This is a genomic window from Phycisphaerae bacterium (assembly GCA_041652575.1).
In the GTDB taxonomy this organism is placed as follows: domain Bacteria; phylum Planctomycetota; class Phycisphaerae; order Sedimentisphaerales; family UBA12454; genus UBA12454.
This window is the reverse complement of sequence record JBAZHC010000011.1, coordinates 1-57,304: the sequence shown is the minus strand read 5'-3', so window position 1 is coordinate 57,304 and position 57,304 is coordinate 1. Positions and strand designations below refer to the sequence as shown.

The following is a 57,304-nucleotide window of genomic DNA, read 5'->3' as shown; positions in this document are numbered from 1 at the left end:
CAAAGGTGGTTCCGCTTTTTACAAAACTGGCTTATCCATTTGCGCACTATATCGTGACTCCTGAGAGTTTAAATGATGATTACGGAAAGAAACACATTAAACATCCAAGCCTGCACGAACTGGCGTATCTTCATCCTGACAGGTTCCAGCCGAATCGCAATATTTTAAAGGAGCTTGGCGTCGGTGAGAATGAAAAATATTTTCTTGTCCGGCTTGTTTCGCTCACGGCTCATCATGATATCGGCGAAAAAGGGCTGTCGTCCGAGCAGGCTCATCTGATTGTGAATAAACTTTTAAAACACGGCAAAGTTTTCATAAGCGCCGAAAAGGTTTTGGAAAAGGAATTTGAGCCTTATCTTTTGAAAGTCGATGTCGATAAAATTTTTGACGTGATGGCTTTTGCGCAAATAGTAGTCGGGGACAGCCAGACGATGATTAGGGAATCCGCGGTTCTGGGTACGCCTTCGATAAGATGCAATACATTTGTAGGCAGACTTTCAGTTATCGAAGACCTGCAGAATAAAGGGCTGACCTGCGGATTTTTGCCCAAAGATTTTGACAAACTTCTCGAGTGCCTGGACAACTGGCTGGCCAATGATAAGATTAAAGAGCAGGTTCGGCTAAAACGCGATAAATTCCTGGGGCAAAAAGTTGACCTGACAGGATGGATGATAGATTTTTTTGAAAAGTTATATAACGATAAACAACGGCAGAAACCATAAGGTTAATTTTGAGGTTGAATTTTTATGCAAATAAAGAATAGGGACAAAATTATGACCACTAAAATTCAAAGTAAAGAACAGATATCCGGTGTTAATTACTGGGTGTGCGTGATTGGGATTATTATATTTATGGCATGTCTGGAAAGCAGGGAAATTAACAGGCCTTTAGACGGGTTGCATAGCTGGGCACAGGCAACCGGCGCGTGGGCCACACGGGTTCACATCAAGTATGGTTTATCTTATACAAAAGGTTTAACTACATGGGCAGTTGGCGACCCGCCTAAAGCAAATCCGAAAAAGTATCTCGACCATCCGCAGCTTAGCATTTTGCTTGCCTGGCTTTTCTGTTCAATAGTCGGCGTCAGTGAATTTACATTACGGCTGCTTGCAATTTCAGTGTCAATCGTAACGATGGCATTGTTTATGTTAATGCTGAAGAAACTTATGGAACCAGTGACTGCACTTCTTGCAGGTCTTCTTTATGCCGTCTTTCCCCTGACCGGTTATTTTTATACCGGAAGCTGGACGACATTATTCGGCTTTTCGGCGATATATTGCTACCTTGTTATTATAAAGGCATTTGCAAATGCGCCCGAGCCAAAGAAGTATCACAAAATCGGTCTGGCGGCCGGTATCTTTCTATGTCTGCAGGTTAATTGGGTGGGCTTTTTCTATGCCATGGCAATCGGAGTGCATTATGTTTTCAGATGTATTAAAAGAAAAGAATATCCTTCATTTGTGCTGCTTGCGATTATGGTGTTTTCGCCGGCAATTAGTATGATTATTACTTTCTCTATTATGCTGGCAGGATATGGCGGAGATATTTCAAAAATATTTGAGCTTTATAAATGGCGTGCTGGTAAAGGCGAAATGCAGCAAATGCAGAGCTTCGACTGGTCTTTATGGTTTGGCAAACTATGGGAATTTTCACTCACGAATTATACATTGCCTGTTGTGATGATCGCGATCCTTTATATAACAATCGGTCAATTCTTTGTTTTTTCGAAAGACCCCGACCCCCTGACCGGCAGAAGGAGCAGACAGTTCCCGCAATTCTGGCTTTTCTTTATGGTTCCGTTTTTTGCATTGTTTATTCTTCGCGGCTGCCTTTGGCGGCACCAGACATGGCTGGTGCCTTTAACTCCCTGTGTTGCAATTGCGGCATCGCTGGGTATTTGTATGGTTTGGGACTACCTCAAAAAAATTAGTTTCAAAATAGCTCTTGTCGCAGTCCTGGCGATTTTAAGTATATGCACAAGCTACTGTATCGCCGGCACAAATTATTATTATGCGATTCGGTGGCAGCCGGAAGCAAAGATTAAAATGTTTCAAATGCTTAACTCACGAATACCGCCTGATAAATATCTGCTCAGTTTCGACCCGTTCATTGTCAATCAGAACGAATCGAAAGGTGCATTCTATCGTCCTGAAATAGCGTGGTATCTCGACCGTGAAATTATTCAGGCAACGAGGCTCGAAGAAGTTACTGAAGCTGCCAAGACCGGTAAATATCCGTTTTATCTTATGCCGTTATCCTTAGGCGACCCGCAGACAGACGCATACCTTAACAATCTCAGCAAACAGCTTGGGCAGCTTTATAAATATGAATACATCCCCGGCGTTTCCGGCGAGATGGACGGCAGAGGCAGATTCCTGAAAGCAGGCATGTCGAATTATCTTCTTTTTGACTTGCAAAAGCCCGTGAAATAAAATTTATATAATAGAAAATAGATTTGTCAAATCAGTTCAATTGACGGAACCATTTGTCCCAAACCGTTAGCGCGGATTCGTAAGAAAAATTATTCCTGGTCATTATCAAGTTATTCCGGATTCGTGTATAAATTGCGGAATCGTTGATTAGTTTATCGATGCATTTGCCCAATCCGGCAATGTCATTTTGCTTATAAATCAAACCCATTTCGTTGTGTTTTACAATGTCTGTTATTGTGCCGACAGGTGTGGTAACCGGAACCAAACCGCTGCACATAGCTTCAACCATGGCAAAAGGAAATCCTTCCATATAGGAAGCCATAACAAAAATTTTTGATTGTGAAAAATACATTGAAACATCATTTGTATGGCCTGCGAAATCGACATTACCCTCTATGTTTAGTTTTTTTGTCAGCGATTTCAGTTCCCCGGAAAGATGTCCGCCTCCCACGATACAAAGTCTTCTGCCGGGATTCTGCTTCAAAACTTCGGCAAAAGCTTTAAGTATTATGTCAACTCTTTTTCTGTGAATCAGTTGTCCCACATAGAGACAGTCATACTTTATTGTTTTCAATTCTGAAACTTTAAACTTATTTATATCTATACTGTGAGGAAGAACGCTGATTTTTTCTCTTTCGTAGCCGTATTCCGTCATTTCGTTTTTCATACTTTCGCCGGTAGCCGTAAAAAAGGAGCCGTTGCGAAGTATCTTTTGCAAAAAATTCCATCCTTTTGCCTTTGACATTCTGTACCAGTCAGCACCTATAAAACCGAAATGAACCGGCTTATTAAATTTTCTTGCCCCTAAATATGAAATAATGCCGTAGGGTATGGGATTGAATGAGACGAATGCTTTAACTTCTTTTCTTTGGGCTAATTTTCGGCTCAGGCGATACATCTGAATAAACCGTAAAGGTTTGAATCGCGATACCTTCAGCAGCTCTGCTTTTGGGATGTTACCGGTTTGGACATTTTTGTGCCGAATAATCCATATTTTGGTCACCACAGGATGGAGAGATATCGGCATAAGATGATGATAGACCTGGGCGTCACCTAAAGCAACACAACATACAATTTCAAAATCCATACGAATGACATATCCTAAAACGATGTTTATTTTTCCGGCTTTCTGGCAATGTAGATAAAACCCGAAGTAAAACGAATTTTCTCTTCAGCTATAAATTGTGATATCCTGTGAGACTTGGCTTCATTTTTTCTATAAAACCTGCTTATAAACCGGGCTCCAATTTTTCTCAAAAACATAATGGCATTGAAGACTAAATCTGCCAAAAAAGAAACAGGCTGTTTTATTATTAACAGCCTTTCTATGAGAAAACTGAACCCGTTTTTTTTAAAAGGTATTATTTGTTCTATTGTAAAGCCGCTTTTTTTGAGCATATATTTTACTCCCAGATGTGTCATGTGATAATAGGAGCGTTCATGAAAGGGCTGCAGGAATGCTACTGAGCCTATATACAAACCGCCCGGTTTAATTACACGGAATATTTCATTGCATGCAGACCAGGGGTCGGGAAAATGTTCCATAGCGGAAATAGAAGAACATACGGAAATCGTATTATCCTTAAAAGGAATATTCATACTGTTTGCCAGAAGATTGGTTCCGTAATCCAGATAATAATCCAGACCTATATAACTATAGCCTTTTGATTCTATCCAGTCTTTTCTGCCGCCCCCGCAGGCTAAATCGAGGAAAAATCCTGACCCATCTGGAATTATACCGTCAATTTGGTTCCCCCAGACAGCCTGTCGTTTCCAGTGTTTACGATTATCTGTCAGGACAATCATTTTATTATATTTATCTTTACGGAAATCTTCAGTTAAAACGGCAGGAATGCCTTCATAATCGGAATATTTGACCTTGCATAAATCGCAGATATATTGATTTTGCAGCCTCGTAAGTCCGGACTTTCCGCAGGAAGGGCACAAAAGTATTTCAGCGAACTTATGATTCATCCTGATATCTTCACTCATGAAGTTTTAATTCTGTTTAAAGTTTAGGCAAAAAACTGTATAATCCGCACTTAAGATATTTCAGCCTTTTTCGCGAAGACTACTGTATGCAAACCGCAATTTTTTTTCTTAATAAAATTTTGAAACCAATAAATATTTATAAAATAAAATAATCTTTTCCAGAGAATATCAATAAATCTCGACTTAAAACGGTATATTACCGTAAAGATATTGATAATGACAAAATATTTTGCGACTAATTTTTCTATCTCCTGGACGGTTAAATGATCTTCAATTGGCTGAAATAATTTTATCTTATGTTCCTGTTGTGCTGTTTTGTTCGGCGTAGTCAGAATGAGATGGCCGCCTGTTTTAAGAGAGTCGTATGCATTTTTGATGAGTTGTTCCTGCAGGTTATATGGAAGGTGCTCTATTACCTCCATAGAAACAACCATGTCGAATTGTGTATCGAAACGGATTGGTTTGGATAAATCTGCAACCTCAAATTCTATCTCCGGATAAAATTTTCTGTTATCTTCTATTGTTTTTTCTGCCAGGTCAACTGCTTTCACTTTTCCAAATCGCAAAAGCTTCGCCGCCAGCAATCCTCTGCCGCAGCCTAATTCGAGAATTCTAAAATCAGGGTTGCCTCGCGAATCTGTTTTTTTAACACAATTCAGAATTTCATGAATTAAAATCCGGGTAGTAAAATTGATTTTGTGCCTGATTTTTTTAAAAAACACATCGTAAAAATCTGAATGGTTCATAAGTTCGTTTGCCTGTAAATATATTCTTATTTTTGGTTTTCGACCGAACAAATTGCAACGACTTTATCGTCCAGGAATTTTTAGCCTTAACATATAAAAATCTGTTAGCATTGTATCTTAGATGGTATATAATGTCAAGTTTAGGATAATCGAAATGCTTAAGTGGATTAAATATATTCTCGGAATCGCGATTTTAGCCTTTTTGGTTTGGTATCTTGTCGGACACTGGCAGAGTGTGAAGGCATTATTGAAACTCAATGCTCTTGAACTGAGTATTATTTATTTTGCGTCTTTCGTGGGAACGTTTAACAGCGCTGTTGTGGTGATAGCAATTCTGAGCCCTATGGGCGTAAAGACCTTATTAGTGGATATGGTTATTCTGCAGAACGCCCGTGCTCTGCTTAATTATGTTCCAATGAAGTTCGGCACGCTTTTTATGGCGAATTATCTGAAAAGACACTATGGGCTGAGATATTCGCACTTCGGCACTTTTTCGATTTTTTTGACACTGCTGCTTTCTGTTGCGGCGTGCCTGATAGGCTTGTTCTCCATGATTCTTGTTTATGGACTTGACAGTGTGCAAAAACAGATTCTGGCGGGTGTTTTTCTTGTTTGTCTGACGGCGTCAGTTTTTATGATATTTGTTCCGCTGCCTGTTCCAAACGGTTCGTCGAAATTGGCTGTTTTATTCAGGGAATTTCTTCTTGGACGTTCCGCTATAACAAAAAATAAAAGGTCGCTGTTTACTGCCGGGGTTTTCCTGCTGCTTAATTTTATAATTACTGCGGTCAGGCTTGCGGTTATTTACCAAAGCATGGGAGTGAAAGTGCATCCGGCGGGATTTCTTGTTCTTGGAGCTCTCGGATATATTATAATGTTTGTCAATCTGACTCCCGGTGCTATCGGTATTCGCGAGACGGTTCTCGGAGCAGGGGCCGTTGTGTTGGGTATTCCTCTCGATGCCGGCTTAACGGCGGCATTAATCGACCGGGCTATTACGTTAAGCTGGGCCTTTATAGTAGGCGGTATTTGTACCGGCCTGATATGGCATAGATCTCCTGCAGATTTCAGGAAAAACAATAATACATAAAAAATAAATTTTTTATTTGCAAAGTTAGGCATAACTAACTATATTAGATGTAGCTAAGAAAGGTGATGTTATGGCCAAAAAGAAACAATTAAGCGCATCACTGGAAGATTATCTGGAAGCGATATATAACCTCAGTCAGGGGGCAAAAGTTGCCAGAAGCAAAGATATTGCGCAAAACCTCGGCGTATCGAGAGCCTCTGTTACCGGTGCTCTTAAGTTGTTGAATGACAAGGAGTTAGTGGATTACCAGCCCTACGGATTTATCAGTCTTACTGAAAAAGGCGCCCAGCAGGCTCAATCTGTGGTTCGCCGGCACAACATTATCGAGTCTTTTTTTGTCAATGTTCTCGGTGTTGAACGGCAGATTGCCGAGCAGGCGGCCTGTAAGGCTGAGCACGCCCTGGGGTCTGTGGTTATTTCCAAATTGTTAAATTTTACGGAATTTTCGACAAATTACGGGAAAAAAGGTGCCAATATCACTACCGAATTTCATAAATATTGCCGGTCGAAAGGAATTTAGTTTTTATGAGGGTGCAGGAACAAATTCTCCTGAAGGATGCAGCTAATGACTCAAAGGTCAGGTTCGTAAAAATAGAAGCTGGACAGGGACTTAAAGCAAGGCTTGCTGCTATGGGGCTTTTTCCTGGTGTGCAGTTTCGAATAATAAACAATAGCCATCCCGGTCCTCTTGTTATTGATTTAAAAGGCGCACGAATTGTTCTTGGCAGGGGCATGGCCGGGAAGATGGCTGTTAAGCCATCAGGAAATTAATGTTATGGCAGAGAATATGAAAAAAATCACAGTTGCAATTGCCGGTAATCCGAACAGCGGGAAAACGACGATATTCAATGCTTTAACCGGCCTTCGCCAGCATGTCGGCAATTATCCCGGTGTTACAGTCGAGAAAAAAGAGGGTACGTGCCGGCATAACGGATACGAACTTAAAATTATCGATTTGCCCGGGACTTACAGTCTTACCGCTTATTCGACAGAGGAAGTTGTTTCGAGAAACTTTATTATCGAACAAAAGCCGGATGTTGTGGTCGATGTTATAGATTCTTCGAATATCGAGAGGAATCTTTATCTTGCCGTACAACTAATGGAGCTTAATGTGCCGCTTGTACTCGCTTTCAATATGAGCGATATTGCCCGGCACCAGGGGCTTGTTTTTGACATTGAAAACCTTTCGACGCTTTTCGGTGTAAAAATTGTTCGTACGATAGGCAATAGGAATACAGGCATAGATAAAATTCTCGATGCGGTTATTGAAACTGTTTCGCAGGGACCGAAAGATTTGAATTTGCGTATTAAATACGGCAGTGAAATAGAAAATGAGATTGAAAAGTTGCGGCAGAAGTTCGATGAATTGCGCAACAACAGGTGGGCAATAATAAAACTGCTCGAACTGGACGCGGATGTTTTGAAACAGGTTCAAAATCCTGAAATTGCTCCGGCTGTGCAGGAAAGCATCAAGCGTTTAAAAACTATTTTCGGTGAAGAGCCGGAGATCGTTATCGCAGATAAAAGATATGGTTTTATTTCCGGAGCCTGCCGGGAATCGATAAAAAATCCAATTGAAATCCGGCATAATCGCAGCGATATGATTGATGCATTTGTTACGCACAAAACATGGGGGCTGCCGATTTTTGCGGCGATGATGTATATTGTTTTCGATGTAACTTTTCGGTTGGGTGAGTGGCCGATGACGTGGCTGGAGATGCTGTTCGGCTGGCTCGGACGGACCATATCCGGTTTTTGGCCGGTCGGAAGTGAAAGTGTATTGAAATCACTTCTGGTTGATGGAATAATCGGCGGCGTCGGCGGCGTGGTAGCGTTCCTGCCGAATATTATGCTGCTCTTTGCGGCAATAGCGATTCTCGAAGACAGCGGATATATGGCAAGGGCGGCGTTTGTAACCGACAGGTTTATGCACAAAATCGGTCTGCACGGCAAGAGTTTCATTCCAATGCTGATTGGATTCGGCTGTTCGGTGCCTGCGATTATGGCCTGTCGAATACTCGAAAACAGACGCAACAGGATAACTACGATTCTTATTACTCCGCTTATGAGCTGCGGAGCGAGGCTTACGATTTATGCGCTTATAATCCCTGCATTTTTTTCCGAGAGATGGCGAGGCCCGATGATGTGGCTGATTTATTTTATCGGTATCGCGCTGGCCGTTATATCAGCCAAGATATTGAGGATTACTCTGCTAAAAGGCGAAACGATACCGTTCGTAATGGAACTGCCTCCGTATAGGATGCCTACATTTAAATCTATTTTTCTGCATATGTGGGAACGAGGCTGGCTGTACCTGAGAAAGGCCGGTACCGTCATTTTGGTGATTTCGATAATTTTGTGGGCAGCCGCACAGTACCCGCGTGTATCGCCTGAAAAACTTGCCGGTCTGGACGATGCAGAGACGCAGACCGTTACGCTTAAGCACAGTTTTATCGGCAGGGCGGGGCTTGCTCTTGAGCCGGTACTTAAACCGCTCGGATTCGATTATAAAATCGCCACTGCGCTTATAGGCGCTCTTGCGGCAAAAGAAGTGTTTGTGGCACAGATGGGTATCGTTTATGCCGTTACGGAAAATGAGGATAGCTCCGTTTTGCAGCAGAGACTCAGCAGCGATTATACGCCTTTGCAGGGATTTTGTATTATGCTGTTTTGTCTGATAAGCGCACCCTGTATCGCAACGGCCGTAATTACCCGCTCTGAAACCGGTGCATGGAAATGGGCGATTCTGCAATTCGGCGGATTAACGGTAATGGCTTATGTCGTAACACTGATTGTATATCAGGCGGGAAGCTTTTTGGGGCTTTAAACTTGTTATGGAAATTATAAATAACCAGAATAGCAGTAAACCGGATAATAATCGACGCGTACGATTGTTCGATTCGAATAGTTTGTTCGGCGATGATAATGAGATAATGATTCGGCACGATAGTTCCATTTACAGGCTAAGAATAACGAGAAACGGGAAATTAATTATGAATAAATAAAATAATTTTAAAAACACTTACGACCCAGCAAGCTGAAAGCCAGCCAGGGAGCAATAGATGAAATAAATTTCGTCTATTGCTCTTTTTTTTGCAAGTTACGGAAAGGAGGCGGGCGATAGCTTAATCGTATTGGTTGTTGTGCAAAATGTTTGTGTAAAGTTTTAATAGGTTTAATTTAAATTGGAGTATGAAAGATGAAGTTGGAAAATTACAAAATGAAAAGTGTTTTAATGTTGATGGTTATTGGTGGTTTATTTTCAAGTTGCAGTTTCGCGGCCTTAATCAACGGGCAAAACTGGACTGATACTGTGGTTGGCTATACAAGCCAGATACAGAATTACGGCGGAACATATATGGACAGCAGCACTGTTTCGTGGGTTTTAGGCGTATCAGACGCCGACCAAAACGGCAATATGTATGCTTTTGACGCTGTGGATTTGGACAATGTCGCCGGCTGGCGTTCGGCGGCAAGTCAGGAAATCGTTGTTGGTTTCAATACCGCAATTACAGATGTTGAAGGCGATGATATTGTAATCAGATTGTTCTGCGGCGCAAAAGCAAAAGCGAATGTTTATGCAAGTGCAGACAATGTAAATTGGACATTGATTGGCAATGTAGCAGGTTCATCTGGCGGTACACCAGGCACTCCGGGTAATTTATATGACGCATCTTTTGATTTGTCAGATGTTTTTTTCGGTGATGTTTATTATATAAAAGTTTGCGGCACTACATCGGGTTCCGGTACAGGAATGTTTTTCGATTCATTCGCATCTGTTCCTGAACCAGCGACATTGGTTGTTTTAGGATTGGGAGCAATAGCTTGCTTGAGAAGGAAGAAGTAGTTTTTAGTTAGCTGGCAGGGGCATAGGTTTTGTTCGACTGCCTGTGTCCCTGCAGCGGGAAATGGTTATGGTTTTGAAAAACAAAAAAGCATTTACACTGGTTGAACTGCTGGTGGTGATAAGTCTGATAGGGCTTCTCGTTGGAATATTGCTTCCCTGCCTGGCAGCAGCCAGAGAACGCGGCAGGAATGTCGTTTGCCGATCTAATCTAAAAAATATCGGATTGGCTTTGCGAATGTATCTGGATGTCAGCGGCGGCAGGATGTTTTCGTCCGAGCCTTATCCCGGTTCTTATGGACAAAAAAGTCAGCACTGGTTTATGAATCAGATGTTTGTAAAAAATCTTGGACTTGAAGTTGTCAGTGATGCGAACAGCGAAATAATCGGCACAGGCAAAGGTCGGACAGTTTTAACCTGTCCGACGCATAAAAGGCCTGATATGACAAGAGATGACCCTGATTATCCTACAGAAGAACGTGATTTTTCTTTGAGCTATATGGCTAATGGAACGCTTGGTGTTTCAGGCAGAGCAAATATGCCGACGGACTACCGGAATGAAAGTGAATATAAAAAACCAGCAAGGGCTATGATGTTCTGTGATGGAAACGGGACGAGTCAAATTTCCGGAGTTGTTTTATTTGACGGCTGTCCTGTGGCGAATTTTGAATATCGGCACAAAAATAAAACCAATACATTATTTCTTGACCAACACATTGAATCCCTGACGGAAGATGATGTTCCGTTTTGCAGCAGATTCAACAAGGCAAGGTTGGGAGAATTCTGGTATGCCAAACAAAAATAAAAAATTACAGGAGTGTGATATGAAGAAAATTATTTATATAACGTTAATAGTTTTGAATATCAACGCGATGTTGTATGCCAGATATGTCAACGGCATTAACTGGGCAGATAGTGTTGTCAGCTATACAGATAAAATTCAAAGCTGGGCAGACGGTTATTGCGGCGGACCCGGTTCGCATTATATGGACTCAAATACGCCGGCGACAACGTGGTGGGTATTGGGAGAATCTGATGCCGACGGCAACGGCAATATGTACGCCTGGGATTTTGAAGATGGCGACCGTGATTATGTCGCGGGCTGGCGTTCGGGCGGGGCATCAAACAGCGAGCAGGAATTTATTGTCAAATTTGAAACCGGTATTAAGGATGTCTCCGGCAATGACATTGTGATAAGAATGTTTTGCGGCCCGCTGGCGGCGGCTTCTGTTTGGGCAAGCAGCGATGGAGAAACTTTTGTTCAGATTGGAACAATCGAGGGACGATTAAATGAGATTCCGGGCGAAAGCGGCTGGCTCTATGATGCTTATTTTGATTTTGCCGGCAGTTTTGCAGACGATGTACATTTTATACGAGTGTTCAGAGAGGTTACATCGCAGCAATCCGGAATGTTATTTGATTCATTTAGTACTGCTTATATCGAATTACCGATTGTGTCTAATGAAGTTGGTTTGTTCGGTTGGGCGTTGGCAGGCGATACGAATAAAGATGGTTATGTGAACTTTGAGGATTTCGCGGTTATAGCGAATTACTGGCAGAAATGCAACGACCCTAATGAGCCGGATTTTGATGTGTCGCTTTTTGCAGATGTCGATTCCGTACCGTCAAGTTGTCACGGAGTATGGCAGGCCGGTATGGGAATGGATGCGGATATCAATAAGGATTGCAGAGTAAATCTTCCGGATGTACAGGTGTTTTCTGAAAAGTATCTGGAATGTAATAATCCGGAAGATTCAAATTGTATTGCGAACTGGTAATTTAAAATTTTTATTGGAGTAATGATTAATGAAAAAGATGTTAAATGTAGTTTTGATGGTTTGTTTTTCAATGTTTTTGCAGGGCTGTAAAGAATCCGCGGATAAGTCCTCGGAAATAAACAGACTCATCAGTCAAATGAAACCTTTGCAGGTTTATAATGACGGTAACGAGATTATGACAATTACGGTAAATCAAGCGATGGCGTTTCACGAAAATCACGAACATTCCCAATCGAATGCTGAAAGTTCTCATATTTCACAGAATTCTCATATTTGTATGGGCGTTTTGATTGGCTACAAAGCAATAGGTTATGCGGCACAGCAACTTTTTGGGGACGAGATCCCAAAGGCTGCTGATTTTGATATTAAAGTCAGCGGTTCAATGGATGGCGTTTGGGACGTGATGAGTTTGTACACAGGCAGAGAATTAAAATTTGAAGACGAAGAAACAGAACTGAATCTGCAAAGTTATACATTTACCGCAAAGCGGATTCCCAGCGATAAATCTGTAACATTTTGTGTTCGCGGCGGACTGATACCGGATGGATTTTTTGCGGTTAAAAATCAGGGGGCGACATGCAGCAATGCAGAGTTGAGGAAAGTCAAGCAGCAGGCGTTGTTAAATATTTTGTCAGCAGAACATCAAAATTGTTTTGACTTTGTTGAGTCTGCCTCTGGATTTGGAAGGTGAATCAATGTTTTTGGCAGAATAGCCCGACGATATCAATCGTTCATCCCTGAGCGGTTAATACGGATAATGCAACAGTGATGGCAGTTCGGCTGCGTTTAGCTTTTTAAGATGAGTAAACCAGCAATGCGCCGATAAGCAGATAAATCAACCCAAAAAATCGCAGAGTAAAAGTACTTTTTGATGCAGCCCACGCGGCCATCGCTCTTGACTTCTGCGGAACAGCCACTATGAAAACCGCTCCGACAAGAGCCAGAATACCGAAAGTAATTATCACCCATGGATATGTGCATTTATCCGCGCCGAAAAGAAAAATCACTCCCAGCACAGTCTTGATAATAGCGGCAAGATATATTTTCGCTCCTTCAGCCACCAGAGCGGCATATTTTTTCACAAAGTCCGGCCGGAACAATATAACGATGGCATCTACAACAAGAAGAATCGCAACAATTTTCAACCAGTTCATAGACAGCTCCTTAATTTCTTTTAAATCGAGTTTTCCGGAACTATTTCAAGCAGGGCGGAATCGATTTCAAGACAAGTAGCCTTGCCGAGTACGTCAACCTGGAGAACAAGCCTTGTTTTGTTATGTTCGCTGACAACGAGTCCTTCTATTCCCATAAGAGGCCCTGCGATAACTTTGCACAACTGACCCGCTTTAAGGTAGTGGTATGGCGCAAGATTTAATCCGCTTGTAAGTGCCTTTTCAATCGGCAGAAGCTCTGCAATAAAATGCTGCTGGTCCTTTACTGCCAGCAGGCCTGCCGCTCTGTTTGTTTTGAGTATCTCCAGTCTCTGCGGTTCGTCGCCGCAGAAAAAGACATACCCGCTGAACAGAGGCAGCAGCGAACGGATGACTCTGCGGCTTTTTCTGTAAACTTTTTCAGTCATAGGCAGAAAATAGTTTATATTTTTTCTCTGCATCTGCCATGCGAGCGCCTTTTCGTTTCTGCTTTTGGTATGTACGACCCACCATGTCCCCTGAAAGTCTTTTATACTTGTATCAGGCGGCCAGATTATCGGCGGATTTTCTTCAGGCTTTAGCATGAAAGCATTGTAGTAGAAGTTACGGCATCTGTCAATTTAAAGAGTAACCTGCAAATATTCAGTATTGCCGTCAAACGCGATTTCGCCATTAAAAGCGGCAGGAATCAGGATTGTCTGTCCTTTTGCGAAATCTACCGGCTGCGAATTGTCGGAAGATATTTTGCCGCTGCCTTCGATAATTATAATTACTTTCATTATCCCTTTGGAAATTTTGTTTGTCGCCTCGGCCTGTGCAGTGATTTTATCAATCCTGAAAAATTCACAGTCAACAAGTCTGCCGGCTGTTGTTACGCCGAGTTGGTCCGCCTTTTGGTTGAAATGGATGCTCTCAAGTGCCTGTTCGATGTGGAGCTGGCGGGGTTTGCCGTTTTGCAGCCTGTTCCAGTCGAAAACCCTGAAGGTCGTATCAGATGGTATTTGTATCTCAGCTATTAAAATTCCCGCGCCTATTGCGTGAACGGTTCCCGCCGGGAGAAAATGACACTGGCCGGCCTTTACAGGAACTTTATTCAGGAGTTGGGCGCATTTGCCGTCTTTTATTGATTGCTCGAACTGCTCTTTTGTCGTCCCGGATTTCAGTCCTTTGTAAATGCAGGCGTCTTTATCGGCGTCGATTATGTACCAGCACTCGGTTTTTGGATTGCCGGTTTTAAGTTTTTTTACCGCATCGCTGTCGGGATGAACCTGAACGCTCAGGACGTCTGCGGCGTCGATAAGTTTGATAAGCAGTCCGAAAGGCGGCTTATAGTTTTTTTTGCCTGTTATTTCTTCAGGATATTTTTGCAGAGTCTCTGCGATTGTTTTCCCGGCGAATTCGCCGTTTATAATAACTGATTTATCGTTCGGCAAATCAGCGAGTTCCCAGCTTTCGCCGATTTTTTTATCGGCAGGGCAGTCTTTACCGAGGGCATTGTGAAACTTGTGTCCGCCCCAAATAAGTTCCTTGTAAATCGGTTCGAATTTCAATGGATAATAGTTCATTCTGTTTTTCTTTCTTTAAACAAATAATAACAGGCTCAATGCCATTACAATCATACCAGCGACAAAGCCGTAAACGGCGTAATGATGTTTGCCGTATTTTTCAGCGGCGGGCAGAAGCTGGTCGATGGATATGAAAACCATTATACCGCCCACGGCAGCGAAAATAACGCTGCAGGCAGTATCGCTTGGGATGTGCATAAGAATAAGATAACCTATTAATGCGCCAACGGGTTCTGCCATGCCCGAAAGGAAAGAGAGCCAGAACGCTTTTTTTTTGCTGCCGGTCGCGAAAAATACAGGCACTGAAACCGCGATACCTTCCGGTATATTATGAATCGCTATTGCTATTGCGATTGGAATTCCGAGCCGGACATCTTTTAGTGCGGCGGTAAATGTCGCCAATCCTTCGGGGAAATTATGTATCGCGATTGCCAGTGCGGTGAAAAGCCCCATACGATAAAGGCTGTAGAACTTTTTGGCGGCCGCGGCCTCGTCGGCGTTTTCTATATCTTTGATTTCGTGAGGATTGTCTATGCCGGGTATGAGCTTGTCGATTATGGCTATCAGAAAAATGCCGGCAAAAAAAGACATAACTGTCAGCCAGTATCCTTTTGCCATGCCGAGTTGGGCGGTAAGGTCGGCTTTTGCCTTGGCGAATATCTCAATCAGTGAAACATAAATCATAACGCCTGCCGAAAAGCCCAGCGAAGTCGAAAGAAATCTGGTGCTGGTTCTCTTGGCGAAAAAGGCCATAGCGCTTCCGATACCGGTGGACAGTCCCGCGAAAATCGTCAGGCCGAACGCTATTAAAACGTTATGATTATCCATAAAATTTATCTGCGATTGAGATAATTTGCTATGCCGTCGGCGATAGTCTGAGCAAGACGTTTTTGCATATCGACATTTTTAAGCTGTTTGGCCTCCCAGTAGTTTGACAGGTATCCGAGTTCGACCAGAACGGCGGGGCATCTCGTATGCGTAAGCACACGGTAATCTGCTTTCCTGACACCGTTGCTGCTTATACTTGTCCGAGCCATACAATTGTCGATTGAATCGGCGAGTTTGATTGATGCCGATGAGGCGCTGCGTGCGACGTAGAGTGTAAAGCCGTTTTTGCTTCTTGTCGCCGATGAATCCGCGTGAATACTTATGAAAACGTCCGCCCTGTTGCGGTTGGCGATAGCGGCGCGCTCTTCAAGTTCGATAAACACATCGCTGTTACGGGTCATTATAACCCTGTGTCCCTTGTCTCGCAGCAATTCGGCAATCGCAAGACCTACATCAAGATTTACAGTTTTTTCTTCGTACTCGTAATAACTTATTGCGCCGGGGTCTTTGCCTCCGTGTCCAGGGTCGATTATGATTGTTTTACCTGTAAGCTGCCATGCTGTTTTCGGCTGCTGCGGAGGGGTCGGTATCGGTACCGGCACTTCCATGACCGGTTTTGCGAGTTTGCTTTGTATTTCGTCTCCCGCAGAGGCGCGAATATTAAGCAGGCCGTCGATTTTTTTGGTTTTTCCAAGCGGCCCGATATAGTTGTCGTTGACATAAATCTGGTTTTGTTTTGGCAGAATGGTTACGGTATTAACTGTATCGTTAAAGGATATTTTGTCATAGGTTGCCTGTGATATACTCATACCGAGTTTGCCGGCAAGGTAATAAACATCGACTAATTGCTCGTCTTTCAGCAGCGAACTTGTGCCGGTTCGCTTGGCGGGCTGCTGACAGCCTGCCGCCGCAAGCATAACGAAAACAAATAATAAAATCAGCGATACGGTTTTTCTCATTTTGATTCCTTCGAAATTATAATTATTTTTTCATTCTAAAAAAGCTCTGTTCCATCCTGCTGTTTTTTTCTTTTCAGCTCGATACCAAGATGTTTACAGGCTTGTTCCGTTATTTCTCTGCCCCGATTTGTTCTGCGGATGAATCCTATCTGTAATAAATACGGCTCGACAACGTCTTCGAGGGTGTCTTTTTCTTCGCCCAGCGTAGCGGCAAGCGCCTCGATGCCCGCAGGTCCGCCGTTGTATATGTTTGCCAAAGCCCTCAAAAACGACCTGTCAAGCTCGTCAAGACCAAGCTCGTCAATCTGCTCCATCTTCAATGCGTTCGTAACCACGTCATCGGTTAATTTTCCCTTGCCTTTTACCTGCGCGTAATCGCGAACCCTTTTTAAGAGTCTGTTTGCGATTCGAGGCGTGCCTCTGCTTCGCGAAGCGATAAGCTCAAGCGTACCGTCCTGGCAGACAAGATTCAGCAGCTTTGCCGAGCGTTTAAGTATCAGTGCAAGTTCGCCTCTGCTGTAAAATTCCAAATGATACAGCATTCCAAACCTGCCGCGTAATGGTGCGCTCAAAAGACCCGCCCTCGTTGTTGCGCCGATAAGTGTAAACCGCTTCAATGGGAAATTTATTGTTTTTGCGTGAAGACCGCTGTCGACCGTGAAATCGACACGGAAATCTTCCATCGCGGGGTAAATAAATTCTTCGACAGGCGTGCTTAGCCGGTGTATTTCATCGATGAATAGTATGTCGCCTGTATTGACATTGCTGAGCAGTCCCATTACATCGCCTTGCTTGACAAGTGCCGGTCCCGATGTGGTCTTTATTCTCGAGTCCATTTCGTTGGCGATTACGTGGGCAAGCGTTGTCTTGCCGAGTCCCGGCGGGCCGTAAAACAGAATATGCTCTAACGGTTCGTTTCTTTTTTTCGCCGCTTCAATGGCAATGGACAGTTTTTCTTTTACACTTTGCTGACCGATACACTCCGCAAAATTCGTCGGCCGCAGCGAAGCGTTGAAATTTTCTTCCTGCTCATTTATCGAATCAGAGTCTAAAACCCTGTCTATCGCCATCGTTAAACCTCAATTCCCTGTTTTATTCTGTAAACCAGCGGCACGAGTTCTTCTGCCGATTTAATGTTCGGATGTTTTCTGCACGCCATATTGATAAGTTCAGCCGCTTCGTTTCGTTTTTCGCCCCATGCGATAAGAATTTCAAGTGCCTCAATCTGGAACCCTGCGAAAGCTGTCTCTTCTTTTGCTTGTGCAGGTTCGGCTCCTGCCGCAAAGCCTGTCAGTTTGCCTTTAAGCTCGGCGATTATATGCTGGGCCAGTCTCTTGCCGATACCCGGCAGGGCGGTCAGCGTTTTTTCATCGCCGCCTTCGACAGCCGCCGCGACGGTCGCTATCGGCAGGGCAAGCGACTTGAGACCTTTTTTTATCCCGATGCCTTTTACGCTCGTATATCTCTTGAAAAAATCTTTTTCGCCTGTACTCACAAACCCGACCATTTGCGGTACGAGATTTCCGCCGCCGGGCGTTCCTTCGTAATATTCCATCGTGGAAAGGATAATGTCCTGTCCGATTCTGCTTCCAAGCAGACTTGCCAGATAGCCCGGCACAAGCACCTCGTAGCAGATTTGTCCGACCTGCACCAATGCCTTGTCGCTGTCCAGTTGAACGAGTTTTCCTTCAATTTGTGCTATCATATATTATCACGCCAATGCCTGATTCAGGTCTTCTATAATATCTTCGGCGTTTTCAATTCCAATTGAAAGCCGTATAAGTCCGTCCTTGATGCCCAGTGCCAAACGCTCTTCCCTGCTTATGCCGTAATAGCTTATCGTAGCCGGATGCGTAATCAGCGATTCGACGCCGCCAAGGCTCGGCCCGATACAGATAATTTTCAGCCTGCTCAAAAATTCGAGTGCGCAAGTTACGTCGTCTTTCACTTCGAATGTAACGACTCCGCCGAATCCTTTCATCTGTTTTTTCGCTATTTTATAATGCTGATGGCTCGGCAGACCCGGATAATATACCTTTTCTACTTTCGGATGGTTTTCGAGGAACTCGGCGATTTTTTGCCCGTTCTCGTTATGCCGCTGCATACGAAGCTCGAAAGTTTTCAGGCCGCGGATTAAAAAGTATGATGAATGCGGGTCGATGCATCCGCCGGTTATCTTGAGATAGTCCCGAATAGTGCCGGTCAGTTCTTTTCTTCCGAGCACCACGCCGCTGAGCAGGTCGTTATGTCCGCCGAGATATTTAGTCGCGCTGTGTATGACTAAATCTATTCCGTATTCCAATGGTTTCTGGTTGTAAGGCGTTGCGAAAGTGCTGTCCGATATGACGAGAATGCCTTTCCCTTTGAAAATGCCCATCAGCCGGTCCAAATCCATTATATTCAGATATGGATTTGTCGGAGACTCCGAGAAAAAAATCTTCGTATTGGGCTTTATCGCGTTTTCTATCGCTTCATAGTCGCCCATTTTGATTACCGTACAGCCGATGTTGAATCTTTCAAGGCATCTCAGGCAGAAGTCGAGCGTTCGCTTGTATGCGTCATCGGTTATTATGATATGGTCGCCGGATTTCAGCAGTGCGAAAAGCGTGGTTGTTATCGCGCTCATTCCGGTTGAAAACAGCACGGCGTCCTCGGCGTTTTCCAGTGCCGCAAGTTTCCGCTCGGCCGCGACCTGTGTGGGATTCCCGTAGCGGCCGTATTCGAATCTGTCTTTGACGCCTGCGGCAAGCTGTTTTATTTCGTCGATGTTTTTGAAAATAAATGTGGACGTCTGAACAATCGGCGTGGTTATTGAGCCGTATTCGTTATAACGGATTTCGCCGGCGTGCACAGCCGTGGTTGAAAATCCCGCTTTTTTGTCAACTTGTTTCTTCATAAAATCCCTTTATCAGCGATGTTCCTGCCTCAAATCGAATTGGCACAGCAAAGTGCCGCCGCGATAGCGTCCGCCACATCCGCAGGCTCCGGCATCTTCGCAAGGCCCAGCAGGCTCTTAATGCTTCTTTGCATCTGAAGTTTCGATGCTCTTCCGTTGCCCGTCAGCGACTTCTTTATTTTCGTCGCCGCAAAGCTCTTTACTTCCGTGCCGTTTTCGCAGGCACAGGCAAGTATAACACCTCTTGCGTGTCCCATCAAGATTGAGGTTTTGGGATGGGCATAATGCGAATATAATTCTTCAACCGCCATACAGGCAGGGTCGAATTTTTCGAGCAATGATTTTATATCCTGTGCTATCTGCACCAGTCTTTTCTCAATCGGCAGTTTCGTATTCGTTCGGCAAACTCCCGCCTCGAGCAGCTTCATATTGTTCCTGTCAGCTTCAATCACGGCATATCCGCAAATCTGCAAACCAGGGTCGATGCCGAGAATCTTCATTACGCTTCCTCCCCGCGTTTTATTCTATATCCTCCGCCGGGAGTATCTTCGACAGTCCAGCCCTGTGCCGTAATTTCCGCCCGCACAGCGTCAGCCGTTTTCCAATCCTTACTTAATTTAGCTGCTTTTCTTTTTTCAGCGAGTTCCTTTATATTTTCCGGCACCTCGGTTTCGTCTGCTTCGAGAACGCCGAGTACCGAATCGAGTTTATTTATTGTATCCAGCAGGGCAGCGGCTTCTGTCGAATTCAGATCTTCGGCCTTGTTGGCTTCCCGTATAAAATCGAAGCAAACCGCCAGCGACTTTGAAATATTCAAATCGTCGGAAAGTGCCGCGTCGAATTCAGTCAGGCAATTGAAGGATAAATCTTTAAACTGCCTTCTGATTTCGCCGGCCTTGCCGGTTTTCTGCAAATCTGTCAGCCGAAGGACGCATTGCTGTATTTTATCTATCGCCTGCTGAGCGGCTTTTATTCCATCGAACGTAAAATTGTAGTTTTGCCTGTAATGCGAGGAGATAAGCGAGTATCGAATCGCGTTTTTCCTGAATCCCTTTTCGATAAGTTCCGGAATCGTGTAAAGATTGCCCTTGGATTTTGACATTTTTTCGCCGTCGAACATCAAAAATCTCGTATGCAGCCAGTAGTGAACGAATTTTTTGCCGCTCGCCGCTTCGGACTGCGCGATTTCGCATTCGTGATGCGGGAAAATATTATCTTCTCCGCCGGTATGAATATCGAATTCGGCGCCGAGATATTTCGAGCTCATCGCCGAGCATTCGATGTGCCAGCCGGGAAATCCTCTGCCCCATGGGCTGTCCCACTGCTGTAAGTGTTTGGTATCGTGCTTCCAGAGTGCGAAGTCCTGCGGATTTTTCTTTTCCTGATTAACTTCTATTCTCGCCCCTGCGTTGACATCTTCGAGCGTATTACCGGAAAGCTGCCCGTAATTGGCGAACTTCATAACATCGTAATAAACGTTATTGCCGACAACGTAAGCGAAACCCTTGTCGATGAGAATCTTGATTATGCCAATCATTTCATTGATATGCTCTGTCGCCTTTGGGTATTTATTCGGCGGTTTTATATTAAGTAGTTTGCTCGCCTGCAGAAATGAGTCTGTATAGAATTTCGCAATTTCCAGCGGGTCTTTTTTCTGTTTTTTCGCCGCCTCTTCCAGTTTGTCGGCCCCTTCGTCAGCGTCATCGACCAGATGTCCGACATCCGTGATATTCATAATATGAGTTACCTTGAATCCTTTGAATTCGAGGAACCGCTTTAATAAATCCGCGACGAGAAAGCTTCTGAAATTTCCGATATGCGGATGCGAATACACCGTCGGCCCGCAACTGTACATCCCGACTTTGCCTTGCTGCATCGGCACGAATTCTTCTGTTTTTCGCGTTAAAGTATTATAAAGTTTCAATTCCATTTATTTTCCTTTAAGGGTACAGGGTTTAGGGGATAGGGTTTAGCCGTCACCGAAACGGCGACGAATTGTTGTCTATACCCTATACCCTGTCCCCTATGCCCTTATAACGTTCTTTTTAATCTTCTTCTGAGTAACACTGTCGCTATCGCCGATATCGCCAGTCCTGTTCCTATTTCGCCGAGACCTTCGTTTGTCTTTGCCTTTACATTGACATTAAGGAAATCGATTCCCAAAAGGCTGGCGATGCATCTTTTCATCTGCATTTTATACGGCCCAAGTTTCGGCTCCTCGGCGTTGACAATAATATCGATATTTACCACTTCCCAGTTTTTCGCCGCGATGTAATCCTTGACTTTCAGCACAAGTTCTTTGCTGTCGATATCTTTAAATTGCGGGTCGCTGTCGGGAAACAGCATTCCGACATCGCCAAGTCCCGCCGCTCCCGCTATTGCGTCTATCATCGCGTGCAGCGCGACGTCGCCGTCGCTGTGGGCCAGCAGTCCTTTTTCGTAAGGAATAACTATGCCGCCCAGTTTCAATGCTCTGCCTTCGACGAGCCGGTGAATATCGGTGCCGATGCCCGTTCTGTATTCGTAATTTATATCGCCGTTCACAGCGAACCCTTTGTGCTTGGAATATCTTTTCCGGTAATTTTAACCGATTGCCCCATCGCCTGTCCAAGTGCTTTGAATATCGCCTCTGCGATATGATGGCTGTTAGTGCCGTGCGGTACGGTTATATGCAGATTGAATTTGCCGTGATTGGCGAAACTTCTCAGCAGCTCTTCTATGCATTCCACATCGAAATCGCCGACCTTTTCCGTTCTGTATTCGACGTTATAAACGCAGAAGGGCCTGCCCGACAAATCCAGCGCTATATTCGCCAGTGCGTCTTCCATCGGCACCGCGCTGTTGCCGTAGCGTGCGATGCCTTTCTTATCGCCCAGCGCCTGCACAATCGCCTCGCCCAGGCATATCGCGACGTCTTCGACCGTATGATGCTGGTCGACTTCGAGGTCGCCTTTTGCCTTCAGCGTCATATCGATTTTGCTGTGTTTGCTAAGGTGACTGAGCATATGGTCCAGGAACCCTATGCCGGTATCGATTTCGTATTTGCCTTCGCCGTCAAGGTTGATTTGCAGCAGAATATCCGTTTCTTTTGTCTTCCTTGTTATTTTCGCTTTTCTGTCAGCCATTTTTTATCCCTCGGCTAAAATTATATTTAATGCGTCAATGAGTATTTTAGTCTGCCCGGTAGTTCCCGCCGTAATTCTCAGCTTATCCTTAATATCCGAATATGCCCAGTACCGGACATATATATCTTTATCCCTGAGTTTTTCATAGATATCGATAGCTCTTGCTTTTGATGGTTTTGCGAAAACAAAATTCGACTGGCTCGCCTGCACCTCGAATCCGAGTTCGATTAATTTTTCAGTCAGTATTTTTCTTTCGATTTTGACTTTCCCAACGTTATTCCTGAAATACTGCTGGTCTTCGATTGCCGCCGTCGCCGCCGCGATTGACACGGCATCGACATTATACGAATCCTTGACCTTCAACAGGCCCTTTATCAGGTTTTCATTTGCGATACCGAATCCGAACCTCATTCCCGCAAGCGAATAGCCTTTGCTCATCGACCTCAGGATAATTACATTGTCGAATTTTTTCACAAGCTCGAGGCAGTTGTCTTCGGCGAAATCGACATAAGCCTCGTCAATCAGCAAAACGCCTTTTCCGTTAAGTTCCTCGGCAAGCTGAATAAGTTCTTTTTTCGGAATGAATGTTCCGCTCGGTGCGTTTGGATTGCATACGATTGTCAGTGCCGCGCCGGTCGATGCGAGTTTTGCCGGCAGATTGAATTCGCTGTCGAATGGAATTTCGATAATAGGGCAATTTTGTATCCTCGCCAGTTCCGGGTAAAGCGAATATGTCGGTGTCGGATAAGCGACAGGGCGGCTCTCATCGCAGAATGCTCTTATCGCCATATTCAGCAAATCGTCTCCGCCGTTTGCGCAGATAATATTTTCCGGTTTGACGCCGAGCACTTTCGCCGCCGCTTCTCTGAAACTATCGCCCAGCGGCTGCGGATATTTGCGGATTTGCTCAGCGGTTATATTTTTTATCGCCTCGATTACCTTCGGACTCGGCGGATATGGATTTTCATTGGTATTGAGCTTGACCACGTTGGCGCTGCTCGGCTGGAACCCCGGCTCGTAACCGGCCATTTTTTCTATATTTTCGCGAAAATAACTCATAGACAGGGAATTATACGCTGAAAATTACGGTTTGCAAAGTCTGATTTTTGACGAATTTGTCCGTGTTAGTCAGTGTTTTCGTCTGTGTCGGTCGGTGCTTATTTCTTGCAGCAGTAGTCGATTAGCCTTGCGATTTCGCTTCGTAAGTCCTTGCGATGCACAATCATATCGACAAACCCGTGTTCGAGCAGGAATTCGGCCCTTTGAAACCCCTCCGGCAGTTCGACCTTAATCGTCTCGTAAATCGTCCTTGGCCCTGCAAAACCAATTAAAGCGCCCGGCTCGGCTATGATAACATCGCCCAGCATCGCGAAACTCGCCGTAACTCCGCCCGTCGTCGGGTCGGTCAGAACCGATATGAAAAGCCCGCCGCTATCGTCTAATCTCGCCAAAGCGGCGCTGGTTTTAGCCATTTGTGCCAGCGAAACCACGCCTTCGTGCATTCTCGCTCCGCCGGTCGAGCTGACCACGACAAGCGGAAGCGTCTCTTCTATCGCCTTTTCGATTGCCGCGCTCAGTTTTTCGCCGACAACCGCGCCCATCGAGCCGCCGAGATAATTGAAATCCATTACCGCCAGCATAATCGGCCTGCCTTTAACGAACGCCTTGCCGACAAGCATAGCCTCTTTGCCCGCCGCGGCCTTTTCGGATGCCTTGGCGCGTTCCTTATAGGTGGTGCCCCTGAACGTGAAATTCAGCGGGTCAGCGGTAACCATTTCGGTCAGGAACTCTTCGAATGAGCCTTCATCGACGAGATATTTGATTCTTTCCGCCGCCCCGATACGGAAATGGTAGCTGCATTCCGGACATACGTCGAGATTTTCAACGACGGCCTTTTTGAATAGCAGTTTTTCGCAGCCGGGGCACTTTATCCACAGCCCCGCGGGCATTTCCCGCCGCGGCGTTAAACTGAAGCCGTCCCATTGTGATTTTGCTTGTTTTGCCATTGTTCCCTGTCATTCCCGCGAAGGCGGGAACCCATTTTTCAGATTAGCCCCCGGACCTGTCGGAGCCGCAGCGGAGACCCCATCGCTTAGTTTTGTCCGCTGACAAAACTGCAGGGGTGCCGGGGGGGCGTTTAATTATCTATTAATTTGCGGATTATATCATATAATTGGACAAAATCGAGTCCATTTTTTACCCCCATTCCATTGGGGGGTTCAGAGCCGCGACAGTTGGAGTGAAGCGGAAACCCTGCGCAAGGGTAATGGAGCGGTAATTTTACCTCCGGCGTTTCATAAAATGCCGATATTTCCGGTTGTCTTTAGCGAAAAGAGGGATATAATTTAAGTTAAGTTTCAAAAACCATACAGATCAGCCATTGATAAGGTGATTAATGACTAAGGAAGAACAAATAAAAAAATTAGAAGATTTATTAAATGAATTTAATGAATTTTACAAAAGTTCAAATACCTTTGATATATTAAAATTCGAAAAATGGAAAATAATCGTCAGTAAAGTTTTGGGTGGAAATTATAAAATAAGATTTAATAGATTAAATTTCTATAAGTATATAAATGACGAAATCCCTTTTTAAAATACTTTACTTTTTAAAATGAATAATATAGAAAGAATAGAAACAGACTTCAAGCAAGCAGAGTCAATTTTAACAGACTACATTTACAAACTAAAAGTACATCCAAAAAATGCAGAAGATTTACAGAAATTAAAACTATTAAAAGCAAGAGAAAATAATATTGATTTCGAACTTGAACTTGCAGAAATGATATGTGGCGATAATGATAAATTTCCTTATCGTTCATCTTATTATTTAACTGCTTTTTTTAAAGACTTAGGTTTCAATTATACACATGGAGGTTCTACAAGAAGATTTTGGGTTAGAGATATTTTGTCGGAATTAGACATATCGCAAATTCATACGGTAATTAATGATGGACTTTTTTTGAAAAAATACTTTATCGAACATGCGAAAAATCATAATTTGCCAGAATATGATTCTTTCTTAAAACAAGCCATAGAAGAGTTTAGAAAATTTATTGTCAACAGCATGGCAAAAAATGAAAGTGTAGATTTGTCTGCAATACTAGACCTAAATGTTAATATTGAACTCCTTTTTGATAATAAAGCAAAAACAAAAGATGAAGAATTGAACGCATTAATTGAAGAAGCAAAAACCAGATTTTTGGACGCAAATGACAAGCAAATAGCATTAGAGAAATTATGGGATGCTTTTGAAAGAATAAAAACATACTTTAATCATGATAAAAAAAATTCATCTCAAAGACTTATTGGAATTATATCTAATGAATTAGATAAAGATTTATTTGAGGATGAATTTAAAAAGTTAACCTTAGTGGGAAATGAGTATAGAATTAGACATCATGAAACTGATAAAAAGAACATAGAAAAAGATAGAAATATAAACTATTTATTTTTTAGAATGCTTTCGTTGATATGGTTGTGTATTGAAAATATAAATGAATCCACTTCATAGAATTTTAATTATTGAGACAACTAAAAAGGGAAGACTCTTTCCTGCGATAAGAGAAAGTTTTATTGTTTGTCAGGTTTGGTGAGGACTACATACGCGGCGATTGATTCGCCGACTAAAACTCCTGCACCGAGGACGAAAGCAATGTAAGCGGGAATCTTGTGCATTACCGCCGATTTTATATATAGTACAACAATAAACGTTATACCAATCGTCAGCATCGCAACAGCAGTAACAATCTTTGTTCTTTTGTCCATACCAATAATAATTTAAGATTTAACATTTGTAATACATTTAAACATTTACAATGGCCTTACGAATTGCCTCGATTGCTTTTACCCTGTCGGCTTGTCCGAAGATAGCATTACCGGCGACTAATGTATCTGCTCCGAGTGCCGTAACAATCGGCGTTGTTTTTGCGTCGATTCCGCCGTCAACTTCAATCCTTATATTCGCCCCGACAATCTGACGAATGGGTTTTATTTTATCAGCCGCGGCCTGAATGAAACTCTGCCCGCCAAAGCCGGGATGAACCGTCATAACCAAAATCATATCGGCTAAATGCGCGTATTTTTCAATTTTCGACACAGGCGTTTCAGGATTAAGACAAAGTCCGGCCGATATGCCTGCGTCGTGCAGCTTCTTTATAAAATCCTTCGGATTCGGCACAACCTCGATATGAAAAGTAATATTATTCACACCCGCCTTGATAAAATCATCGGCGTATCTTTCCGGCTCGCTAATCATAAGGTGGCTGTCGAACGCGAGGTTGGAATATTTGCGGATTTTCGCAATCACGACCGGCCCGATAGTAATATTCGGCACGAAATGGCCGTCCATAACGTCGAGGTGAACCATCTTCACGCCAGTATGCTCAATCTGTCCGATTTCGTCGGCCAGTTTGGCGAAGTTTGCGCTCAGTATCGACGGTGCGATTTCAATTGTACCCGCTTTTGGTAGTTGTCTATCAGCCACAGAGATTTCCTTTAAACTACTTTTTAGCCACAGAGTTCACAGAGGCCACAGAGATATTTACTTATTAGCCATCCGCCGTCGCCATCCGTCTTCGTCCCTAAGGGACTACGAACGGACAAGAAGGCTATGGCGGACAGGGTTATCCCGATGCGTCGGGACTTCCGCTGCGCTTCAGCAGAGGCCACAGAGATATTTATTTTTATAATGATACTCTTTTGACGCCATCAATCAATCTTTTTTCTGTTAATTCATCGCTCACTTTATTTTTCCTCTGAGCCCTCTAAGTTCTCTGTGGCCGGTAATGAATTATTACTCTGTGAACTCTGTGTGCTCTGTGGCTTTAATACCTCTGTGTTCTCTGTGGCCGTCTGCCGGGCCGTATGGCGTTCGTTTTGCGACGGCATATAAGGCGAAAGAATTGCGATGCCGCCCCACGCGATAAGGCAGGAAACGACGCCGACGACTGCTCCGACCTTGAGCCATTCGAAGAAATAAATATGTGTACGGTACCGTTTTTCGAGCATACCGAGCGCGACGATATTTGCCGTCGAGCCAATCATCGTAATATTTCCGCCCAGGCACGCCCCGTGCAGAAGCGCCCAAAGCAGGGATGTATGGCCGAGTTTATTTACAACGGGCATAAACGCCGCGACGAAAACGATATTATCGACAAACGCCGAGCCGACAGCCGATATTCCGATAACCGCCGGTATCAGCAATGAAAGTTTATCGCCGAACGCCTGCTGAAAATAGCCTGCGATTCTGGTCGAGACGTGCGTCTCTTCGAGCGTTCCTGCCACTGCGAACAGCATCATAAAGAACAGCAGCGTCCACCATTCGACGTCCGCTTCGATGTAATGTCTTGCCCGTTCGTGCCGCCACAGCATAAGCAGGCCGGCGATAACAAGCGGCGCGACAATCAGCACCGTATTCGGAGCAAGTCCGAGTTTCAGTTCGATATAATGATGCAGCGCGATAAAGGTAATCATACCTATCAGGACGGCAAGGCCGCTTTTGTAAGGCACTTTTACCAATGGCCCCAGTCCCAGACCGAGCTGACGCCTTGCGTTGAGCCTTTCTGAAAGCATCTTGATATCTTTTCTGAACCAGTACAGTAAAATAAGTATCGTAACTGTAAGAGTTACGAGCATAATCGGAAACGACCATGTGATGAAATCGACGAAGCTCAAAGGCGGAGTCGCTTTCTGTCCGATTAAGATTCCGACCGGGTTGCCGAGCATCGTTCCGCTTGAGCCAACGTTTGTCCCTAATACGCCGACAATTATAAAAGGAGTCGGACGAATCTTGAGCGTATCGCAAACCTGGAAAACCAGGGTAGCGATGAATACGATGGATGTTACTTCATCGACCGCGCAGGCCATAAACGCGCCCAGCCCGGCGATTATGATTACGAATGTCGTGCCGGTAATATGCGGAATGGTAATAACGCTCTGAATAATCCACGTGAAAAGGCCCAGTTCCTTAAGCACGCCTACCGTTACCATCATACCGACAAGGAAAAGAATCACGTCGATTTTGCATTCCCTGATGAACGTCGGCAGCGTCAGTACGTTTGTCCCCATCAAAACTCCGATGCCGACAAACGCGATGGCCAGCCTGAACTGCCAGAACAGCAGCGTCGCCATTATAATCATTATGAATATCGAGCAGGACATCGCCTGCTGCCTGTCGAATTCCAGAAAATGCGCCAGCAAACCGACCATTCCGCTTACGCTGAGCATTATAAGCAGGTAAACGGCGTTTTTAATCTTTGCCTTTTTGATTTCTGAATCGGTCATATTTATTCCCGCAAAACTTTGCTCAAAAACGTCGCCAGCGACACGACGCCGACCAGTTTTTTGCCTCTCATAACATAAGCGAGGTCGGTATTCTGCCGTGTGATTTCCTTGGCCACCTGTACGGCAGGTGCGTTTTCGTCAACTGTCGCGTATTCAGGCGTCATAATCTCGGCCAGCCACGTTTTGCTTTCCTTTCGCAGTATCTGTGCGAACGGCTCGAAATTAATAACAGGCGTCAAATCATCCATCCACAGCACATAATCAGGCAGGCAGACCTTCAGCAGTTCGTGCGTCGTTACAACGCCGATAAGTTCGCCGTCCTTGTCAATCACCGGCACTTCATTTACCCTGTGACGGACGAACAAATCGATTGCGCGTTCGAGCGTATCGTGTTCCTGCAGCTTTACCGTTACGGGCTCCATAATATCGCACGCGTGCAGAAAGTCCGGCAGGGCGGCTCCGTTCGTATTGAAAAATCCCCATACATCTTCCGGCAAATCGAGTACCGCTACCTTCTCGGCCGTTTCCGGATTCTGGCAGATTTTCGCGATGGAACTTATTGCCTGCAAATACAATCCCGGCGCAGCTTTCGGTGCGAGGGTGAGAATGATAAGTTTGACTAAATTGTCGCTTCTGCCCGGCGCGTAAACGATTCCATTTTTCGAGGTAACGATGCCAATGACAATTTTATTGACGGCGTCCAGCCTGGCGTGCGGCATTGATATGCCCGGCCCGACGATGGTCGGCGATTCGTTTTCGCGGGACAGTATTTCCTTGTATGCCTCTTCGACGTTTCCGATTCCCGCTTCGTACGCCAGCTTTTCAAGCAGGTCGTGTATTATTGTGTTGCGGTCGGTTTTCTCGGTTTGACAGATAACATACGCCGGCTTGAACAGCGAGGCGAACTGAATATGATTTGTTTTGTTCTCTGTCATATATTCCTGTATAGATATTTATACAAACCGGTGAATATATCACTTTTCGTTATGAATTGCAACAATCTTATCCGGCGGTATCCAGCCGTATTTATCCCCCCATATAGCGGTTTTTCAGCCTGAAAACAAAAAAAAGACCGATGGTTTTCATCGGCCTTTGTTTATTCTATACCCTATACCCTGTACCCTGTTCCCTACTTCTCGTCCAGTATTTCGATGGCTTTGAACTTTTTGCCTTCCATAAACTCAAGACTCGCACCGCCGCCTGTCGAGACGTGCGTTACCTTGTCAGATAGTTTCATCTTTTTGATGGCGCTTGCGCTGTCGCCGCCGCCGATAATGCTCTTTGCTCCGTTTTTCTGTGTGGCATCTGCAACCGCCTGCGCGACTGCCTTTGTGCCCTCATCAAAAGGCTTCATCTCGAATACGCCCATCGGCCCGTTCCATACGATAGTCTTGGCATCGGCAAGTTTTGAAACAAACAGCTTTCTTGACGCCGGCCCGATATCCAGTCCCTGCCAGCCGTCCGGAATATCGCCGGTTACGACCTTGTTCTCGGCATTCTCTTTAAATTCACTTGCGATAACATCATCTACCGGCAGTATCAGTTCGCAATTTGCGGCCTTTGCCTTGCCGAACAGTTCTTTTGCTTTTTCGATGAAATCGTCTTCGCACAGACTTTTTCCGATTTTTCTGCCCTGTGCCTTGAAGAACGTATAGGCCATCGCGCCGCCGATAAGAATCCTATCGACTTTCGTCAGGAGATTTTCGATTACGGCAAGTTTATCCGAGACTTTCGCTCCGCCCAGAATCGCAACGAACGGCCGAACCGGATTATTGATTGTATCGCCGAGGAATTTCAGTTCCTTTTCAACAAGGAATCCAACCACCTTGGGCTTGCTGCCCATAAGTTGCGGCACGGTGAGCATCGATGCGTTGTCGCGGTGAGCCGTTCCGAACGCGTCATCGACATACACATCGCCGAGTTCCGCTATCTGCCTGGCGAAATCGTCTTTTTCCTTGCGGAGAGCCGGGTTGTCCTTTGCTTTCTTATCTTTTATTTCTTCTGCTTTATAGAAGCGCACATTTTCGAGCAGCATTACATCGCCGTCTTTTAACGCCATTGCTTTCGCCTTTACATCGGCACCGATGCAGTCCTCTGCGAAAACAACCGCCTTGCCCAGAAGTTCCGAAAGCCGCTTTGCAACAGGCTTCATCGTGAACTCGAGTTTCTTTTGGCCGTCCGGCCTGCCCAGATGGCTCATCAGAATTACTCTGCCGCCTTTTTCCACGATTGTCTTTATCGTCGGCAGCGCCATTACGATACGATTATCGGAAGTGATATTTCCATTGCTGTCGATGGGGACATTAAAATCGACCCTCATCAAAACTTTTTTGCCTTTTACTTCAACATCTGCCACTGTTTTTTTAGCCATAACAGCTTTCCTTTCTTGCAATGCAGCTTATACTTTCACTCTGTTGATAAGATACTTTGCCGCGACCGTATTTAATCTGCCTTTTTTGCATCCGTCCGCATCGCAGCTTTGCAGTATCTCGAGGTCGGTCTTCCATACCATATCGCCCGGCGCCAGAAGCAGCATACTATCCGGTTCGTATGTATTATACAGCCGGCCTTCTTTATAATAATAATGCCTCGGACAGGTTTCCGTCGGATATGCCCGCATCATCGGCGGAATATCGTGCGGCATAAACCACAGCTTGATTTCCCTTTCCGCATCTGTCGTCGAGGCCGATGTATGGATTAGATTATCCAGTCTGTCGCCGATGTCGTTACCGTTTTTATCTTTGAGATTCACCACTGTGCCAAGCGCCCTGATGCAGCCGGGTTTTTCTTCTCTGGCCTTATGCGGATTCGTAGGCCCGCCAAGCGCCCTTATCCTGTCAAGAACGCCCTCGCCAAGGTAAACGATTGCGATTACTCTTCGCTTCCATTTATTCTCTTCGGAATAATGCACTTTGCCCATTATGTAATCGAGCAGCGCCTCGAAAAACGGCTTGCCTTTATGCTCGGCATAATGTTCTTCCGCCAGAAGCCTCGATACGTTTACCACCTTTGCCCCGGCAAAGCGCGCTCCCGTGTGAAATTCAGATAGCTGTGAAAATATAAATCCCGTTATCGAATTCTTAAGCGCATCAGGCTTGATAAGAACAAGTGTTTGTTCGAGCTGTTTTTCGTTCATACTGCGGCATCCTTTGTGAATAAATTAAAAAATAAAAAAAGCCCCTGTCTTTTATGGCAGGGGCCGGTAATTTCTTACATAGCCGCGACTTTCGCGATGATATCGACCGTGCGGTTCGAATATCCCCATTCGTTGTCGTACCAGCTTACAACTTTAATGAAATTGCCCATCGACATTGTGCACAGCGAATCGAATACGCTCGAGCTCGGATTGCCGATAATGTCGCTGCTTACGATTGGCTCATCGCAATACTGCAGAATGCCTTTAAGATTGCCTTCAGCGGCTTTCTTAAGAGCGGCGTTAACTTCATCTTTGGTAACTTCTTTTTCCAGTTCAACTGTCAGGTCGACGCAGCTTCCTACGATAACCGGAACGCGTAGTGCGTATCCGTCTAATTTACCCTTCAGTGCAGGTATAACTTCGCCCAGTGCCTTTGCCGCGCCTGTTGTTGTCGGGATAATATTCTGTGCCGCTGCTCTTGCCCTGCGAAGGTCGCTGTGAATCTGGTCCGCGACGTTCTGGTCGTTCGTATATCCGTGAACGGTCGTCATCAGGCCTCTCTTAATTCCGAATGCTTCCTGTAGTGCCTTTGCCAAAGGTGCCAGGCAGTTCGTCGTGCAGCTCGCGTTCGATATGCAGTTCATTTCTTTCGTTACAGTCTTATCATTTACTCCCATCACGCAGGTACAGTCGATTTTGTCTTTCGCGGGAACGGTCAAAACGACTTTCCTTGCACCGGCCTTAATGTGGTCGCCATAACCGCCTTTTGGCGATTCTTTCGCTCTGAAAATGCCGGTCGATTCGACCGCGACGTCAATTCCCATCGCCTTCCACGGCAGCTCCGCCGGATTCTTCACCGCCAAAACCTTAATGGCCTTGCCGTTAATCGTAATCGTATCGTCCTTAACACTAATAGTGCCTTTCCATGGCCCCATTACTGTATCGTATTTGAACAGGTGCGCCAAAGCCGCGGCGTTCGACAAATCGTTAATCGCCACAAGCTCCATATCTTTTCTGTCCATAATGATTCTTGCTACTGCTCTGCCGATTCGGCCAAAGCCGTTAATTGCCACTTTTGTCGCCATCGAACAACTCCTTTTAGAATAAAGATTTATAGTTATTTAGCCACCAAAACACTAACACGAAGTAGTTTAAGCGTTATATTTATGCTTTTTTTAGTGACTTTGTGCCTTTGCGGCTGTTTTACACTTTTCGGAGTGCGGATTTTAGGGATACCATAGGGCACTGTCAAGCAGATTATTTTACCGAGCCCGGAGCGTCGAAGCGAAGCGAAGACCCTGCGTAGGGTAAGCGATGGGTAATCTTTAACCGTAAGCGATGGGTATATTAATCGGTTAGCGCGTGGGTAATCTTTAAACGTCCGCGACCAGTAGCGAGCGGTAAAAGTAACCCACCATTTACCTTAAACATTCATTCCAAAAAATGAAAATCTTAAGGTATCGAAATTAATTTGCCTTTTTAATTGGCCTAATTTTACTATATCGAATTCCATTTCGCTTTTCCTTTTTGCCGCAAAGTTCAATAATGTTGCTCTTTATTTTTTTGATGTTTTTTTGTTTTTAGCTTTGATTCTTCCTTATTGCTCCTCAAAGAACTGATAAAATTATACCCCTGTTCTTTTTAAACTCAACCAATTTTATCTGTTTTTTTTGAAGCGCAGCGTCGTAGCGTAGCGAAGACCCCCGAATTATCAGAAATTTCCTCCTTGAGGGAAATTTGGGAGGGGGTAAACCCGCATTTTTCAAAACTTGCTCGCCTCCGGCGGCTCCTCAATTTTGTTAAAAAATTTAAAAATTTACTGGACTCGGAAGTGTTTTTTGTCGTATTATACTTAAGGATTGGGGTGTCCCCAGTCGGCAAGGGGTTGTTTGTTTGACTCCTTGCTTTTTTTATGGAAACACTTTTAAACCCCACCCGTTATATCGATTATTACCATCGCAATAAATCTTCTTCTCTATCGTTTTGAAAGGTATATAAGGTTCTTTGGGATTGAGCAAATGCCGTGCAAGCGGATATGCGCATAAGTCGGCTATTTGCAGCCCGACAATATTTTCTCTCTTACTGAGAAAAGAAAAATCCTTAATGGTTTTTTTCAATCTGTCAACGCTTAGATAGTATGTGCCTCTGTCCATTATGGAGTTAAAATCTGAAAGCAGTTTTTTATCTTCGGCTTTTCCTCTTTTCTCGACCAGAATACTGACAGAAGAATTGGAAGATGCACTATTCAAATAAAAAACCGTTCGTTCGAGAATAAAAGATAATGCAATTGAATATGGGTCTTTGGCACTTTTGCCGTATTTTATGATGTGTTCTTTTTTATTTATTGCCGAACCGATCAAACAATAGTCCAGGTCGGATAAAATGCCATTAAGAGTCTTATAAAATTCTTCCTTAATTTTTAAATCGAATAAAATCTGGAAAGAGCCTTCGCATTTACGAATATCTCTTGAATGTAATATGACCTCGGATGTTTTGAAAAATCTTAATTTAAAATTATTTATTTTTTCTTCAGCTTTTTTCAGATTTTCTGATGTTACAAGACATCCGCATAATAGAAAAATCGGGAAGTTTTCGTCAACGTAGCTTAAACCGTGGTCTCCTGTCTCGTCGAGAAATAAATAATAATCCATTTCTAATTCCCATCTTATTATTACGCCAAATTATACTCCTGTTCTTTTTAAACTCAACCAATTTTATCTTTATTTTCCCGCCTCCGGCGGCTCCTCAATTTTTCACTTTCCTATACCCTAAACCCTACTTCCCTTGTCCGAATAATCAAAAACGCGCAATAAAAAAATTGCGCATTTGTGAAAAATAAGATTTTTTTCAAATTTTTATCTCTCAGCCTCATAAGCACTTACGAATTTCACTCAAAAAAAATCCGCGAAAAGTTCGTCAAAACCGCGCAACTTTTCAGTAAGGGTAGAGAGCCACTAAGGCACTAAGACACGAATTATATAGCCACAGAGAACACAGAGTTCACGGAGGCTATATTGCTTTAAGGCAATGCATAAATGCACATTAAATTCAAAACTCGTACCTTGCTTACAAGTAAACTTGACGCCGGCACATCGTTTTGAATTTTGCCCTGCGGAACTGTGCCTTAAAGCAAACGTACAGCTTCAACTTTTTGGCGCAGCCGTAAAAAATTCAGATTTGAGAACTGCGGGCAAGCTCGCTTGTAGAGCGGGTTGATTAATCTGAATTTAAGCTGAATAGCTTAGTTGAAGCAATATCTTCGTGTGTCTTCGTGACTCTGTGGTGAAAAAAACCGTGTCATCAGTGGCTAAAAAACAGGAGATAATAATGTATATAGACCTTCGCATTAAATTGCCGAATATTATCGAAAGTATTGTTGTTTATTTCCTTCTTCGCTACCGCAGGAAACGCTTCGGCTTCGCCTTTCGGAAAATAAAACTGTTTGGCGGAAAATCTGCTGAGACAAAATATGTTCTCGTCTCTCCCCAAGACTATCCGGCATTGATTCAGAACGACTGGCAATGTACTGAAAACAAAAGTAAAAATCATTATGTCGCCCGCATCGAAGGCGGAAGAGTCATATATATGCACCGGCTGATTATAAATGCTCCAAAAGGTGTTATCGTTGACCACAAAGACCGTAACGGCCTGAACAACACAAGACAAAACCTCCGATTGGCCACATTTTCAGAAAGTAGCAGCAATCGAAAGCGTATTAAGGGCTCTTCAATATACAAAGGCGTTAGCAAAATTAAAAATAGTAACAAATGGGAAGTATCTTTAAATTGTAATCATCGGCGAATATATTTAGGACACTTCGACAATGAGGAAGACGCCGCAAGGGCCTATGACGAAGCCGCCAAGGTTTATCACGGCGAATTTGCTGTATTAAACTTTTAGCTCTTTTTATGTCTTTGTGCCTTTGTGGCTTCGTGGCTATGTTTTATCTAATTACCCTCTTGCAGAAAATACTTTTTTGGTATAAGTTATATCTCTGTGGCCTCTGTGAGCTCTGTGGCTAATAAGTAATTTAAAGGAAATCTCTGTGGCCTCTGTGAACTCTGTGGCTAATAAGTAATTTAAAGGAAATCTCTGTGGCTAAGAAAATAATAGATTTTCATACACACGCGTTTAGTGACGATTTGGCTCCCAAGGCTATGAAGGCTCTTACCGAGCATCATCCGGAGATTCCGTATTTTCTGGACAGTACGATTGGTTCGTTATTGAAATCGATGGACAAGGCTGGCATTGAGAGAAGTGTTATCTGTTCGATTGCCACAAAGCCCAGGCAGTTTCAGCCGATTTTCGACTGGTCGAAGCAGATTCAATCCGATAGGATAATTCCGTTTGGTTCCGTTCATCCGACTGACCCTGAGAGGGACGGGCATATAAAGCAGATTGCTGAGGCGGGGCTAAAGGGCATTAAAATGCATCCGTACTATCAGGATTTTTATCTTGATGACGAGTTGATGTTCGAGTTTTACGAGCAGGTGTGTAAATACGATTTGATTCTTGTAATGCACACCGGTTTTGATATTGCGTTTGAGTTTATCGACAGGGCGTGCCCTGCGAGGATTTTGAATGTGATGAAAAAGTTTCCCGAACTGAAGCTGGTAACGACGCATTTCGGAGCCTGGCAGCAGTGGGATGAGGTTGCTGATGAGATAATCGGCAGGGATATTTATATGGAGATTTCATTTGCGCTGGATTATCTGCCTGTTCCGAAAGCGAAGGCGCTTTTGGAAAAGCATCCGGCCGATTACATATTGTTTGGTACCGATAGCCCATGGCGTGACCAGCAAGAAACACTTAATCTGTTAAACAAACTCAATTTATCGCCTGATAGAATGGGTAAAATCCTCTACGGCAACGCCAAAAGACTGCTTGGCATAAATTAATCATATTTTTGGTCACTTTTTTTGTAAATCCTTTATTTTTAATGCCTTATGTCTATTTGTGGGTATATTCGCAATAAAATAAAAGATGGGCAATGTCCTGATTACTGTTAAATCGTTAAAAAAATTATGGTTTTTGGGTGAAGTTTACCGAAAATAGGATAGTACTAATAAAAATAGCCTTATCAGTATCGTTAAGAATGGAGATTAACTTTAATTAGGAGACATTAGTATGTTGGGAATTCAAGACAAATGGATATCGCTTGTTTATATTCTTTGTATTGCCAGTACATTGTTATGTGTGTTATACGGATTTTTCAACTGGAACAAAGGCGCCACAGAGGTTCGTCCTGAGGATAAGCACTGGGCGTCGGAAGAGGATAAAGCTGAAGAAAAGATGTAGAAAATTTCTCGTATAAAACGGATTTGAAAAGATATATATTTTTTTCTGGAGAATATGAATATGAATATCTTAGCTAATACGGTAGGTGCGGGGACAATAATTGCGGTTCTGGTTTACCTGCTGATGGTGGTGTACCTCGGCTGGCTGGGCTACAGGGGGACTAAAAGCGCGACAGATTATATGGTTGCCGGCAGAAAGGCCCATCCATTCGTTATGGCACTAAGCTACGGGGCGACGTTTATCTCGACATCCGCAATCGTCGGATTCGGCGGCGCGGCGGGCTTGTTCGGCATGAGTTTGCTGTGGCTGACTATGCTGAATATTTTCGTCGGAATCTTTATCGCCTTCGTGTTTCTCGGCGGACCGACAAGAAGAATGGGGCATAGTCTTGACGCGCATACGTTCCCGGAACTATTGGGCAGAAGATATCAAAGCAAATTCATCCAGATTTCCGCAGGGATAATAATATTTATTTTTATGCCGTTGTACGCATCAGCGGTTCTTATCGGCGGCAGCGAATTTTTAGCTACGCAGCTCGACGTCGATTATAATGTTGCCCTTCTTGTCTTCAGCGTTATAACCGCGGCATACGTGATTATGGGCGGGCTTAAAGGCGTTATGTACACAGACGCTTTGCAGGGCGCTATAATGTTTATAGGTATGGGAATTCTGCTGGTCTGGACTTATATAAAAATCGGAGGAATTATCGACGGCCATCAGTACCTTACCGATATGGCGGCGCTTGTGCCTGGCAAATTGAAAGAAATGGGACATCAGGGATGGACAGCTATGCCGAAGTTCGGTTTCGGAGATAAAAAATACGACCTGTGGTGGGTAGTTATATCCACAATAACAATGGGCGTCGGCATAGGAGTGCTGGCTCAGCCGCAGCTAATAGTGCGGTTTATGACCGTCAAGAGCAAAAGAGAGCTGAACAGGGCGGTACCCATCGGCGGTGTATTTATCCTGATGATGACCGGCGTGGCGTTTACAGTCGGAGCACTATCGAATGTTTATTTCAATAAATACGGCCCGCAGATGAGCGGACGAGTCGCAAAAACAATAGACGAACAAAAAGGACTTGCCGTTCTGCAAATAATGAAGAAAGACGAATCCGGCGGATGGACCGATGTCGAAGGGAAAATGGCGCCTGTGAAACTGACCGGTGAAACGGCCGGCGCAGCGATGCTCGACGGCAAAGATGTGGCTATCGTGCAGGGCAGGAGTATTTCGGTTGTTTATGCCGGAGGTAACGCAGGACAAATAATTCCGCTGTATGTAACATCGGCGATGCCGAAATGGTTCGGCATAATATTCCTGCTGACACTCCTGTCGGCCGCGATGAGCACACTGTCCAGCCAATTCCATACAATGGGCACAGGCATAGGCAGAGATGTTTATGAACAGATTAATCCGAAGCACGGCGGAACCACGGGAGTAACCCGAATCGGCGTTATTGTCGGTATCATTATCGCTGTGCTGCTAAGCTTTTTTGCGCAGAAAAGTCCAATCATCATAGCAAGAGCTACGGCGATATTCTTCGGCTTGTGCGCATCGGCGTTTTTGCCGGCGTTTGTCGGCGGATTGTTTTTCAAAAGAATGACTAAAGCTGCCGCAATATGTTCGATGTTTGTAGGATTTTTGATTACTTCCTTCTGGCTTCTTTTCGTAAAGGCCCAGGAAGCAGGGGATATTGGACTGGTTCAGAAATTCACCGATGGCAAAACAAGTATCCTTGCGGCATATCCCAACTGGCCGACAGTCGACCCGCTGATTGTCGCTTTGCCGATATCGATTATTGTAGCTATTGTTGTGACTATGGTTACCAAACCGTGCTCTAAGGAACATTTGGATAAGTGCTTTGGCAAGAATTAGTTATAGGGTTTTTGTCCTATAATAAAATTGTTTAAAATTTATTAAAAGTTGTTGAAATATATTCAAAATTGCGTAATACTATTGCCAGTTTGGCATAACGTAAAAAAATATCAACTAATCGTTTTTTAGGGAGAAAGAAATGAAAGGTGTATGGAAACTGTTGACTATTTTTATGTTTACCGCGGCACTGTTGGCTCAATACAGTATTGCAGCCGAGCAGCAGCCCGCCGCAACAACCCCGTCACCCGCAGTCAGCACCGATTCTGGTAGAAGCTACGATGATTTCAGGGACTGGTTCCACAATCCTACCGACTGGCTCAGTATGGGCGCTGATTACAGGTTCCGATGGGTAAATGGCTGGAACCTCGATACGCTCAACAGCGATGCAACAAGAAGAAACAGCGGATGGAATTTTCTGCGGAACAGAATGAGATGGTGGACTAAAACCAAAATCAACGATGATATGGACTTCAACCTCAAACTGACGTGGGAGTTCCGAAGCTGGGATGGTCCTGAACGCAAGAGCCAGCAGGTTGATTTTGACGAAATTATGTTTGACCAGTTCAATCTGACCGTGAGAAATCTTTTCGATGCTCCGCTGACGATGGTTGCCGGAAGACAGGATATCTTCCTTGGCGAAGGATGGCTCATATGCGATGCCAATCCGCTCGATGGATCGAGAACCGCTTTTTTCGATGCTTTACGGTTCACATATAAACCAAATGATAATGTTTCTCTTGATATGATTTACATTGAGAATCGTGCCTCGCAAGACGCGTATTTGAAACCAATCAATGACCGTCATAGACAGGGAACGGAACAGGACGAAAGGGCGATCATTATTTATTTAACCGACAAGTCACGGTCGAATATGAATCTCGAAGGATACTTCATCTACAAGAATGATAACCCGATTAACTATAACCCGACAGACCCGCATGATATATGGCCGGCGTTCAGATCTCCGGCGTATTGGAGCAGAAAGGCCGAGATATATACAATCGGCGGGGCGATGTCCGGTAAGATTGCTGACAGCGAACACTGGAAATACAGAATGGAAGGCGCTTTCCAGGTAGGACGCAAAGAGACTTTAACCGGCTGTGGTCTTAAGATGCAGGACCTTCAGGCGTTTGGAACTGTTGACAGAATCGAATATCATTTCAACGATGCCAAGAAAAATAAACTTCGCGGCAGTTTCGAATTCCTGTCCGGCGATGACCCGGATACCAGCAAGAATGAGGCGTTTGACCCGCTCTGGGGTGAGTGGCCTCGGGTTAGTGAAATTCTGTCCTATAGTTATAACCTCGAAACTATGATAGGCGAAGTTACGAATCTTTACAGGCTTGGACTCGGACACAGCATTCAGCTAACCGAGAAGCTGTCGATGGATACGGATTATCATATGCTTTGGGCCGATGAGAATACGGTCGGAGGTACTGCACACTCGTCCGGTTTAGCGTGGTCACAAAACAGCAGATTTAGAGGCCACCTTGGGACCATGTGGTTCAAATATCAATTTACCAAACAATTTAAAGGGCATATACTGCTTGAATACTTCTCTCCGGGTAATTACTATGAAAGCTCCAGCAGGGACGCGGCATATTTTGCGAGGCTAAATCTCGAATACACATTCTAAACACTAACTGACGCGGACTTAAAACACGGACTAACACTGACAAGCCCGGCTAAATAGCCGGGTTTTTTTTATTGAAAAAAACGCCATAAATGGTATATTCAGTTTTTCGGTTTTTATCAGGGGACTTGCTATGATTTGGAACGAAAAGTTCGAATGTATGGCGTCTGCGGAGCTTAAGCAGGCCCAGTCGGAAAGACTTAAAAAACTTGCCGCCTATGTCTATGGAAACTGCAAAGTTTATAAAGACAAATTCGACAAGGCAGGGGTCAAACCCGACAAAATGACCTCCATCGACGACATAAAAAGACTGCCGTTCACTAATAAAATCGATATGCGGGATAATTATCCTTACGGCCTTTTCAGCACGGACCAGAAGGAAGTTAAGGAAATTCATGTCTCCAGCGGCACGACTGGAAATCCTACGCTTGTCGGCTATACAAAAGACGATATAAAACTCTGGTCTGAAGTGATGGCCCGCTGCCTGGCCTGCGCAGGAGCCGAGCCGGGCGACACTGTTCAAAACGCCTACGGCTACGGATTATTCACCGGCGGCCTCGGCGTTCATTACGGCGGACTCGAGATGGGATTAAGAGTTATCCCGATGTCATCCGGCCAGACAGCCAGACAATTAAAAATTATGCAGGATTTTGCGCCGAAGATAATTACCTGCACGCCGAGCTACGCACTTTATATGGCGGAAGAAGCCAAAGATATGGGCATAGACCCGAAAAAAGGAAACTGGAAAATCGGCATGTTCGGCGCAGAACCGTGGACCGAAAAAATGCGAGGCGAAATCGAAGCCGTATGGAATATGCTCGCTACCGATATTTACGGTCTTTCGGAAATAATCGGGCCCGGTGTCGCGCAGGAATGTCCACATAAGAACGGACTGCATATTTTCAGCGACGTATTTTATCCGGAGATTATCGACCCCGACAGCGGCGAGGCTGTTGCCGAAGGTCAGGACGGCGAATTAGTTATTACGACGCTTACAAAGCAGGCGATTCCGCTGATTAGATACCGCACACGCGATATTGTCAGCATCAATTATGAAAAATGCAAATGCGGCAGAACGAGTCCGCGAATCAGCAAAATCAAGGGCAGAACGGACGATATGATTGTCGTTCGCGGCATAAATGTATTTCCATCGCAGATTGAACACGTGCTGCTCGGCATCGAGGGCACAGAGCCGCATTATCAGATTATCGTCGATCGTCAGCAGCATCAGCTCGATGAGGTTGAAGTGCTTGTCGAGGTCAACAGCAAAATGTTCAGCGACGAAGTTAAGAAACTTGAAGAGCTTAAGCGCAAAATCAAAAAGGAAATGAGCGCGGTACTGTCGATAAGCGCAAAGATTACGCTTGTCGAACCCAAGACTATCGAGAGAAGTATGGGCAAGGCGAAAAGAGTTATTGATAAACGTCAAATGTAAGGACACATAAAATGAAAATAAAACAGATTTCTGTGTTTCTGGAAAACCGCAAAGGCAGACTTTACGATGTCTGTTCGCTGCTGGGCCAAAAAGATATTAACATCCGTGCGCTCAATGTCGCCGAGACCGAATCCTTCGGCATTCTTCGAATTGTGGTAAACAAACCTGACGCGGCGGTCAGTGCTTTGGAAGATGCCGGTATTGTCGCAAGGATTACGGATGTTATCGCTGTCGAGGTCGAAGACAGGCCGGGCGGTCTTGCCGATATTTTAAAGGCGCTGGCGGACGAAGACGTTAATATCGAATATATGTACGGCTTTGTTGAAAAATCATCCGATAAGGCTCTTATGGTCTTTCGTTTCGATGATGTCGATAAGGCCGCGAAGGTGCTGAAAAAGCATAATATAAAAATTGTTACTGAACAAGGCGTCAGGGAGCTTTAAATAATGGAAATTCGTTACTGGAACAAAGAGGTTGAAACCGCTGACCGTCAAAAGATTGAGCAGATTCAGTTACAAAGGCTTAAAACTATAATAGCTTCGGCTTTAAAGACGCCGTTTTATTCAAGACGGCTTCCCGTTGCAGGGATAAAATCGCCTGACGATATTAAGAGCCTTGACGATTTGCGTAAAATTCCGTTTACGATGAAAGACGACCTGCGTCAGAATTATCCGAAGGGCCTTCTTTCTGTCGATACTTCCGAAGTTGTCAGGATACACACCTCGAGCGGCACGACGGGGATTCCGACCGTGATATATCTTTCCGCCAAGGACCTCGATGCCGCTACGGACATAATGGCAAGAAGTATAATTGCCACCGGAGCGGGCAGGACTGATATTCTGCAGAATATGATGAGCTACGGTTTGTTTACCGGCGGTTTGTGTATGCATTACGGGGCCGAGCGGGTCGGTATGATGGTTATTCCGGCAGCCGGCGGCAATACCAAAAGACAGGTCCAGTTGATGAAGGATTTCCGCACGACAGTTCTGCACATAACGCCCAGTTATCTGCTGCATATTCATTCGAAACTTGCCGAGTATGGTGTCGCGGTCGGCGATTTGGCTTTGAAAAAAGCTTTTATCGGCGCCGAGCCTCATTCGGAAGGTACGCGGAAGAAAATCGAAGAACTTTACAAAATTGACGCATATAATTCTTACGGCCTTAGCGAAATGAATGGGCCGGGCGTGGCTTTCGAATGTGTTTATAAAAATGACCTGCATCTATGGGAAGATGCTTATATAGTCGAAATAATCAATCCAAAGACCGGCGAGCTTGTTCCTGACGGTCAGGAAGGCGAAGTAGTGCTTACGAATCTTATTCGTAATGCCATGCCTCTTATGCGATATAGAACGCGGGACCTTGCCTTTCTGCATACCGAGCCTTGTCCGTGCGGAAGAACGCACAGAAGGCTTTCGCGAATCCTCGGCAGAAGCGACGATATGCTGATAATCAACGGCGTTAATGTCTTCCCGTCGCAGATTGAGGAAGTTGTAATGAAAATTCCCGAGGTCGGCACAAATTATCAGATATGTGTTGAAAAATATGGCGAGCTTGACAAACTAATCGTAAAAGTGGAACTGTATTCCAAGATGTTTATGGGCGAGGCGAAACAGATTGACAATCTCAAGCATAAGATTGCCGAAGAATTGAAGGCCTCGATAACGATAAAGCCCGCGATAGAACTGCACGAGCCTGGCGTTCTGCCTGCGTTCGAAGGCAAAGCCGTTCGTGTGGTCGATACCCGTCCAAAATTGTAAAGGAGTTACAAATGGCAAAACAGCTTCATGTATTTGTCGAAAACAAGCCTGGCAGATTAAAGGCCATTACCGACAATCTTCAGAAAATAGGTGTAAACATTCGAGCCTTTGCCATACAGGACAGGGGCGATTACGGCCTGATGAAGCTTATAGTGGACAATCCCGAGCAGGCGCATCTGTCGCTTGCCGATATGGGTTGTGCCTGTGCGTTGAAGGATGTCCTGGCGATATCCGTTCCGGACCGGCCGGGCAATCTTCACAGGCTTTTGACTGCGCTTGTCACAGGCGGGATTAACATCATCGACGCACATGGTTTTGTCCTTCAGCCGAACCGGCAGGGCATTTGCGTTCTTGAAATTGAGAACCTGGCACAGACAAACGCCGAGCAGGTGGTAAAAGACGCCGGTTTTGATATCCTCGACGGCGACCAGCTTTACAACCTTTAATCTTCCTGTAAAAATGCCGGTTTTGACGTTCTCAATGGCGGCCAATTTTACAATCTTTAATCTTCTTGCAAAAAAACCTTGCAGATTGTAGAGTAATCAGGAAATTTCAAAGGATTATTTATATCCTGATAACATCAGGGCTCGTAGCTCAGCCTGGTAGAGCAGCGGACTCATAATCCGTCGGTCCAAGGTTCAAATCCTTGCGGGCCCAGTAGATAAATGATTTTGGGGAATAGTGTAACGGTAGCACGAGTGGCTCTGAACCATTTAGTCAAGGTTCGAATCCTTGTTCCCCAGTGGTTCGACTCGCTTGGCTTGCTCACCACAAGTAGAGATGAGCCAGGCGAGTCGCTATTTCAGGTTTTTTTGTTTTCTAATTTCCCCTTGCCCTTGCCGCGGTTTTATTGTATCATCTGCCCTTTTAGGCATTTAAAGGCATTTTGTCATTCTATTGTCAGGAGTTTTATTGTGACTGATATCAATGAGATTCGTAACGTAGTGCTTCTTGGACATGGCGGAGCGGGCAAAACAAGCATCGCCGAGTCGATTCTTCATAAGACCGGTAAAACCAACAGGTTAGGGGTAGTCGAGGAGAAGAATACAGTTTCCGACTTTGACGATGAGGAAAAGGACCGCGGCCATTCGATTCACTCCGCGATTATGCATACCAGCCACAACGGCAAAACAATAAACCTTATAGACACTCCCGGCTATCCCGATTTTATCGGCGCCGCGTTGACTTCGATTCCTGCCGCCGACTGCTGTGCGATAGTTATAAACGCTTCTGCAGGTATTGAAATTAATACGAGAAAACTTTTTCAGGCCGCGGTAGATGCTGAAAAAGCGAGAATGATAATAATCAACAAGCTCGATTCTGAAACAGCAGACATTCCCGAACTGCTCAAGATTATTCAGCAGACTTTCGGCATGCAGTGCAGATGCGCCAATCTCCCCGCGGCAGACAAGGCATCGGTTATCGACTGCCTCGTAAACAGCACCGGCAGTTCGCCTGTTATGGATGTCGCGCAGGCCCATACAGAGCTTATCGAAAGCGCGATTGAAGCCGACGACAAACTTATGGAAGCCTATCTTAGCGGCGAACAGATATCGCAGGATAAAATTGCCGCTGTTTTCGCCATGGCGATTGCACAGGGCAAGATTATTCCTGTTATTTTCACCAATGCACGAAAGGAAATCGGCATAACCGAATTCCTGGATTTGATAACTAATTATGCTCCTTCGCCGGCGCAGGTAAAACCGGCAAAGCTTGTCGATGGCGAGAAAGTAACCGAGATTAAGGCTGATTCGGCAGGGGCGCTGGCAGGACTTGTTTTCAGAGTCGGTCTCGACCCGCGTTCGAATATGAAATACGCAACGATGAGAATTTTCAGCGGAACGCTGAAAAGCGATACGGCGATGTTAAGAGGCACCGATAAGAAAGCTATTCGACCCGGTCATGTCCTCAAAAATCAGGGCGCTGAAATCAGCGAAGTTCCGGCAGGCGTCGCAGGCGATATCGTAACGCTGGCGAAACTCGAAGAACTCCAAATCGGCGACCTTATCCACGACGGCAAAGTATCGGGAAATTTTGAAATGCCCAAAGTGCCGGCGCCGATGTTCAGTCTTGCGCTGGAGCCGACATCGAAGGGCGATGAACAGAAACTCGGCACCGCGATGGAAAAGCTTACCGAAGAAGACGTTTGCTTCAAGGTCAGCCGCGACCATCAGACGCACGAGCTTGTTATAAGCGGCCTGGGCGATTTGCATTTGCGCGTTATGCTTTCCAAAATGGAAAAGCGTTTTAAACTTTCGGTTACGACCAAAAAACCGAAAATTCCATATCGTGAAACTATCACCGCAAAGGCCGACGGCCATTATCGCCATAAAAAACAGACCGGAGGTGCAGGGCAGTTTGGTGAAGTTTACCTGACAGTTGAACCTGCTCCCCGCGGCTCAGAACCGACTCTGCAGTTTTCATGGGATATTTTCGGCGGGTCTATTCCCGGCCAGTTCGAGGCACCGATTACCAAGGGCATCAATGACGTTATGGAAAACGGCGCCGTCGCAGGCTTCCCGATGAAAGATGTAAAAGTATCCATAACCGATGGGAAGCACCATCCAGTTGACTCGAAGGAAGTTGCGTTCCGCTCCGCCGGTAAAGGCGCGTTTCTCGACGCCGTCCATAAGGCAAAACCGGCTCTGCTTGAGCCGATAGTCAATATCGAAATTACAGTTCCGGCCGACTATGTCGGCGGCATCGCAGGCGACCTGTCCAGCCGAAGAGGCAGAGTGCAGGGCCAGGATATGCTCGCGGGAAATATGATGGTGATTAAGGCTCAGGTGCCTTTGTCGGAAGTCGCAAGTTACGACAGCCAGCTCAAGAGCGTTACCGGCGGTCAGGGCAGCTATTCGATGACGTTGAGTCATTATGAAGTTGTTCCGCCGAACGTTCAGCAGCAGATTATCGCACAGTACGCAAAACAGAAACAGGCCGACGCAGAAGAATAACCGTTTTTGTTTTTCCAGAAAATACTTAACCCCCGATTATGTCGGGGGTTTTTTTATTTGTTCTTCAGCGACTCAATTACAACTTTTCGCAGAACATCCATCGGACAATCTTTGTGCGTAAACAATTTGAATTGCTCAGCGGCCTGGCCAATGAACATTTCAGAGCCGTTAACGATTTTTGCGCCGGCTTCTTTTGCTTGTTGTAACAGCTTTGTTTTTAAGGGGTTATAAACCGTATCAAAAACAATCATTGAAGATTTGATGTGTTTTTTCGGCATGGGACTTTCATCGATTTTAGGAGACATTCCAATACTCGTACAGTTGATGATAATTTCCGCTTCTGTATTTTTAATTTCCTCAGGGTCTGTACCGTGACACCTGAATTCCGAGGCGAGCTGCTGTGCCTTCGATATTGTGCGGTTGTATATGGTAACTTTTGCGCCGACATCAGCCAGTCCTGCGACAATTGCCCTGGCAACTCCGCCCGCGCCCAAAACCGCAACTGTTTTATTATGCAGTTGTTTTTTGCTTATCCCCATCGCGTTTGTCAAAGCGTCCATCGCACCGGCGCAGTCGGTATTGAATCCGATAATTCTTTCGTTTACTCCGATTACGAGCGTATTGACCGCGCCGATTTGCGCAGCCGCCGGCTCGATATATTCTCCTTTTTTCTGCGCGTATTGCAGAGCGTTGACCTTGTGCGGAATCGTTACGCTGAACCCTCCAAAGTCCAGCCATTTTCGCAGGGTTATATTATCGAGAAATTCGTCGAATTCCATTCGGCCGCCTTTTACGAGCAGCGGCAGATAAACGCAGTTTAATTTTTCCGCATCGAAGCAGCCGTTTAAAACCGCAGGGCTTATCGAATGGCCCACCGGGTCCGCTATGACGCCGAAAAGCCGGGTTTCATTATTTATAATATCGAAGCGATACAGCTTTTTCATTTTCTCTATCGTTAATTGGCCTGATGCCGTCGCGGATTCGTCCTCGATACTTGCGAAAGTCAGGAAAGCGTCTAATTTTTTCGCGATTATCCTGCTTATAATCCCCGCATCGCCCATACATATCGCTATTGCGTTGCTGCCGTACTTTTTCAGGATATCGAATGCCGCGAAACAATCGTTTATATGGCCGGCCCAGTAAGCTGTTTTTGCGATTGCCGCCGGAAATGCCGCAAACATCCGTTCGTAAATACTGTCTAAATTTTCAAAAGGCCCTTTAAAATTATGCGCCGACAGAATTAGTTTTATTTTTTTATTTTCTGACAGTGCTTTTTTAATATCGTCGCCGAAATCTTTTTTTATGAAGTTGGCGTATTCGCAGTCTATCAATTCAGCGTCAAGTTTTATTGCCTCAAGAAGTATTTGTTTACGCAGCAGGGGATTTAGATTGTTCATTCCGCCTTCGGCGGCGTCTCTGCAGGTAACGATTATCGGCAGGCAGGTCTGTTTTGCCGCGGCGATTAATTCTTTTAACTTATTTACATCGAGCGAATCGACATAATCTGTGCGCAGTTCGAGCATTTCAGTCCCGGCCTTTACGGCCGAGCTAATCTGCTCTTTACAGCTTTTTAAATCTTTGCCTGATATTGGAATTGTAAGATAAGTCATTTTAATTTCTTTTCTCTGTGGCCTCTGTGGCTAAAATTCTCTGTGGCTTCCTTACTCCAGTTGCTGGTTGACTCTGTCTAATACGATATTTATAGCCGTCAGATAGGCTTTTGCGATTGCTTCGAGCATATCGATTGAGCAGGCGGTGGTTCTTACCTGCCTGTTATGGTATTCGACGGTTATATTTGCCCGGCCCAGTGAATTTGTTCCGCCGATGATAGTATGAAATTCGAGGTCTTTGAGAAATACATGAATTTGCGTGGACTCGGCGATAGCCGAGCATATCGCGTCTGTCGAACTGTACCCGCCCGCTTCGGAAGTAACTCTTTGTCCTTCGGGCGAATTTAATACTACCGCTGCCGCCGGCAGAACGTTTGGCCCGATAGTGGTCTTAAGCGATACGAGGTCCCAGCCGATTTCGGGCTGGATATGGATTTCTTCGGCGATTGCTGCGATTTCCCCGGTGAATATCCTTGCCTTTAATTCGTAAAGGTCGTAAATCCGCTTGTAAAGCTCGTCGAACTGTTTCGGTGTGAATTCCTTGCCCATCGCCGCGAGTTGTGCGTGTACGATTTCCGGGATTGGCGGGCTGCCGCCGTCGAACAGCAGGTTGTCCGGGTTTTGCAGGGTCATAAAAATAATTTATCAGAAAAAATCGACGATTGCGACTAAAAAGTCCTTTTTTTATCGTCGTTAAATTTCTTGCTCAACCTGCCGGTTAGGCTTAAAATAAGCCCTTATTAACTATTCGGCAGGGCATTGAAATGCAGATTATAGATAAACTTGACAAGATTGGCAACAGTCTCAAAAACTGTTGTCTGACGATAGGCAATTTTGACGGTTTTCACCTCGGCCATCAGGAGATAATTCGTACCGCCCGCCGAACGGCCCAAAATTTGAGCGATTGTCCCGTTGTCGTAATGACCTTTGACCCTCATCCTGTCGCCATTCTTCGTCCTGAGCAGATGCTGCGTGTTTTAACGCCTCTGCCGTTAAAGGCCGCCCTGCTCGAAGAAGCCGGCATCGATTATCTGGTCGTTTTAAAAGACAGTTATCAGATGCTGACGCTTTCGCCGCAGGATTTTGTCGAAAAATTTTTAATGACGACCATTTCGCCGAAGGCTGTCGTCGAAGGCGATGATTTTCATTTCGGTTACGGCCGCAGCGGCGATTCCAAAATCCTTGCCCGGCTCGGAGAAACCTATGGCTTTGATGTCGTTATCGTCGGGCAGCAGCAGTTGGTCATAGCCAATGAATCGACCCGGGTATCGAGCACGGTGATTCGTCATCTGCTCCACAGGGGCGATGCCGCTGACGCGGCCAAAGCTTTGGGCAGGGCCTACCGTCTTATGGGTAAGGTTGTCAAGGGCCGCGGCAAGGGTTCAGAGCTCGGCTATCCGACCGCCAACATCGAGCCGCACGACCAGATTATACCTGTTGACGGCGTTTATGCCGGTTTTGTTTCCATTGCTGATACGATTGAGGGGCTTTGTTCGCTGAACCAGAAAATTCCCGCCGTTTTCAGTCTCGGCAGGGCGAAAACTTTTATTTCAGACCATCCTTTGCTGATTGAGGCTCATATTCTCGATGGAAATGGCGGCGATTTATACGGCAAATTCCTCGCGATGGACTTTATTGATTTTATCCGCACCCAGCAGAGGTTTAAAACGCCGGAAAAACTGAAGGAGCAAATCGCAAAAGACTGTGAAAAGGCAAAAGATATTTTAAAAAACTAACAGAGCCTGGAGCGAAAGCGACAGGAGGAAACGATGAATTGCCCGTTGGCATATTTGATAACTTTTACGACTTATGGTAAGGCAAAATTGTCTTTTCTTTAATGGTATTGTCGTATAAAATAAAGTTCGTGCTTTTCAGGAAGAATTATGACGCAGGTTGATAAAAAGGTAATAATAAGCAATTTAATCGATTTTTTGACACACGAGCCTGAAGTCCGCCGGATTGTAATCTTTGGTTCGTTTCTGACTTCTCCAAATCCGCACGACCTTGATGTGGCTGTCTTTCAGGACAGCAACGAAAAATATCTCCCGCTTTCTTTGAAGTATCGAAGAAAAACGCGTTCTATCGCGGAGAAAATACCGCTTGATATATTTCCTTTGAGGGCGGATGCGGGAGAAAGTTTCTTTATGGATGAAATCGCAAAAGGGCGGGTCATATATGAAAGATGAGACAAAAAAATGGCTTGATTATGCCAATGAAAACCTGCAATCGGCACAATTACTTGCAGGTAGTTTATTTAATCCGTGTCTGCAGAATGTTCAACAGGCGGTTGAAAAAGTCTTAAAGGCATTGCTTGTAGAATCTGGTATTAAATTTTTCAAAACTCATAGTATTACCGAATTAGTGAGTCTGTTGGTAAAAAATGGCAAAAATATCAATATTACGCCGGATGATTGCGACCTGCTGGATTCGGTATATTTGCCTTCAAAATATCCTTTGGGTGGGGTTCTGCCGGATTTTGAGCCGGATGAGGAGATATGCAAAAAATGTCTTGAGATGGCAGAACGAATTTTTGAATCTGTTGAAAAACATCTCAGGTAGAAAAATATTTATCTTTACATTAGTGCAGGAGAGAGCTGATAGGCAAAAAGGTTTTACTGTGAAAGAAGAATGCGATAATGTCCGGCGAATCTATAATAGCTTATTGTGGTTTGGTTTGTTCCGAATGCGGCGCATTTAAAAAGCAGAAATGCCAGGGCTGCCACAGTGAAAAACCTATGAATAGAGGTTGTAAAATAAAAAAATGTGCCATGAGCAAAAACATTGTAACCTGTGCCGCCTGCGATGAATTTGACGATTTGAAACAGTGTAAAAAACTGAATAATTTTATAAGTAAAATCTTCAAACTTATCTTCAAAAGCGATAGAATGGGCAATCTTGAATTGATTCGCTGTAAAGGTTTGGAAGAGTTTAAATCTCAGCGAAATCTGCGTAACTTGTGGCATAGCTATCAGTGATTTAAAAAAGGAATTAAATGGCAATAAATGATGATTTTAAAAAAGCGATTGATTTAATTAAAAAATCCAAAAGCTGGCTCGTAACTTCGCATACTCGTCCTGACGGCGACGCCATCGGCTGTATGAAGGCAGTCTGTGAAACTGCCAGACAACTGGGTAAAACTGCACAGCCTGTTTTGCTTTCGCCGCCTGCGCCGTGGTATGATTTTATCTTCGATGCGCCTGTGCCGGTGCTCGGCAACGATGTGAAATTGGACCAGCTCGAGGCCGGCTCGTTCGGCCGGTTCGACCTTGTGATAATTGTCGATACCAACAGTTACGTTCAGCTTACCGAATTCGACAAATGGCTAAAGACATCAAAACTTCCTGTGCTTGTTATCGACCATCATCTCACAGGCGATGGTATCGGCAATGTCGAAGTTGTCGATTCGACCGCGGCGGCCACAGGCGAAATCGTCTTTGAACTGCTCAGATTCGCCGGCTGGGAAATCACACCTGCCATTGCCGAGGCACTTTATATCGCCATTTCGACCGATACAGGCTGGTTCAGATTCGACAATACCGACAGCAGGGTGATGCGGAATGCCTCGTCGCTTATCGAACTCGGAGCCAGGCCTTCCGTCGTTTATCACAGGATTTATCAGAACTATTCGCCTGCCAGGCTCAAACTCCTCGGCAGGATGCTCGAAAATCTTGAGCTTTATCACGACGGCAAAATCGCCCTGCAGCATATTATGCGCAGCGATTTTGACTTAACCGGCGCAAAGGGTTCGGATACCGAGGAATTCGTCAATGAATGTCAGCGTGTCAGTTCCGTCGAAGCGGTGGCGCTGTTTGTCGAACTGAAGGACGGCGGTTTCCGCTGTTCGTTGCGGAGTAACGGCAAAGTGGACGTGCGGGAGATTGCCGCCGAGCTTGGCGGCGGCGGACACAAAGTCGCCGCAGGTGTCAATCTCAAAGGCTCGCTTGCTGAAGTAAAAAAACTCATCCTCGACAAATTTGAAAAAGAATTAAATAAAAAAGACACCGATTAACGCTGTTTTTTTAGACACGGATTTACACTGATTGACACTGATAAAAAAATATATCTCTGTGAACTTATGTGGCTAAAAATTATAGCTCTGTGGCTAAAATTTTGCCCGCTTTTATTGCTTTTTGAACATATTTTTTCGGCAGGGATTCTTTTTCGTTATTTGCTATCGTGCCGATGAAAATAGAGGCGATTACTTTGGCTCCCAGAACTTCCGCGGTAATTTTTAACGCTCTCGGCGCGCCGGTAAGCAGTTTGCCGAAAAAGGCCGGCATAGCTGTTGATGTAACGATAACCGCTTTTTTGTTCTTTGTTTTGTTTCTTATTTTTGGGCCGCTGTTACCTGCCCACGGCCAGTATGCGAAAGCGACGAGCCTTTCCATAAATCTTCGCGTAACTGCGGTAACGTTGTAGAAATTTACAGGAGAAGCCAGAATCAGGCCGTCAGCCATTTCGATTTTTTGAAGTATTTCCTCCATATCGTCGTTATGTATGCACTTACCCCGTATCTCGCCGGGCGATTGCGTGCATTTCCTGCAGTTGGTGCAGAATTCTATGTGCTTATCGATGAGATATATTTTTTCTGTCTGTCCGCCGCTGGTTTGCGCAGCGGACAAAATCTCATCGACAGTAGAATCGATGATGCCGCCTTTTCTGTAAGTGCCGACAATCGCCAGTATTTTTTTGCTCATTTTCAGGTTTTTTTACTGCGGACAGATTCTTTGATTCTCTGGATATGTCCGCGTCCGAGCGCCTTTACTTCGCAGCCAAGTTCGAAGTACCGTTTAATATTGTCATCGCTGAGAATCCCGAAGCAGTCAATCACTGCCAGCGGTACGCCTGCCCATTTGACAATATCGTCCGGATTCAAATTCAGATATGGTTCGTGCGGCACGGCAAGGATAAGTACTTCGGCTCCTTTGATCGCTTTTTGCAGGTCGCTCTGTATGTGAATATCCTTCAGATGAGTCTGGTTACGGAAGAATCGCGCCCATGAATGTCCCGGGGCCGGATAAGTGTCCTGTTGTTCGAGTTCGTACCAGTGTTCGAGATATGGGTCGTGCACGGACATTTCCGCGCCCATCTCGGTTAATTTTCGCGTAACGATTTCTGAACCGCTGTATCTTGTATCAGCGACATCCTGACGGTAGCTTGCACCGCAAAGCAGTACCTTGGCGCCGGCGATGTATCTGCCCATATTCCGCAAAGCATCTCGCGTCAGAGTCGCAACGTGCAGGCCTCTTGTATCGTTAATGTCAATGGCCATCGTTGAAAGTTTGAAAATATCGTCATCGAATCCGAGAATATGTTTGTATGCCCAGAAACCCAGACCGCCGTCTTTCGGCAGACAGTATCCGCCTATGCCGGGGCCTGGGAATATCATATTATTATGAGTAGGCCGCATTTTGATGGCCTTAATAACCTTAATCAGGTCAACGCCGTTGCGTTCGGCGAAAATCGACCATTCATTTAGAAACGCAAGTATTGTTGCGCGGTAGGAGTTTTCGACAATCTTGGTAGTTTCCGATTCGATGGGCCTGTCCATAACGGTCAGCGGAAATTTTTCGGTATTAAGAACTTCTCGCAGGAATTTTTCAACACGCTTGCGGGCTTCGGCGTTGCAGCCGGAGCAGACTCGCCAGAAGTCGCGGATTGATGCGACGTATTGTTTGCCGGGCATAACGCGCTCGAAACTGTGAGCAAGCAGCGGTTCGCTTTTTATGCCTCGCGCTGCGAAAGCTTTTTTCATTATCGGCCAGGCGACAAATTCCGTCGTGCCTGGCGCTACGGTTGTCTCAATCAATGTAAGACAGTTGGGCTGAATTTTCTGACCGATGGTTTTCATCGTGGCTTCGAGAGCCGCCATATCGGCTGAACCCGTCCGGAGCTGGCCTAAATCTTTTTTGAGATAATCGCACTGGACATCGATAACAACGCAGTCAGCCAGTGCGAGGCAGTCGCTGTTATATGTTCCGATGAGTGTTTTTTTCTCAAGAACGCATCGTGAAATCATCGGGTCGACTTCTGGGTCCTCGGCCTTGACGGGAGATTGCCCCTTGTTGAGCATCGGAATCTTCCAGTAACTGCGGGGGCTGGGCCGCTGGCAGCCGATTACGAATTTTGAAGGCTTACCGGTTTTTTTATCTACGGTATCAGCTATTATGGCCGCCATTACGGCGCCGACGAAACCTACTCCCATTACAACTACGATTTCCTTGCCTTCCTTTCGGGCTGTCTCGGCAAGTTTACTGACTCGCTGCAGCTCGGCCGCGTAATCTCCTTGCTGTGGAATTGGAAATTTTTCTCCGGCTGGATTTATTGAATATTCTACCATTGCTTATGTCTCCTTATTGGTTAAAGAATAAAAGTCAGGGTATTATACACGAATTAGAAGACAAAAAAAAGCGAAAAATTGACGGTCATAAACCGGCAAGATAGAAGGAAATCATTTTTTTTACTGATTTGAAAGCGATTTTTTTCATAGGAATTTTATCAGGCGAAATAAAAATAATGGATTGGGCGTCGTCTTTTGCTTTCGCTTTTGAAATATCCTTTACTTTGCAGACAAAACCAAGGTCGATAGTTGAATATGTTACACCTTTGTACTTATAAATATTAGGATATGAACAAAGGTATTTGACAGAAGTGGTTTTCAAACACACCTCTTCCTTTATTTCCCGTTTTATAGCCTCTTCCGCCGATTCGCCATGGTCGGAAAATCCGCCGGGCAGGTCTAACATTCCTTTTTTGGGTTCCTGTGCCCGTTTGACAAAAAGAATTTGACCTTTATTGTTTGTGATAATCGCCGCGGCAGCGGCGGCGTTATTGTGATAGTATTCGAATCGGCATTTGCCGCATACGAGCTTATTGCTTTTTACGAAATGTAAAGCGGCCGTCCCGCATTTGGGACAATATTTGAAGAGCCGTCGATTTTCATTAGGTGACATTTAAAACACTAAACGTTTAATCAGTAATAACGGCAGGAACAGGAATACGAAAAGTATCAGCATCGCCGGCAGCAGTATAGGCAGGGCGATTAATCCCAAAAGCACCATCAGCATACAGATAAAAATCCCGGCAGGCAGCAGAAGCAGCATAGCTATCGGCAGAAAAATCAGGGAGATGGTTATTCTTAGTGCGAAAAAGAGGATTTTAGCAAACATCGCCAGAAACAGAAATGCTCCCGCAATTATGATAAACATCAGTAATTCCAACATAATATTTATCCTTTTTTTTAAATCGTGAACCTGTAATTTCCGGTTATTATATCAAATTCGCGGAGAAGTCCAGAATAAAAAAAAACCGGATTTCCTATTCGAGAACAGCCGGATAAACAGGCCCTTTTTCCATTATTTTTCTGGCGAAGTAAGTAACGCCGTTTTTGCTCATCCTGTACCTGCCCTTTTTTGCGATAAGGTCGAACCCCGCCAGATTTAGCAGCCAGCGGAACTGTCGGGGCGAATAAACGATTATATGATAATCGCACTCAATCCATCTTGCCGAAGGAATATAAGCTATAAACAAGCCATTGGGATTCAAAAGTTTATTTATATTCTTAAGTGCGATCAATGGCGATTCGAGATGCTCGATACAATCGATACTTACGACAGCGTCGAACTTTTTCGTCTTTAACGGACAATTTTCTATACTGTTCTGAATATCGTAAAGGAAAATATCGGGATGTTGAGCCTGCTCGATTTCCAGCTTGTTAATATTTATTCCGCACGCGTTAAAACCTTCTTCCGATAATTCTTTAACCAGCCTTCCGACGCCGCATCCTACATCGAGTACGGAATGAACATTATTTTTACGGAATAAGTTTAATATTCTGTCTTTATCCAGGTTCTTGAATGGCCTTCGCGATGAAAACTTTTCATCTTTGCAGGTTATCCCGGCCGAGGTCACCCGGCTGTTATTTGAAATTTTGACAATATGTTTACGCCAGTACGGATGAAATAAAAAGCTATGGATATCATGAGCCAGCCATTTTGGAAGTACAAGCGACAGAAGGGCACGAAAAGTTTTCATTTATCTCCTTTTGATTATAGCCGACAAGCTGATGATTATACTTTTTTCAATTTGGAAAGCAATATCGATTTGGCTGTTTAGCCCGCCGTTTCACGGCGGGTTTTATTTATCCAAAAGCCTGCCGATTTATTCGGCAGGTTCGTTATTCTATAAAACGGCGGGGCGATGACGAATTGTTTACAAGTACGATTTATACCTTAGGTAGGCGTTTTATCTTTTTCTACAGTTTTATAATTAGTGTATATTTGTGTTTTCATTTTTTTCTTTGTGGCTATTCCCGCGTAAAGGAAAGGCCAAAGGGCATTAGACCCTTTAGCCTTAATAATCCTGCCTGCCCGACAAAGTCCTTTGGGGACGACGGCGGGGCGATGAAATGTCGTCTACCTGCTGACACTATAACCTTAACCTTACCGATACCCAAAACGCCATTGATTATAGATATGCTGCTAAAAATCCCGTGTTTTCCCTGGGGGTTGATTTTTATCCGCCTGAGGCGGAGACGCTTGTCCGCCATAGCTCATAGCGACGGCGGAAACGTCAATTAGTCATTTTCACCGCAAAATCCTACAGTACAACTGTGTCAGTTCTAAAATACCTCGATATGAATCCTCGCATATCCCCTGGAGGTTGATTGATGTTCGTCAACTATCGATTTTTACTCCAAATTTTCGTTTTTTAATCTGTTATTTTCTCTGTGGCTGGACGGTGAAGATAAATCAATTAAATCTGTGTAATACGCTTTCCATTTAATTTTCGTGCTTTAGCCACGTGGCATTGCAGATTGTTTGGAATTGATTTGATGAGATTTTGTTCCATGCCATCGAAGCAGCATCGAATATCTGCTGGTAATCATCATAAGCTCGATTGCATAGATAGTGGCT

The 57,304-nt window shown here is 44.8% G+C and carries 60 protein-coding genes and 2 tRNA genes (1 of these 62 cut by a window edge); 30 read left to right on the top strand and 32 right to left on the bottom strand.

Annotation, left to right across the window (positions count from 1 at the left end; all coding sequences use genetic code 11):
- Both WC496_09140 and WC496_09135 read left to right on the top strand, forming a co-directional pair.
- A protein-coding gene (locus WC496_09140) for a DUF354 domain-containing protein (protein MFA5293183.1) crosses the window boundary here: on the top strand, window positions 1–722 show its 3' portion. Its footprint begins 337 nt before the window's first position; the window shows 722 of its 1,059 coding nt (coding positions 338–1,059); its start codon lies off the left edge, out of view; its stop codon occupies window positions 720–722.
- Window positions 723–773: 51 nt separating this feature from the next.
- Entirely contained in the window at window positions 774–2,432 is a 1,659-nt protein-coding gene (locus WC496_09135) for a glycosyltransferase family 39 protein (GenBank protein MFA5293182.1), read from the top strand.
- A gap of 31 nt (window positions 2,433–2,463) precedes the next feature.
- On the opposite strand, the gene WC496_09130 is transcribed toward WC496_09135, so the two are convergent.
- From WC496_09130 to WC496_09120, 3 genes are read right to left on the bottom strand one after another with little or no spacing between them, the layout of a single operon-like run.
- Window positions 2,464–3,519 carry a glycosyltransferase family 4 protein gene (locus WC496_09130; GenBank protein MFA5293181.1) on the bottom strand — a complete coding sequence of 352 codons (1,056 nt, stop codon included), beginning with the start codon at window positions 3,517–3,519 and terminating at the stop codon, window positions 2,464–2,466.
- Between the two features lie 26 nt (window positions 3,520–3,545).
- The gene (locus WC496_09125) at window positions 3,546–4,424 is read right to left on the bottom strand and encodes a methyltransferase domain-containing protein (protein ID MFA5293180.1); all 879 of its coding nucleotides are present in this window, start codon (window positions 4,422–4,424) and stop codon (window positions 3,546–3,548) included.
- 50 nt (window positions 4,425–4,474) lie between these two features.
- Complete coding sequence (locus tag WC496_09120) at window positions 4,475–5,170, bottom strand: class I SAM-dependent methyltransferase (protein ID MFA5293179.1); 696 nt, start codon at window positions 5,168–5,170, stop codon at window positions 4,475–4,477.
- 154 nt (window positions 5,171–5,324) lie between these two features.
- On the opposite strand from WC496_09120, the gene WC496_09115 reads away from it, so the two are divergent.
- The 9 genes from WC496_09115 (at window position 5,325) to WC496_09075 (ending at window position 12,573) form a co-directional block, all read left to right on the top strand.
- Window positions 5,325–6,260, top strand: a complete 936-nt coding sequence (locus WC496_09115) for a lysylphosphatidylglycerol synthase domain-containing protein (GenBank protein ID MFA5293178.1) — start codon at window positions 5,325–5,327, stop codon at window positions 6,258–6,260.
- Window positions 6,261–6,330: 70 nt separating this feature from the next.
- On the top strand, window positions 6,331–6,780 hold the full coding sequence (locus WC496_09110) for a metal-dependent transcriptional regulator (protein MFA5293177.1): 450 nt from the start codon (window positions 6,331–6,333) through the stop codon (window positions 6,778–6,780).
- Between the two features lie 5 nt (window positions 6,781–6,785).
- Window positions 6,786–7,031 carry a FeoA domain-containing protein gene (locus tag WC496_09105; GenBank protein MFA5293176.1) on the top strand — a complete coding sequence of 82 codons (246 nt, stop codon included), beginning with the start codon at window positions 6,786–6,788 and terminating at the stop codon, window positions 7,029–7,031.
- Between the two features lie 4 nt (window positions 7,032–7,035).
- Window positions 7,036–9,087, top strand: coding sequence for a ferrous iron transport protein B (gene feoB / locus WC496_09100; protein MFA5293175.1), 2,052 nt, complete (start codon window positions 7,036–7,038; stop codon window positions 9,085–9,087).
- Between the two features lie 7 nt (window positions 9,088–9,094).
- Window positions 9,095–9,265, top strand: coding sequence for a hemin uptake protein HemP (locus tag WC496_09095; GenBank protein MFA5293174.1), 171 nt, complete (start codon window positions 9,095–9,097; stop codon window positions 9,263–9,265).
- 194 nt (window positions 9,266–9,459) lie between these two features.
- Window positions 9,460–10,107 carry a PEP-CTERM sorting domain-containing protein gene (locus WC496_09090; GenBank protein MFA5293173.1) on the top strand — a complete coding sequence of 216 codons (648 nt, stop codon included), beginning with the start codon at window positions 9,460–9,462 and terminating at the stop codon, window positions 10,105–10,107.
- Between the two features lie 67 nt (window positions 10,108–10,174).
- Window positions 10,175–10,909, top strand: coding sequence for a prepilin-type N-terminal cleavage/methylation domain-containing protein (locus WC496_09085; GenBank protein MFA5293172.1), 735 nt, complete (start codon window positions 10,175–10,177; stop codon window positions 10,907–10,909).
- Window positions 10,910–10,928: 19 nt separating this feature from the next.
- A complete protein-coding gene (locus WC496_09080) occupies window positions 10,929–11,882 on the top strand; it encodes a hypothetical protein (protein ID MFA5293171.1) in 954 nt (317 codons plus the stop codon).
- Window positions 11,883–11,910: 28 nt separating this feature from the next.
- Entirely contained in the window at window positions 11,911–12,573 is a 663-nt protein-coding gene (locus WC496_09075; GenBank protein MFA5293170.1) for a hypothetical protein, read from the top strand.
- 103 nt (window positions 12,574–12,676) lie between these two features.
- Here WC496_09075 and WC496_09070 read toward each other — a convergent pair whose 3' ends face one another.
- The 14 genes from WC496_09070 to accD all read right to left on the bottom strand — a co-directional run bounded on the left by WC496_09070 (window position 12,677) and on the right by accD (window position 24,412).
- Window positions 12,677–13,036, bottom strand: coding sequence for a DUF2065 family protein (locus WC496_09070; GenBank protein ID MFA5293169.1), 360 nt, complete (start codon window positions 13,034–13,036; stop codon window positions 12,677–12,679).
- Between the two features lie 20 nt (window positions 13,037–13,056).
- Complete coding sequence (locus WC496_09065) at window positions 13,057–13,617, bottom strand: transcription termination/antitermination NusG family protein (protein ID MFA5293168.1); 561 nt, start codon at window positions 13,615–13,617, stop codon at window positions 13,057–13,059.
- Between the two features lie 36 nt (window positions 13,618–13,653).
- Window positions 13,654–14,598, bottom strand: coding sequence for a type I phosphomannose isomerase catalytic subunit (locus WC496_09060; GenBank protein MFA5293167.1), 945 nt, complete (start codon window positions 14,596–14,598; stop codon window positions 13,654–13,656).
- Between the two features lie 15 nt (window positions 14,599–14,613).
- Window positions 14,614–15,426: a zinc transporter ZupT gene (zupT, locus tag WC496_09055; GenBank protein ID MFA5293166.1), complete on the bottom strand. Its 813-nt coding sequence runs from the start codon at window positions 15,424–15,426 to the stop codon at window positions 14,614–14,616.
- A 5-nt stretch (window positions 15,427–15,431) separates the two neighbouring features.
- Window positions 15,432–16,385 (bottom strand): N-acetylmuramoyl-L-alanine amidase, encoded by a 954-nt coding sequence (locus tag WC496_09050; protein MFA5293165.1) that lies wholly within the window; start codon window positions 16,383–16,385, stop codon window positions 15,432–15,434.
- A 35-nt stretch (window positions 16,386–16,420) separates the two neighbouring features.
- Window positions 16,421–17,455 carry a Holliday junction branch migration DNA helicase RuvB gene (gene ruvB, locus WC496_09045; GenBank protein MFA5293164.1) on the bottom strand — a complete coding sequence of 345 codons (1,035 nt, stop codon included), beginning with the start codon at window positions 17,453–17,455 and terminating at the stop codon, window positions 16,421–16,423.
- A 2-nt stretch (window positions 17,456–17,457) separates the two neighbouring features.
- Window positions 17,458–18,090, bottom strand: coding sequence for a Holliday junction branch migration protein RuvA (gene ruvA, locus WC496_09040; protein MFA5293163.1), 633 nt, complete (start codon window positions 18,088–18,090; stop codon window positions 17,458–17,460).
- 6 nt (window positions 18,091–18,096) lie between these two features.
- Window positions 18,097–19,281, bottom strand: a complete 1,185-nt coding sequence (locus tag WC496_09035; GenBank protein MFA5293162.1) for a PLP-dependent aspartate aminotransferase family protein — start codon at window positions 19,279–19,281, stop codon at window positions 18,097–18,099.
- Window positions 19,282–19,310: 29 nt separating this feature from the next.
- Window positions 19,311–19,781: a crossover junction endodeoxyribonuclease RuvC gene (gene ruvC, locus WC496_09030; protein ID MFA5293161.1), complete on the bottom strand. Its 471-nt coding sequence runs from the start codon at window positions 19,779–19,781 to the stop codon at window positions 19,311–19,313.
- Window positions 19,781–21,211: a cysteine--tRNA ligase gene (gene cysS / locus WC496_09025; GenBank protein MFA5293160.1), complete on the bottom strand. Its 1,431-nt coding sequence runs from the start codon at window positions 21,209–21,211 to the stop codon at window positions 19,781–19,783. The genes ruvC and cysS overlap by 1 nt, the downstream gene beginning before the upstream one ends.
- A 101-nt stretch (window positions 21,212–21,312) precedes the next feature.
- Entirely contained in the window at window positions 21,313–21,825 is a 513-nt protein-coding gene (ispF, locus tag WC496_09020; GenBank protein MFA5293159.1) for a 2-C-methyl-D-erythritol 2,4-cyclodiphosphate synthase, read from the bottom strand.
- Window positions 21,822–22,406, bottom strand: a complete 585-nt coding sequence (gene hisB, locus WC496_09015; protein MFA5293158.1) for an imidazoleglycerol-phosphate dehydratase HisB — start codon at window positions 22,404–22,406, stop codon at window positions 21,822–21,824. The genes ispF and hisB overlap by 4 nt, the downstream gene beginning before the upstream one ends.
- Window positions 22,407–22,409: 3 nt before the next feature.
- A complete protein-coding gene (gene hisC / locus WC496_09010) occupies window positions 22,410–23,465 on the bottom strand; it encodes a histidinol-phosphate transaminase (GenBank protein MFA5293157.1) in 1,056 nt (351 codons plus the stop codon).
- Window positions 23,466–23,563: 98 nt separating this feature from the next.
- A complete protein-coding gene (gene accD, locus WC496_09005) occupies window positions 23,564–24,412 on the bottom strand; it encodes an acetyl-CoA carboxylase, carboxyltransferase subunit beta (protein ID MFA5293156.1) in 849 nt (282 codons plus the stop codon).
- Between the two features lie 389 nt (window positions 24,413–24,801).
- Between accD and WC496_09000 the strand changes: the two genes are divergently transcribed.
- Window positions 24,802–25,002 (top strand): hypothetical protein, encoded by a 201-nt coding sequence (locus WC496_09000; protein MFA5293155.1) that lies wholly within the window; start codon window positions 24,802–24,804, stop codon window positions 25,000–25,002.
- Between the two features lie 18 nt (window positions 25,003–25,020).
- Complete coding sequence (locus tag WC496_08995) at window positions 25,021–25,920, top strand: hypothetical protein (GenBank protein MFA5293154.1); 900 nt, start codon at window positions 25,021–25,023, stop codon at window positions 25,918–25,920.
- Window positions 25,921–25,979: 59 nt separating this feature from the next.
- On the opposite strand, the gene WC496_08990 is transcribed toward WC496_08995, so the two are convergent.
- The 8 genes from WC496_08990 to WC496_08955 form a co-directional block, all read right to left on the bottom strand.
- Entirely contained in the window at window positions 25,980–26,174 is a 195-nt protein-coding gene (locus WC496_08990; GenBank protein MFA5293153.1) for a hypothetical protein, read from the bottom strand.
- A gap of 37 nt (window positions 26,175–26,211) precedes the next feature.
- Window positions 26,212–26,892: a ribulose-phosphate 3-epimerase gene (gene rpe / locus WC496_08985; GenBank protein ID MFA5293152.1), complete on the bottom strand. Its 681-nt coding sequence runs from the start codon at window positions 26,890–26,892 to the stop codon at window positions 26,212–26,214.
- A 260-nt stretch (window positions 26,893–27,152) separates the two neighbouring features.
- A complete protein-coding gene (locus tag WC496_08980) occupies window positions 27,153–28,691 on the bottom strand; it encodes an SLC13 family permease (protein ID MFA5293151.1) in 1,539 nt (512 codons plus the stop codon).
- Window positions 28,692–28,693: 2 nt separating this feature from the next.
- Window positions 28,694–29,626: a PTS sugar transporter subunit IIA gene (locus WC496_08975; protein MFA5293150.1), complete on the bottom strand. Its 933-nt coding sequence runs from the start codon at window positions 29,624–29,626 to the stop codon at window positions 28,694–28,696.
- 194 nt (window positions 29,627–29,820) lie between these two features.
- Window positions 29,821–31,062, bottom strand: coding sequence for a phosphoglycerate kinase (locus WC496_08970; protein MFA5293149.1), 1,242 nt, complete (start codon window positions 31,060–31,062; stop codon window positions 29,821–29,823).
- A 27-nt stretch (window positions 31,063–31,089) separates the two neighbouring features.
- A complete protein-coding gene (locus WC496_08965; GenBank protein ID MFA5293148.1) occupies window positions 31,090–31,827 on the bottom strand; it encodes a nucleoside-diphosphate kinase in 738 nt (245 codons plus the stop codon).
- Between the two features lie 74 nt (window positions 31,828–31,901).
- A complete protein-coding gene (gene gap, locus WC496_08960) occupies window positions 31,902–32,912 on the bottom strand; it encodes a type I glyceraldehyde-3-phosphate dehydrogenase (GenBank protein ID MFA5293147.1) in 1,011 nt (336 codons plus the stop codon).
- An 825-nt stretch (window positions 32,913–33,737) separates the two neighbouring features.
- Window positions 33,738–34,478 (bottom strand): DUF3800 domain-containing protein, encoded by a 741-nt coding sequence (locus tag WC496_08955; GenBank protein ID MFA5293146.1) that lies wholly within the window; start codon window positions 34,476–34,478, stop codon window positions 33,738–33,740.
- A 676-nt stretch (window positions 34,479–35,154) separates the two neighbouring features.
- Between WC496_08955 and WC496_08950 the strand changes: the two genes are divergently transcribed.
- The 12 genes from WC496_08950 to fusA all read left to right on the top strand — a co-directional run bounded on the left by WC496_08950 (window position 35,155) and on the right by fusA (window position 46,779).
- Complete coding sequence (locus WC496_08950; protein MFA5293145.1) at window positions 35,155–35,727, top strand: AP2/ERF family transcription factor; 573 nt, start codon at window positions 35,155–35,157, stop codon at window positions 35,725–35,727.
- A 194-nt stretch (window positions 35,728–35,921) separates the two neighbouring features.
- Complete coding sequence (locus WC496_08945; GenBank protein ID MFA5293144.1) at window positions 35,922–36,725, top strand: amidohydrolase family protein; 804 nt, start codon at window positions 35,922–35,924, stop codon at window positions 36,723–36,725.
- A 229-nt stretch (window positions 36,726–36,954) separates the two neighbouring features.
- A complete protein-coding gene (locus WC496_08940; GenBank protein ID MFA5293143.1) occupies window positions 36,955–37,125 on the top strand; it encodes a symporter small accessory protein in 171 nt (56 codons plus the stop codon).
- 60 nt (window positions 37,126–37,185) lie between these two features.
- Window positions 37,186–39,000, top strand: a complete 1,815-nt coding sequence (locus tag WC496_08935; protein ID MFA5293142.1) for a sodium:solute symporter family protein — start codon at window positions 37,186–37,188, stop codon at window positions 38,998–39,000.
- A gap of 139 nt (window positions 39,001–39,139) precedes the next feature.
- The gene (locus WC496_08930) at window positions 39,140–40,636 is read left to right on the top strand and encodes a hypothetical protein (GenBank protein MFA5293141.1); all 1,497 of its coding nucleotides are present in this window, start codon (window positions 39,140–39,142) and stop codon (window positions 40,634–40,636) included.
- A gap of 130 nt (window positions 40,637–40,766) precedes the next feature.
- Window positions 40,767–42,068: a phenylacetate--CoA ligase gene (locus tag WC496_08925; GenBank protein MFA5293140.1), complete on the top strand. Its 1,302-nt coding sequence runs from the start codon at window positions 40,767–40,769 to the stop codon at window positions 42,066–42,068.
- Between the two features lie 11 nt (window positions 42,069–42,079).
- Window positions 42,080–42,511 carry an ACT domain-containing protein gene (locus WC496_08920; protein ID MFA5293139.1) on the top strand — a complete coding sequence of 144 codons (432 nt, stop codon included), beginning with the start codon at window positions 42,080–42,082 and terminating at the stop codon, window positions 42,509–42,511.
- A 3-nt stretch (window positions 42,512–42,514) separates the two neighbouring features.
- Window positions 42,515–43,825, top strand: a complete 1,311-nt coding sequence (locus tag WC496_08915) for a phenylacetate--CoA ligase (GenBank protein MFA5293138.1) — start codon at window positions 42,515–42,517, stop codon at window positions 43,823–43,825.
- Between the two features lie 11 nt (window positions 43,826–43,836).
- Window positions 43,837–44,271 carry an amino acid-binding protein gene (locus WC496_08910; GenBank protein MFA5293137.1) on the top strand — a complete coding sequence of 145 codons (435 nt, stop codon included), beginning with the start codon at window positions 43,837–43,839 and terminating at the stop codon, window positions 44,269–44,271.
- 137 nt (window positions 44,272–44,408) lie between these two features.
- Window positions 44,409–44,482 (top strand) — tRNA-Ile (locus tag WC496_08905).
- A gap of 15 nt (window positions 44,483–44,497) precedes the next feature.
- Window positions 44,498–44,568, top strand: a tRNA-Gln gene (locus WC496_08900).
- 171 nt (window positions 44,569–44,739) lie between these two features.
- On the top strand, window positions 44,740–46,779 hold the full coding sequence (gene fusA, locus WC496_08895; GenBank protein ID MFA5293136.1) for an elongation factor G: 2,040 nt from the start codon (window positions 44,740–44,742) through the stop codon (window positions 46,777–46,779).
- Between the two features lie 53 nt (window positions 46,780–46,832).
- On the opposite strand, the gene aroE is transcribed toward fusA, so the two are convergent.
- A complete protein-coding gene (gene aroE / locus WC496_08890) occupies window positions 46,833–48,389 on the bottom strand; it encodes a shikimate dehydrogenase (GenBank protein MFA5293135.1) in 1,557 nt (518 codons plus the stop codon).
- A 51-nt stretch (window positions 48,390–48,440) separates the two neighbouring features.
- Entirely contained in the window at window positions 48,441–49,022 is a 582-nt protein-coding gene (locus WC496_08885; GenBank protein MFA5293134.1) for an alpha-isopropylmalate synthase regulatory domain-containing protein, read from the bottom strand.
- 131 nt (window positions 49,023–49,153) lie between these two features.
- On the opposite strand from WC496_08885, the gene WC496_08880 reads away from it, so the two are divergent.
- The 5 genes from WC496_08880 to WC496_08860 all read left to right on the top strand — a co-directional run bounded on the left by WC496_08880 (window position 49,154) and on the right by WC496_08860 (window position 52,398).
- Window positions 49,154–50,125, top strand: coding sequence for a bifunctional riboflavin kinase/FAD synthetase (locus tag WC496_08880; protein ID MFA5293133.1), 972 nt, complete (start codon window positions 49,154–49,156; stop codon window positions 50,123–50,125).
- 147 nt (window positions 50,126–50,272) lie between these two features.
- Window positions 50,273–50,575, top strand: coding sequence for a nucleotidyltransferase domain-containing protein (locus tag WC496_08875; GenBank protein MFA5293132.1), 303 nt, complete (start codon window positions 50,273–50,275; stop codon window positions 50,573–50,575).
- A complete protein-coding gene (locus tag WC496_08870) occupies window positions 50,565–50,948 on the top strand; it encodes a HEPN domain-containing protein (GenBank protein MFA5293131.1) in 384 nt (127 codons plus the stop codon). The genes WC496_08875 and WC496_08870 overlap by 11 nt, the downstream gene beginning before the upstream one ends.
- Before the next feature lie 77 nt (window positions 50,949–51,025).
- On the top strand, window positions 51,026–51,364 hold the full coding sequence (locus WC496_08865; protein MFA5293130.1) for a DUF3795 domain-containing protein: 339 nt from the start codon (window positions 51,026–51,028) through the stop codon (window positions 51,362–51,364).
- A gap of 17 nt (window positions 51,365–51,381) precedes the next feature.
- Window positions 51,382–52,398 (top strand): bifunctional oligoribonuclease/PAP phosphatase NrnA, encoded by a 1,017-nt coding sequence (locus WC496_08860; protein ID MFA5293129.1) that lies wholly within the window; start codon window positions 51,382–51,384, stop codon window positions 52,396–52,398.
- Between the two features lie 79 nt (window positions 52,399–52,477).
- On the opposite strand, the gene WC496_08855 is transcribed toward WC496_08860, so the two are convergent.
- From WC496_08855 to WC496_08835, 5 genes are all read right to left on the bottom strand, one after another.
- Window positions 52,478–53,086, bottom strand: a complete 609-nt coding sequence (locus WC496_08855) for a flavodoxin family protein (protein MFA5293128.1) — start codon at window positions 53,084–53,086, stop codon at window positions 52,478–52,480.
- A 2-nt stretch (window positions 53,087–53,088) separates the two neighbouring features.
- Entirely contained in the window at window positions 53,089–54,729 is a 1,641-nt protein-coding gene (locus WC496_08850) for a UDP binding domain-containing protein (GenBank protein ID MFA5293127.1), read from the bottom strand.
- An 85-nt stretch (window positions 54,730–54,814) separates the two neighbouring features.
- The gene (locus tag WC496_08845; protein ID MFA5293126.1) at window positions 54,815–55,342 is read right to left on the bottom strand and encodes an NUDIX domain-containing protein; all 528 of its coding nucleotides are present in this window, start codon (window positions 55,340–55,342) and stop codon (window positions 54,815–54,817) included.
- Window positions 55,343–55,612 carry a hypothetical protein gene (locus WC496_08840; protein ID MFA5293125.1) on the bottom strand — a complete coding sequence of 90 codons (270 nt, stop codon included), beginning with the start codon at window positions 55,610–55,612 and terminating at the stop codon, window positions 55,343–55,345.
- Window positions 55,613–55,706: 94 nt separating this feature from the next.
- Complete coding sequence (locus tag WC496_08835) at window positions 55,707–56,423, bottom strand: class I SAM-dependent methyltransferase (GenBank protein MFA5293124.1); 717 nt, start codon at window positions 56,421–56,423, stop codon at window positions 55,707–55,709.
- Between the last annotated feature and the right edge of the window lie 881 nt (window positions 56,424–57,304).

Coding starts and splice junctions, on each gene's coding strand:
- WC496_09060 (MFA5293167.1), bottom strand. CDS start 14,598: ATGAACTATTATCCATTGAAATTCGAACCGATTTACAAGGAACTTATT.
- WC496_08950 (MFA5293145.1), top strand. CDS start 35,155: ATGTATATAGACCTTCGCATTAAATTGCCGAATATTATCGAAAGTATT.
- WC496_08970 (MFA5293149.1), bottom strand. CDS start 31,062: ATGGCTAAAAAAACAGTGGCAGATGTTGAAGTAAAAGGCAAAAAAGTT.
- WC496_09090 (MFA5293173.1), top strand. CDS start 9,460: ATGAAGTTGGAAAATTACAAAATGAAAAGTGTTTTAATGTTGATGGTT.
- WC496_09135 (MFA5293182.1), top strand. CDS start 774: ATGACCACTAAAATTCAAAGTAAAGAACAGATATCCGGTGTTAATTAC.
- WC496_09130 (MFA5293181.1), bottom strand. CDS start 3,519: ATGGATTTTGAAATTGTATGTTGTGTTGCTTTAGGTGACGCCCAGGTC.
- ruvC (MFA5293161.1), bottom strand. CDS start 19,781: ATGAAGATTCTCGGCATCGACCCTGGTTTGCAGATTTGCGGATATGCC.
- WC496_09105 (MFA5293176.1), top strand. CDS start 6,786: ATGAGGGTGCAGGAACAAATTCTCCTGAAGGATGCAGCTAATGACTCA.
- WC496_08875 (MFA5293132.1), top strand. CDS start 50,273: ATGACGCAGGTTGATAAAAAGGTAATAATAAGCAATTTAATCGATTTT.
- WC496_09065 (MFA5293168.1), bottom strand. CDS start 13,617: ATGCTAAAGCCTGAAGAAAATCCGCCGATAATCTGGCCGCCTGATACA.
- WC496_08910 (MFA5293137.1), top strand. CDS start 43,837: ATGGCAAAACAGCTTCATGTATTTGTCGAAAACAAGCCTGGCAGATTA.
- WC496_09085 (MFA5293172.1), top strand. CDS start 10,175: ATGGTTTTGAAAAACAAAAAAGCATTTACACTGGTTGAACTGCTGGTG.
- WC496_09035 (MFA5293162.1), bottom strand. CDS start 19,281: ATGAAGAAACAAGTTGACAAAAAAGCGGGATTTTCAACCACGGCTGTG.
- WC496_08980 (MFA5293151.1), bottom strand. CDS start 28,691: ATGACCGATTCAGAAATCAAAAAGGCAAAGATTAAAAACGCCGTTTAC.
- hisC (MFA5293157.1), bottom strand. CDS start 23,465: ATGAGTTATTTTCGCGAAAATATAGAAAAAATGGCCGGTTACGAGCCG.
- zupT (MFA5293166.1), bottom strand. CDS start 15,426: ATGGATAATCATAACGTTTTAATAGCGTTCGGCCTGACGATTTTCGCG.
- WC496_08930 (MFA5293141.1), top strand. CDS start 39,140: ATGAAAGGTGTATGGAAACTGTTGACTATTTTTATGTTTACCGCGGCA.
- WC496_08920 (MFA5293139.1), top strand. CDS start 42,080: ATGAAAATAAAACAGATTTCTGTGTTTCTGGAAAACCGCAAAGGCAGA.
- WC496_09050 (MFA5293165.1), bottom strand. CDS start 16,385: ATGAGAAAAACCGTATCGCTGATTTTATTATTTGTTTTCGTTATGCTT.
- WC496_08880 (MFA5293133.1), top strand. CDS start 49,154: ATGCAGATTATAGATAAACTTGACAAGATTGGCAACAGTCTCAAAAAC.
- WC496_08935 (MFA5293142.1), top strand. CDS start 37,186: ATGAATATCTTAGCTAATACGGTAGGTGCGGGGACAATAATTGCGGTT.
- WC496_08990 (MFA5293153.1), bottom strand. CDS start 26,174: ATGGACAAAAGAACAAAGATTGTTACTGCTGTTGCGATGCTGACGATT.
- ruvA (MFA5293163.1), bottom strand. CDS start 18,090: ATGATAGCACAAATTGAAGGAAAACTCGTTCAACTGGACAGCGACAAG.
- WC496_08835 (MFA5293124.1), bottom strand. CDS start 56,423: ATGAAAACTTTTCGTGCCCTTCTGTCGCTTGTACTTCCAAAATGGCTG.
- WC496_09125 (MFA5293180.1), bottom strand. CDS start 4,424: ATGAGTGAAGATATCAGGATGAATCATAAGTTCGCTGAAATACTTTTG.
- WC496_08940 (MFA5293143.1), top strand. CDS start 36,955: ATGTTGGGAATTCAAGACAAATGGATATCGCTTGTTTATATTCTTTGT.
- WC496_08840 (MFA5293125.1), bottom strand. CDS start 55,612: ATGTTGGAATTACTGATGTTTATCATAATTGCGGGAGCATTTCTGTTT.
- WC496_09075 (MFA5293170.1), top strand. CDS start 11,911: ATGAAAAAGATGTTAAATGTAGTTTTGATGGTTTGTTTTTCAATGTTT.
- gap (MFA5293147.1), bottom strand. CDS start 32,912: ATGGCGACAAAAGTGGCAATTAACGGCTTTGGCCGAATCGGCAGAGCA.
- ruvB (MFA5293164.1), bottom strand. CDS start 17,455: ATGGCGATAGACAGGGTTTTAGACTCTGATTCGATAAATGAGCAGGAA.
- WC496_08860 (MFA5293129.1), top strand. CDS start 51,382: ATGGCAATAAATGATGATTTTAAAAAAGCGATTGATTTAATTAAAAAA.
- cysS (MFA5293160.1), bottom strand. CDS start 21,211: ATGGAATTGAAACTTTATAATACTTTAACGCGAAAAACAGAAGAATTC.
- WC496_08870 (MFA5293131.1), top strand. CDS start 50,565: ATGAAAGATGAGACAAAAAAATGGCTTGATTATGCCAATGAAAACCTG.
- accD (MFA5293156.1), bottom strand. CDS start 24,412: ATGGCAAAACAAGCAAAATCACAATGGGACGGCTTCAGTTTAACGCCG.
- WC496_08995 (MFA5293154.1), top strand. CDS start 25,021: ATGAATAATATAGAAAGAATAGAAACAGACTTCAAGCAAGCAGAGTCA.
- WC496_08850 (MFA5293127.1), bottom strand. CDS start 54,729: ATGGTAGAATATTCAATAAATCCAGCCGGAGAAAAATTTCCAATTCCA.
- WC496_08855 (MFA5293128.1), bottom strand. CDS start 53,086: ATGAGCAAAAAAATACTGGCGATTGTCGGCACTTACAGAAAAGGCGGC.
- WC496_08925 (MFA5293140.1), top strand. CDS start 40,767: ATGATTTGGAACGAAAAGTTCGAATGTATGGCGTCTGCGGAGCTTAAG.
- WC496_08975 (MFA5293150.1), bottom strand. CDS start 29,626: ATGACAGAGAACAAAACAAATCATATTCAGTTCGCCTCGCTGTTCAAG.
- WC496_08845 (MFA5293126.1), bottom strand. CDS start 55,342: ATGTCACCTAATGAAAATCGACGGCTCTTCAAATATTGTCCCAAATGC.
- hisB (MFA5293158.1), bottom strand. CDS start 22,406: ATGGCTGACAGAAAAGCGAAAATAACAAGGAAGACAAAAGAAACGGAT.
- WC496_09120 (MFA5293179.1), bottom strand. CDS start 5,170: ATGAACCATTCAGATTTTTACGATGTGTTTTTTAAAAAAATCAGGCAC.
- WC496_09080 (MFA5293171.1), top strand. CDS start 10,929: ATGAAGAAAATTATTTATATAACGTTAATAGTTTTGAATATCAACGCG.
- aroE (MFA5293135.1), bottom strand. CDS start 48,389: ATGACTTATCTTACAATTCCAATATCAGGCAAAGATTTAAAAAGCTGT.
- WC496_08865 (MFA5293130.1), top strand. CDS start 51,026: ATGTCCGGCGAATCTATAATAGCTTATTGTGGTTTGGTTTGTTCCGAA.
- WC496_09070 (MFA5293169.1), bottom strand. CDS start 13,036: ATGAACTGGTTGAAAATTGTTGCGATTCTTCTTGTTGTAGATGCCATC.
- WC496_08915 (MFA5293138.1), top strand. CDS start 42,515: ATGGAAATTCGTTACTGGAACAAAGAGGTTGAAACCGCTGACCGTCAA.
- feoB (MFA5293175.1), top strand. CDS start 7,036: ATGGCAGAGAATATGAAAAAAATCACAGTTGCAATTGCCGGTAATCCG.
- WC496_09000 (MFA5293155.1), top strand. CDS start 24,802: ATGACTAAGGAAGAACAAATAAAAAAATTAGAAGATTTATTAAATGAA.
- WC496_09095 (MFA5293174.1), top strand. CDS start 9,095: ATGGAAATTATAAATAACCAGAATAGCAGTAAACCGGATAATAATCGA.
- WC496_08955 (MFA5293146.1), bottom strand. CDS start 34,478: ATGGATTATTATTTATTTCTCGACGAGACAGGAGACCACGGTTTAAGC.
- WC496_09110 (MFA5293177.1), top strand. CDS start 6,331: ATGGCCAAAAAGAAACAATTAAGCGCATCACTGGAAGATTATCTGGAA.
- WC496_09115 (MFA5293178.1), top strand. CDS start 5,325: ATGCTTAAGTGGATTAAATATATTCTCGGAATCGCGATTTTAGCCTTT.
- WC496_08965 (MFA5293148.1), bottom strand. CDS start 31,827: ATGAACGAAAAACAGCTCGAACAAACACTTGTTCTTATCAAGCCTGAT.
- WC496_08885 (MFA5293134.1), bottom strand. CDS start 49,022: ATGACCCTGCAAAACCCGGACAACCTGCTGTTCGACGGCGGCAGCCCG.